This is a genomic window from Streptomyces sp. CNX435, assembly GCF_059570575.1.
Genome location: NZ_JCANTA010000005.1, coordinates 113,891 through 171,181, shown reverse-complemented (window position 1 = coordinate 171,181; position 57,291 = coordinate 113,891). Strand labels below are relative to the sequence as shown.

General features: G+C 72.6%; 51 protein-coding genes and 3 pseudogenes (2 of these 54 only partly in view). 27 read left to right on the top strand and 27 right to left on the bottom strand.

Annotated elements, in window-relative coordinates:
- The 3 genes from T328_RS11685 to T328_RS11675 all read left to right on the top strand — a co-directional run.
- Positions 1–1,445, top strand: the 3' portion of a protein-coding gene (locus T328_RS11685) for an ATP-binding protein (RefSeq protein ID WP_496495896.1). It extends 97 nt beyond the left edge of the window; only the last 1,445 of its 1,542 coding nucleotides appear in the window; its start codon lies beyond the left edge, outside the window; the stop codon is at positions 1,443–1,445.
- Positions 1,442–2,044: a hypothetical protein gene (locus T328_RS11680; protein WP_496495895.1), complete on the top strand. Its 603-nt coding sequence runs from the start codon at positions 1,442–1,444 to the stop codon at positions 2,042–2,044. Before T328_RS11685 ends, T328_RS11680 begins: the two co-directional genes overlap by 4 nt.
- 84 nt (positions 2,045–2,128) lie before the next feature.
- A complete protein-coding gene (locus T328_RS11675; protein ID WP_496495894.1) occupies positions 2,129–2,737 on the top strand; it encodes a VanZ family protein in 609 nt (202 codons plus the stop codon).
- Positions 2,738–2,895: 158 nt separating this feature from the next.
- On the opposite strand, the gene T328_RS11670 is transcribed toward T328_RS11675, so the two are convergent.
- Together T328_RS11670 and T328_RS11665 are read right to left on the bottom strand one after the other, a co-directional pair.
- Positions 2,896–3,141: a hypothetical protein gene (locus T328_RS11670; protein WP_496495893.1), complete on the bottom strand. Its 246-nt coding sequence runs from the start codon at positions 3,139–3,141 to the stop codon at positions 2,896–2,898.
- 180 nt (positions 3,142–3,321) lie between these two features.
- Positions 3,322–4,473 carry an adenosine deaminase gene (locus tag T328_RS11665; protein ID WP_496495892.1) on the bottom strand — a complete coding sequence of 384 codons (1,152 nt, stop codon included), beginning with the start codon at positions 4,471–4,473 and terminating at the stop codon, positions 3,322–3,324.
- 340 nt (positions 4,474–4,813) lie between these two features.
- Between T328_RS11665 and T328_RS11660 the strand changes: the two genes are divergently transcribed.
- Entirely contained in the window at positions 4,814–5,554 is a 741-nt protein-coding gene (locus T328_RS11660) for an alpha/beta hydrolase (protein WP_496495891.1), read from the top strand.
- Positions 5,555–5,679: 125 nt separating this feature from the next.
- Here the strand turns inward: T328_RS11660 and T328_RS11655 are convergent, their stop codons facing one another.
- The gene (locus tag T328_RS11655; RefSeq protein ID WP_496495890.1) at positions 5,680–6,570 is read right to left on the bottom strand and encodes a LysR family transcriptional regulator; all 891 of its coding nucleotides are present in this window, start codon (positions 6,568–6,570) and stop codon (positions 5,680–5,682) included.
- A gap of 186 nt (positions 6,571–6,756) precedes the next feature.
- Here T328_RS11655 and T328_RS11650 point away from each other — a divergent pair, with 186 nt between their 5' ends.
- From T328_RS11650 to T328_RS11605, 10 genes are all read left to right on the top strand, one after another.
- Positions 6,757–8,145 carry an MFS transporter gene (locus tag T328_RS11650; protein WP_496495889.1) on the top strand — a complete coding sequence of 463 codons (1,389 nt, stop codon included), beginning with the start codon at positions 6,757–6,759 and terminating at the stop codon, positions 8,143–8,145.
- A gap of 100 nt (positions 8,146–8,245) precedes the next feature.
- Complete coding sequence (locus tag T328_RS11645) at positions 8,246–9,265, top strand: BMP family lipoprotein (protein WP_496495888.1); 1,020 nt, start codon at positions 8,246–8,248, stop codon at positions 9,263–9,265.
- Positions 9,266–9,455: 190 nt separating this feature from the next.
- The gene (locus tag T328_RS11640) at positions 9,456–11,132 is read left to right on the top strand and encodes an ABC transporter ATP-binding protein (protein WP_496496085.1); all 1,677 of its coding nucleotides are present in this window, start codon (positions 9,456–9,458) and stop codon (positions 11,130–11,132) included.
- Positions 11,129–12,232: an ABC transporter permease gene (locus T328_RS11635; protein WP_496495887.1), complete on the top strand. Its 1,104-nt coding sequence runs from the start codon at positions 11,129–11,131 to the stop codon at positions 12,230–12,232. The genes T328_RS11640 and T328_RS11635 overlap by 4 nt, the downstream gene beginning before the upstream one ends.
- On the top strand, positions 12,229–13,512 hold the full coding sequence (locus tag T328_RS11630) for an ABC transporter permease (RefSeq protein ID WP_496495886.1): 1,284 nt from the start codon (positions 12,229–12,231) through the stop codon (positions 13,510–13,512). The genes T328_RS11635 and T328_RS11630 overlap by 4 nt, the downstream gene beginning before the upstream one ends.
- Positions 13,509–13,940 carry a cytidine deaminase gene (locus tag T328_RS11625; protein WP_496495885.1) on the top strand — a complete coding sequence of 144 codons (432 nt, stop codon included), beginning with the start codon at positions 13,509–13,511 and terminating at the stop codon, positions 13,938–13,940. The genes T328_RS11630 and T328_RS11625 overlap by 4 nt, the downstream gene beginning before the upstream one ends.
- A complete protein-coding gene (locus tag T328_RS11620; protein ID WP_496495884.1) occupies positions 13,940–15,217 on the top strand; it encodes a thymidine phosphorylase in 1,278 nt (425 codons plus the stop codon). The genes T328_RS11625 and T328_RS11620 overlap by 1 nt, the downstream gene beginning before the upstream one ends.
- A gap of 109 nt (positions 15,218–15,326) precedes the next feature.
- The gene (locus T328_RS11615; protein WP_496495883.1) at positions 15,327–16,325 is read left to right on the top strand and encodes an ArsR/SmtB family transcription factor; all 999 of its coding nucleotides are present in this window, start codon (positions 15,327–15,329) and stop codon (positions 16,323–16,325) included.
- A gap of 49 nt (positions 16,326–16,374) precedes the next feature.
- Positions 16,375–16,587 carry a type II toxin-antitoxin system CcdA family antitoxin gene (locus tag T328_RS11610; RefSeq protein WP_253911399.1) on the top strand — a complete coding sequence of 71 codons (213 nt, stop codon included), beginning with the start codon at positions 16,375–16,377 and terminating at the stop codon, positions 16,585–16,587.
- On the top strand, positions 16,584–16,904 hold the full coding sequence (locus tag T328_RS11605) for a type II toxin-antitoxin system PemK/MazF family toxin (RefSeq protein ID WP_496495882.1): 321 nt from the start codon (positions 16,584–16,586) through the stop codon (positions 16,902–16,904). The genes T328_RS11610 and T328_RS11605 overlap by 4 nt, the downstream gene beginning before the upstream one ends.
- Before the next feature lie 108 nt (positions 16,905–17,012).
- On the opposite strand, the gene T328_RS11600 is transcribed toward T328_RS11605, so the two are convergent.
- The 6 genes and pseudogenes from T328_RS11600 to T328_RS11575 all read right to left on the bottom strand — a co-directional run bounded on the left by T328_RS11600 (position 17,013) and on the right by T328_RS11575 (position 21,676).
- Entirely contained in the window at positions 17,013–17,780 is a 768-nt protein-coding gene (locus T328_RS11600) for a succinate dehydrogenase iron-sulfur subunit (RefSeq protein WP_496495881.1), read from the bottom strand.
- Complete coding sequence (sdhA, locus tag T328_RS11595; RefSeq protein WP_496495880.1) at positions 17,780–19,540, bottom strand: succinate dehydrogenase flavoprotein subunit; 1,761 nt, start codon at positions 19,538–19,540, stop codon at positions 17,780–17,782. The genes T328_RS11600 and sdhA overlap by 1 nt, the downstream gene beginning before the upstream one ends.
- 22 nt (positions 19,541–19,562) lie before the next feature.
- On the bottom strand, positions 19,563–20,045 hold the full coding sequence (locus T328_RS11590; RefSeq protein WP_496495879.1) for a succinate dehydrogenase hydrophobic membrane anchor subunit: 483 nt from the start codon (positions 20,043–20,045) through the stop codon (positions 19,563–19,565).
- On the bottom strand, positions 20,045–20,425 hold the full coding sequence (sdhC, locus tag T328_RS11585) for a succinate dehydrogenase, cytochrome b556 subunit (RefSeq protein WP_496495878.1): 381 nt from the start codon (positions 20,423–20,425) through the stop codon (positions 20,045–20,047). Before sdhC ends, T328_RS11590 begins: the two co-directional genes overlap by 1 nt.
- Before the next feature lie 236 nt (positions 20,426–20,661).
- Positions 20,662–20,979: pseudogene (locus tag T328_RS11580) on the bottom strand (ATP-binding protein); the annotation flags it as partial.
- 70 nt (positions 20,980–21,049) lie between these two features.
- Complete coding sequence (locus T328_RS11575; RefSeq protein WP_496496084.1) at positions 21,050–21,676, bottom strand: 2-oxo-4-hydroxy-4-carboxy-5-ureidoimidazoline decarboxylase; 627 nt, start codon at positions 21,674–21,676, stop codon at positions 21,050–21,052.
- Between the two features lie 218 nt (positions 21,677–21,894).
- Here T328_RS11575 and T328_RS11570 point away from each other — a divergent pair, with 218 nt between their 5' ends.
- The 3 genes from T328_RS11570 (at position 21,895) to T328_RS11560 (ending at position 25,960) form a co-directional block, all read left to right on the top strand.
- A complete protein-coding gene (locus tag T328_RS11570; RefSeq protein WP_496495877.1) occupies positions 21,895–23,736 on the top strand; it encodes a beta-N-acetylhexosaminidase in 1,842 nt (613 codons plus the stop codon).
- A 380-nt stretch (positions 23,737–24,116) separates the two neighbouring features.
- A complete protein-coding gene (locus T328_RS11565) occupies positions 24,117–24,776 on the top strand; it encodes an RNA polymerase sigma factor (RefSeq protein ID WP_496495876.1) in 660 nt (219 codons plus the stop codon).
- Positions 24,776–25,960, top strand: coding sequence for a hypothetical protein (locus T328_RS11560; protein WP_496495875.1), 1,185 nt, complete (start codon positions 24,776–24,778; stop codon positions 25,958–25,960). The genes T328_RS11565 and T328_RS11560 overlap by 1 nt, the downstream gene beginning before the upstream one ends.
- Positions 25,961–26,321: 361 nt before the next feature.
- Here T328_RS11560 and T328_RS11555 read toward each other — a convergent pair whose 3' ends face one another.
- Entirely contained in the window at positions 26,322–27,230 is a 909-nt protein-coding gene (locus T328_RS11555) for a L,D-transpeptidase family protein (protein ID WP_496495874.1), read from the bottom strand.
- A gap of 247 nt (positions 27,231–27,477) precedes the next feature.
- Between T328_RS11555 and T328_RS11550 the strand changes: the two genes are divergently transcribed.
- The gene (locus tag T328_RS11550) at positions 27,478–29,058 is read left to right on the top strand and encodes an acyl-CoA mutase large subunit family protein (protein WP_496495873.1); all 1,581 of its coding nucleotides are present in this window, start codon (positions 27,478–27,480) and stop codon (positions 29,056–29,058) included.
- A gap of 177 nt (positions 29,059–29,235) precedes the next feature.
- On the opposite strand, the pseudogene T328_RS11545 reads toward T328_RS11550, so the two are convergent.
- A pseudogene (locus tag T328_RS11545) lies at positions 29,236–29,871 on the bottom strand (CatB-related O-acetyltransferase); the annotation flags it as partial.
- A 107-nt stretch (positions 29,872–29,978) separates the two neighbouring features.
- On the opposite strand from T328_RS11545, the gene T328_RS11540 reads away from it, so the two are divergent.
- The 3 genes from T328_RS11540 to T328_RS11530 all read left to right on the top strand — a co-directional run bounded on the left by T328_RS11540 (position 29,979) and on the right by T328_RS11530 (position 32,359).
- The gene (locus tag T328_RS11540) at positions 29,979–30,665 is read left to right on the top strand and encodes a TetR/AcrR family transcriptional regulator (protein WP_496495872.1); all 687 of its coding nucleotides are present in this window, start codon (positions 29,979–29,981) and stop codon (positions 30,663–30,665) included.
- 196 nt (positions 30,666–30,861) lie between these two features.
- Positions 30,862–31,137, top strand: coding sequence for a hypothetical protein (locus tag T328_RS11535; RefSeq protein ID WP_496495871.1), 276 nt, complete (start codon positions 30,862–30,864; stop codon positions 31,135–31,137).
- A 283-nt stretch (positions 31,138–31,420) separates the two neighbouring features.
- Positions 31,421–32,359, top strand: a complete 939-nt coding sequence (locus tag T328_RS11530) for an ornithine cyclodeaminase family protein (protein ID WP_496495870.1) — start codon at positions 31,421–31,423, stop codon at positions 32,357–32,359.
- A 155-nt stretch (positions 32,360–32,514) separates the two neighbouring features.
- Here T328_RS11530 and T328_RS11525 read toward each other — a convergent pair whose 3' ends face one another.
- The 6 genes and pseudogenes from T328_RS11525 to T328_RS11500 all read right to left on the bottom strand — a co-directional run bounded on the left by T328_RS11525 (position 32,515) and on the right by T328_RS11500 (position 39,117).
- The gene (locus tag T328_RS11525; protein WP_496496083.1) at positions 32,515–33,774 is read right to left on the bottom strand and encodes an amidohydrolase; all 1,260 of its coding nucleotides are present in this window, start codon (positions 33,772–33,774) and stop codon (positions 32,515–32,517) included.
- A 119-nt stretch (positions 33,775–33,893) separates the two neighbouring features.
- The gene (locus T328_RS11520; protein WP_496495869.1) at positions 33,894–35,036 is read right to left on the bottom strand and encodes a hypothetical protein; all 1,143 of its coding nucleotides are present in this window, start codon (positions 35,034–35,036) and stop codon (positions 33,894–33,896) included.
- On the bottom strand, positions 35,033–35,992 hold the full coding sequence (locus T328_RS11515) for an N-acetylneuraminate synthase family protein (protein ID WP_496495868.1): 960 nt from the start codon (positions 35,990–35,992) through the stop codon (positions 35,033–35,035). Before T328_RS11515 ends, T328_RS11520 begins: the two co-directional genes overlap by 4 nt.
- A 33-nt stretch (positions 35,993–36,025) precedes the next feature.
- Complete coding sequence (locus T328_RS11510; protein WP_496496082.1) at positions 36,026–37,174, bottom strand: KdsC family phosphatase; 1,149 nt, start codon at positions 37,172–37,174, stop codon at positions 36,026–36,028.
- Positions 37,175–37,288: 114 nt separating this feature from the next.
- Positions 37,289–37,642 (bottom strand): annotated as a pseudogene (locus tag T328_RS11505) (acylneuraminate cytidylyltransferase family protein); the annotation flags it as partial.
- A 125-nt stretch (positions 37,643–37,767) separates the two neighbouring features.
- The gene (locus T328_RS11500; RefSeq protein ID WP_496495867.1) at positions 37,768–39,117 is read right to left on the bottom strand and encodes a DUF6716 putative glycosyltransferase; all 1,350 of its coding nucleotides are present in this window, start codon (positions 39,115–39,117) and stop codon (positions 37,768–37,770) included.
- A 187-nt stretch (positions 39,118–39,304) separates the two neighbouring features.
- Between T328_RS11500 and T328_RS11495 the strand changes: the two genes are divergently transcribed.
- Both T328_RS11495 and T328_RS11490 read left to right on the top strand, forming a co-directional pair.
- Complete coding sequence (locus T328_RS11495; RefSeq protein ID WP_496495866.1) at positions 39,305–39,439, top strand: hypothetical protein; 135 nt, start codon at positions 39,305–39,307, stop codon at positions 39,437–39,439.
- Complete coding sequence (locus tag T328_RS11490; protein ID WP_496495865.1) at positions 39,439–40,908, top strand: polysialyltransferase family glycosyltransferase; 1,470 nt, start codon at positions 39,439–39,441, stop codon at positions 40,906–40,908. Before T328_RS11495 ends, T328_RS11490 begins: the two co-directional genes overlap by 1 nt.
- 9 nt (positions 40,909–40,917) lie before the next feature.
- On the opposite strand, the gene T328_RS11485 is transcribed toward T328_RS11490, so the two are convergent.
- Entirely contained in the window at positions 40,918–41,913 is a 996-nt protein-coding gene (locus T328_RS11485) for a helix-turn-helix transcriptional regulator (protein ID WP_496495864.1), read from the bottom strand.
- A gap of 62 nt (positions 41,914–41,975) precedes the next feature.
- On the opposite strand from T328_RS11485, the gene T328_RS11480 reads away from it, so the two are divergent.
- Entirely contained in the window at positions 41,976–43,472 is a 1,497-nt protein-coding gene (locus T328_RS11480) for an MFS transporter (protein ID WP_496495863.1), read from the top strand.
- A gap of 117 nt (positions 43,473–43,589) precedes the next feature.
- Positions 43,590–44,432 carry a methionyl-tRNA formyltransferase gene (locus tag T328_RS11475; RefSeq protein ID WP_496496081.1) on the top strand — a complete coding sequence of 281 codons (843 nt, stop codon included), beginning with the start codon at positions 43,590–43,592 and terminating at the stop codon, positions 44,430–44,432.
- 4 nt (positions 44,433–44,436) lie between these two features.
- Here the strand turns inward: T328_RS11475 and T328_RS11470 are convergent, their stop codons facing one another.
- The 3 genes from T328_RS11470 to T328_RS11460 all read right to left on the bottom strand — a co-directional run bounded on the left by T328_RS11470 (position 44,437) and on the right by T328_RS11460 (position 47,609).
- Entirely contained in the window at positions 44,437–45,702 is a 1,266-nt protein-coding gene (locus T328_RS11470) for a tetratricopeptide repeat protein (protein WP_496495862.1), read from the bottom strand.
- Positions 45,703–45,891: 189 nt separating this feature from the next.
- On the bottom strand, positions 45,892–46,905 hold the full coding sequence (locus tag T328_RS11465; protein WP_496495861.1) for an NADP-dependent oxidoreductase: 1,014 nt from the start codon (positions 46,903–46,905) through the stop codon (positions 45,892–45,894).
- A gap of 137 nt (positions 46,906–47,042) precedes the next feature.
- Entirely contained in the window at positions 47,043–47,609 is a 567-nt protein-coding gene (locus T328_RS11460) for a TetR/AcrR family transcriptional regulator (RefSeq protein ID WP_496495860.1), read from the bottom strand.
- A gap of 202 nt (positions 47,610–47,811) precedes the next feature.
- Between T328_RS11460 and T328_RS11455 the strand changes: the two genes are divergently transcribed.
- Entirely contained in the window at positions 47,812–48,603 is a 792-nt protein-coding gene (locus T328_RS11455; protein ID WP_496495859.1) for an SDR family NAD(P)-dependent oxidoreductase, read from the top strand.
- 77 nt (positions 48,604–48,680) lie between these two features.
- On the opposite strand, the gene T328_RS11450 is transcribed toward T328_RS11455, so the two are convergent.
- The 6 genes from T328_RS11450 to T328_RS11425 all read right to left on the bottom strand — a co-directional run bounded on the left by T328_RS11450 (position 48,681) and on the right by T328_RS11425 (position 56,556).
- Complete coding sequence (locus T328_RS11450) at positions 48,681–50,930, bottom strand: MMPL family transporter (RefSeq protein ID WP_496495858.1); 2,250 nt, start codon at positions 50,928–50,930, stop codon at positions 48,681–48,683.
- A gap of 100 nt (positions 50,931–51,030) precedes the next feature.
- Positions 51,031–52,500 (bottom strand): sensor histidine kinase, encoded by a 1,470-nt coding sequence (locus T328_RS11445; protein WP_496495857.1) that lies wholly within the window; start codon positions 52,498–52,500, stop codon positions 51,031–51,033.
- Complete coding sequence (locus T328_RS11440) at positions 52,497–53,300, bottom strand: response regulator transcription factor (protein WP_496495856.1); 804 nt, start codon at positions 53,298–53,300, stop codon at positions 52,497–52,499. The genes T328_RS11445 and T328_RS11440 overlap by 4 nt, the downstream gene beginning before the upstream one ends.
- Before the next feature lie 141 nt (positions 53,301–53,441).
- Positions 53,442–55,877: a tetratricopeptide repeat protein gene (locus T328_RS11435; RefSeq protein WP_496495855.1), complete on the bottom strand. Its 2,436-nt coding sequence runs from the start codon at positions 55,875–55,877 to the stop codon at positions 53,442–53,444.
- 56 nt (positions 55,878–55,933) lie between these two features.
- Positions 55,934–56,335: a type II toxin-antitoxin system VapC family toxin gene (locus T328_RS11430; protein ID WP_496495854.1), complete on the bottom strand. Its 402-nt coding sequence runs from the start codon at positions 56,333–56,335 to the stop codon at positions 55,934–55,936.
- Complete coding sequence (locus T328_RS11425; protein ID WP_496495853.1) at positions 56,332–56,556, bottom strand: FitA-like ribbon-helix-helix domain-containing protein; 225 nt, start codon at positions 56,554–56,556, stop codon at positions 56,332–56,334. The genes T328_RS11430 and T328_RS11425 overlap by 4 nt, the downstream gene beginning before the upstream one ends.
- Positions 56,557–56,846: 290 nt before the next feature.
- On the opposite strand from T328_RS11425, the gene T328_RS11420 reads away from it, so the two are divergent.
- Positions 56,847–57,291, top strand: the 5' portion of a protein-coding gene (locus tag T328_RS11420) for a helix-turn-helix domain-containing protein (protein ID WP_496495852.1). It continues 389 nt past the right edge of the window; the window shows 445 of its 834 coding nt (coding positions 1–445); it begins with the start codon at positions 56,847–56,849; the stop codon falls past the right edge of the window.

The following is a 57,291-nucleotide window of genomic DNA, read 5'->3' as shown; positions in this document are numbered from 1 at the left end:
TCATCGTGTTCGCGCTGGTGGCGCTGGTCTCGGCGGTGTCCGTGGCCGGCATCGCGTACTGGCTGAACCGGGACTCGGTGCTCACCCGCACCCAGGACGCGTCGCTGAAGGACTTCCGGGAGTCGCTGAAGGACGAGAGCGGGGAGCTGGACCTGCGCGCCGGCTGCACGGATCTCGGGAAGGCCGCGCGGCGGCTGTCGGACACCACGCAGAACTACGACGTCATCCTCATGTCCGCCGGCGGCGGGGACGAACCCGGCTGTGTGGAGCGCTCCGATCCGTCGTTCAGCCTGCGCGACGTGCCGAAGCCGCTGAAGTCGGCGGTCGACCAGCGGCGCGACGACGGCAAGTCGCCGTACCACCTGTACTGGCAGCGGGTGACGATGGACGGCACGCCGTATCTCGTCGGCGGCGCCCGGGTGATCGGCACCGACTGGACGGGCTACATGTTCAAGTCCCTCGACTCCGAGCGCCGGGACCTCAACTCCCTGGCCTGGTCGCTGGGCATCGCCACCGGCCTGTCCCTGATCGGCTCCGCGCTGCTCGCGCAGGGCGCCGCGTCGACGGTGCTGCGCCCCGTGCAGCGGCTCGGCGAGGCGGCGCGGCGGCTCGGCGAGGGCAAGCTCGACACCCGGCTGCGGGTCACCGGCACCGACGAGCTGGCCGACCTGTCGCGGACGTTCAACCAGACCGCGGAGCGGCTGCAGCGGCGGGTGGAGGAGCTGAGCGAGCGGGAGAAGTCCAGCCGGCGCTTCGTGGCGGACATGTCGCACGAGCTGCGGACGCCGCTGACCGCGATGACCGCGGTGTCCGAGGTGCTGGAGGAGGAGCAGGAGAACCTCGACCCGATGATCGCGCCCGCTGTGCAGCTGGTGGTGCAGGAGACCCGGCGGCTGAACGACCTGGTGGAGAACCTGATGGAGGTGACCCGCTTCGACGCCGGCACCGCCCGGCTCGTCCTCGACGACGTGGACGTCGCCGACCAGGTCACCGCCTGCGTCGACGCCCGCGCCTGGCTGGACGCGGTGGAGTTGGGCGCCGACCGCGGCATCGTCGCGCGCCTCGACCCGCGGCGCCTCGACGTGATCCTCGCCAACCTCATCGGCAACGCGCTGAAGCACGGCGGCTCCCCCGTGCGGGTCTCGGTGCGCACCACGGCGGACGCGCCCGGCGCCGGCGATCTGCTCATCGAGGTCAAGGACAACGGCCCCGGCATCCCGGCCGAGGTGCTGCCGCACGTCTTCGACCGGTTCTTCAAGGCGGACACCGCCCGGCCGCGCTCCGACGGCAGCGGCCTGGGGTTGTCCATCGCGGTGGAGAACGCCCGGATCCACGGCGGTACGATCACCGCGGCCAACGACCCGGCGGGCGGGGCGGTGTTCACACTGCGGCTGCCGCGGGACTCGTCGGCGGCGGCGGAGGCACTGGAGCAGGAGGACGAGTGAGGGCGGCAGCCACGAACCGGCCGTTCTCGACGGCCCTGGCTTCCCTGGCGGTGCTCGCGCTGGCCGCCGTCGCGATGCTGACCACCGGGTGCGGGATCCGGCCCACCTCCGTGCCCGTGGACGCCGGCGGCGCGCCATCGCGGGCGGAGTGCGCGCCGGGTGGCCCGTCGACGGCGGCGAGCCGGGCGGACGGCGAGACGCTGCGGCCGGTGTACCTGGTGTGCGGTGCGCGGCTGGCGCCGGTGCCCCGCAGCGTCCCCGGCGACCTGACGGGTACGGCGCTGACGGAGCGGCTGCTGGCCGAGCTGGAGCGGGAGCCGAGCGACGAGGAGGAGCAGGCCGGCTACGCCACCGCCGTCTCCGGGCTGCGGGTGGTGGACGGGCTGTCCGGCGACCCGGCGGGCACGGTGCGGCTCAGCCGGGATCCGCAGGGGCTGGGGTCGCCGATGCTGGCGCAGCTGGTGTGTACGTACGCGGCGGGCGAGGACCGTACGGCGGTGCTGGCGGGGCCGGACGAGGGCGACGACCCGTACACGTACCGCTGCACCGACGACGCGATGCGGACGCCGGAGAACACCGTCGGCGAGCCCGCGACCTGAGCGTTCCGGCGCGCCGCGGGGACGCGCTCACCCCGACGGCGCAGAGCGGGAACCGTACGGGGCGGTAGTGGCGTCCTTGCCAGCGTGCAGCGCCATGCGACGGGCGGAACGGCCGCCCTGAGATTCCGGGTGGCCGGCGTTGTCCTCCTAGTCCTGCATCTGACCGCAGTCTGGTGGTTTACGCTCCGCCCCAACGCCGTGCCGTGGGTTGACGCGGCGAATCTGCGACCGCTCACGACGATCCGGACGGAGTTCGACGACGACCCCTGGGCGGCGCTGCGGTACACCGTCGAGTCGCTGCTCGTGCTGGCGCCCGCGGGGGTGCTGCTGCCGCTGGTGGGCGGGCGGGTCCACGCCTCGGTGGCGGGGTCGTTCGCCCGTACCGTCTTCGCCGGGTCGATGCTGGCGCTGGTCGTGGAGCTGCTGAAGACGGCGGTGCCGGGGCAGGTCGCGAACGTGGACACGATGCTGCTGTACATCCTGGGGATAGCGCTGGCGCACCTCGCGGTGGTCCCGGCCACCCGCGCACGGCTGCGCCGCCGGCGTCCGCAGGGGCGGGCGGCGGGTGCGGCGCACGCCGAGCAGGCGGCCGGCGCGGAGGAGGCGGCGGAAGCGGAGGAAGCGGAGCGGGCGGGGGACGGGGCGGCTCAGGGCCCGGCCCCGAGAATCCCCAGGGTCGAGATCGCCCCGTAGGGCGACGTTTCGTCCGGCTTGCGTGCCCGGCTTGCGTGCCCGGCGTGGTGACGTGAACCGGACTCCCCCGATGACGCGACGACACGCCGCCGGGGCCGGCATCCGCTGCGGATGCCGGCCCCGGCGGCGCTGGTACGTCCCGGCTGTACGCCCCGGCGTCAGAGCGGTACGCCCACCGGGAGCGCGCCGGTCACCGCGCCGAGCTGGCCGAGGGACGGCGCCTGGACGTTGCGCGTGTCGACGTCGCCTCCCGCCTGGGCGCCGGTGACGGACTCCAACGGGGAGGTCAGCTGGCCGACCGGGTCGGGCAGGCCGGGGACGACCGCGGCGGAGGCGGCGCCCGCCCCGGCGACCGCGAAGGCGGCGCCGAGAAGTGCGGTACCGACGATCTTGGGGGTCTTCATGGAATTCAGGTCCTCGTCCTCGCGGATATCGAGCGGCAGGGACAAACGTAGCCATCCGGATATCGCCGCGGCAAAGCCCGCCCCGCCGGCCGGGAAATTGGCCCGTACGGCCCCATCCGCGGATCGTAGGACCATCGCCACGCGGCCCGGCAGACGGCCCTCGTTACAGGTCAGAGCCGGTCAGTGAAAGAGCCACTCCGACTTCAGCCCGGCGTATCCGGGCTTGATGACCTCATTGATCATCGCCAGCCTTTCATCGAAAGGAATGAAAGCCGACTTCATGGCATTGACGGTGAACCACTGCATGTCGTCGAGCGTGTAGTGGAACGTACGCACCAGTTCCTCGAACTCACGGCTCATGCTCGTGCCGCTCATGAGCCGGTTGTCGGTGTTGACCGTGGCCCGGAAGTACAGCCGGCGCAGCAGCCCGATGGGGTGTTCGGCGTACGACGCGGCGGCGCCGGTCTGCAGGTTGGACGTCGGGCACAGCTCCAGCGGGATGCGCTTGTCGCGCACGTACGCCGCCAGCCGGCCGAGCTTGACCGTGCCGTCCTCGGCGACGTGGATGTCGTCGATGATCCGTACGCCGTGGCCGAGCCGGTCGGCGCCGCACCACTGCAGCGCCTGCCAGATCGACGGCAGGCCGAAGGCCTCGCCGGCGTGGATGGTGAAGTGGTTGTTCTCGCGCTTGAGGTATTCGAAGGCGTCCAGGTGGCGGGTGGGCGGAAAGCCGGCCTCGGCCCCGGCGATGTCGAAGCCGACGACGCCGAGATCGCGGTAGCGGTTGGCCAGTTCGGCGATCTCCAGCGAGCGGGCGGCGTGCCGCATGGCGGTCAGCAGCGCGCCCACGCGGATGCGGTGCCCGGCGGCGTGCGCGCGCCGCTCACCCTCGCGGAAGCCCTCGTTGACCGCCTCCACCACCTGCTCCAGGCTCAGCCCGCCCCGCAGGTGCTGCTCGGGGGCGTAGCGCACCTCGGCGTACACGACGCCGTCGGCGGCGAGGTCCTCGGCGCACTCGGCGGCGACCCGCACCAGGGCGTCGCGGGTCTGCAGCACGGCGCAGGTGTGGGCGAAGGTCTCCAGGTAGCGCTCCAGCGACCCGGAGTCGGCGGCCTCCCGGAACCAGGCGCCGAGCCGTTCGGAGTCGTTCTCCGGCAGCCCGGAGTAGCCGGTCTCGCGGGCGACGTCCACGATGGTGGCGGGGCGGAGCCCGCCGTCGAGGTGGTCGTGGAGCAGCACCTTGGGGGCCCGCCGGATCCGGTCCGCGTCCGGCACCGCCGCCCGCCCCGCCCCGGCCGCCGCGCCTTCGCCTCTGCCGTTGTCGTCCGCCATGCGGAATGCTCCTTTCGCGTCACGGTTTGCGCCATCCTACGCGCGTAGAGCGGCCCGGCGGCGGGCGCCGGCCGCGGGGTGGGCGCGCGTCGCGCGGAGGCGGGGGGGTGGGTTGCGGCTGGGTGGAGCCGGCCGGGGGTGGTGCCGGTGCGGGGGCGGGCGGCGAGGACCTGGTTGCGGTCGGACGGGTCGGCAGAGGTCGTGCCGGTGCAGGGGTGCCTGCGGCGTACCGGGTCGTGTCGGTGCGCCGTTGTGGCGCTTGGCGGGGTGTCAACTGCCGTACGGGCGGGGGCCGTGCAGACGGGTGGGCAGGGGGGCGGGCATCTGCGATCGTGCAGACATGGCACAGGAGACCAGCCTGACCCGCCCCGCCCGGCTCGGACGCGCCACCGGGGCGCCCCCCGCGCAGGCGGTGGCGCTGCTGCTGCCCGCGGGCGAGGAGGAGAGCAGCCGGCGGCCGTCGCGGCTCGCCGCCGCCTCCGTGTGGTCGCTGGCCCGCCGGCTCGCCCGCGCCGGGCGCGCCGAGGGGCTCGTCGCGCACACCGTGCACTACCGCTACCGCGGCTGGAACGGCGCCGCGGCCGACGCCGCGCAGGACGCGGAGTGGGCGCTGGAGGAGGTCGTGCGGCGGTACGGGGACGTGCCCGTGACGCTGGTCGGGACCGACGTCGGCGGGCGCGCGGCGCTGCGCGCCGCCGGGCACGAGGCGGTCGTCTCGGTGCTGGCGCTGGCGCCGTGGCTGCCGGACGCGCAGGCGGCCGACGCGGAGCCCGTACGGCAGTTGAGCGGGCGCACCGTGCTGCTCGTGCACGGCACGGACGACGAGCGCACCGACCCGGACCTGTCGTACCGGCTGGCGGTACGGGCGAAGAAGGCCAACCGCGACGTCTGCCGCTTCGAGGTGCACTCCGACGGGCACGGGTTGCATCAGCACCGGTCCGAAGTCCTCGCCCTGGCCGCGGACTTCGTCAGGGGCTCGCTCTTCGGCCGGCCGTACAGCAGGCCGGTCGCCGACGCGCTCGCGGCGCCGCCGCCGATCGGCCTGCGGATGCCGCTGGCCACGGGCTTCGCCCCGGCGTAGGGGCCGTTGCGGCGGGCACCGGGCCGCGAGCAGGTGTGTTGTCAGCGGGGCGGCCTACCCTGGGGCGGGTGTGCGGGGAAGCAGGGGCCCGGGCGACACACGGCACCCGCCACCGGCCCGTCCCCCTACCCCGCGAGCAACTGCCCCCGCCGCCCCAGCAGAAACCGCCGGAACGCCGCCACCGGCGCCGTCTCCTGCTGCCCCGCCACCCACGCCACCCCGATCTCCCGCACCGCCCGCGGCGGCGCCGTCACGTTCAGCTCCACCACCCCCGGCCGCGGCACCGCCGGCGGCGGCAGCAGCGCCACCCCCAGCCCCGCCGCCACCAGCCCGCGGATCGTCTCCGCCTCCTCCCCCTCGAACGCGATCCGCGGCGCGAACCCCGCCTCCGCGCACAGTGCGTCCGTCATCCGCCGCATCCCGTAGCCCGGCTCCAGCGTGACGAACGGCTCCTCCGCCACCTCCGCGAGCCGGATCCGGCGCCGCCCGGCGAGCCGGTGGCCGTCCGGTACGACGAGCCGGATGCGCTGCTCGTCCAGCCGCCGCGCCACGAGGTCCGGCGCGTCCGGCACGGGCGAGGTCAGGCACAGGTCCAACTCGCCCGCCCGTAGCCGCTGCAGCATCCACTCGCCGTAGTTCTGCACCAGCGCGAAGCGCACCCGCGGGTGGTCCTTGCGGAACTCCCGCAGCAGCCCCGGCACGGTCTCGGAGCCGAGCGTGTGCAGGAAGCCGAAGGCGACCTTGCCCGTCTCCGGGTGGGCGTCGGCGCGTACGGCCTCGGCCCCCCGGCCCACCTCCGCCAGCGCGCGTTCGGCGTACGCGAGGAAGTCGCGGCCCGCGGTCGTCAGCGACAGCGTGCGCCCGCGGCGGGCGAAGAGCGCGACACCCAGGTCGGCTTCGAGCCGCACCATCGCCCGGCTCAGCGTCGGCTGCGGGACGGCGAGCGCGCGGGCGGCGCGGGTGACGTGCTCCTCGCGGGCGACGGCGGCGAACTGCGCGAGCCGGGGCGCGAGCACCGCGCCCCACTCCGCCGGGTCCTCCGGGGCGGTTGCCGGGGCGGTTGCTGGGACGGTTGCCGGGATGTCTTCCGGATGACGGCCGCGTGACACCGACGCCCGTGACCTCTGTTCATTCATCACAGCATCGATTATCGCCGTTTTCCGCATTGGACGCATGAGCGAGACGCGCCGTACGTTCGACGCATGCCCTCCGCTACCAGGGCGCTTACGGACCACGTGAGCGCCCTCCCCAAGCACGCACCCGGCGAGCCCGGCTACCGCCGCGTGCTCCTCGCCCTGTTCGCCGCCGGCGTCGCCACCTTCGCCCTCCTCTTCGCCACCCAGGCCCTGCTGCCCGCCATCTCCGCCGACCTCGGCGTCAGCCCCGGCGCCGCCAGCTGGACCATCTCCGCCACCACCGCCGCCCTCGCGCTCGCGGTGCTGCCGCTGAGCGCGGTCTCCGAGCGGTTCGGCCGGCAGAAGACGATGGCGTGGTCGCTGACGGCGGCCGTGCTGCTGGGTCTCGCGCTGCCGTTCGCGCCGGACCTGGGCTGGCTCGTCGCGCTGCGGACGCTGCAGGGCGTGGCGATCGCGGGGATCCCGGCGTCGGCGATCGCGTTCATCGCCGAGGAGGTACGGGCCCGGGCGGTGATCGGCGCCGTCGGGCTCTTCGTCGCGGGCAACAGCGTCGGCGGCATGGCCGGCCGCATCCTCACCGGCTGGACGGCGGACGCCTGGGGCTGGCGTGCGGCGCTGGGCATCGTCGCCGTGTTCGCGCTGCTCTGCGCAGTCGCGTTCCGCGTACTCCTGCCGCGCGCCCGGCACTTCACCCCCGGCCCGCTGGCGCCGCGGGCGCTCGCGGCGACCGTGCGCGGTCATCTCGCCGACGGGCTGATGCGCCGGCTGTATGCGATCGGCCTGCTGTTCATGACCGTCTTCGGCGCGGTCTACACGGTGATCGGCTACCGGCTGGCGGGCGAGCCCTTCGGCCTCTCCGCGGGCCTCATCGGCTCGGTCTTCGTCATCTACCTCGTCGGCACCGGCGCCTCCGCCGCGGCCGGCCGGCTCGTCGCCCGCCTCAGCCGCCGCGGCACCCTGTACGCCGCCGCCGGCACCACCGCCGCCGGGCTGCTGCTGACACTGAGCGACTCCCTGGCCGCCGTCCTGGCCGGTCTTGTGCTGCTGACCGCCGGCTTCTTCGCCGGGCACGCGGTCGCCTCCGCCTCGGTCAGCCACGCGGCGAAGACCGGCAAGGCACAGGCGTCGGCGCTGTACCAGGTGGCGTACTACGTCGGGAACAGCGCGGGCGCCACCGCCGGCGCGATCGCCTTCCACGCGGTCGGCTGGAACGGGGTCGTCGTCCTCGGCCTCGCGGCCCTCACCGGCATCACGGGCATCACCATTCACGCCACCCGCCTGGCCGCCGCCGCGACCCGCGCGGCGACCCGCGACCGGGCCCGCGAAGAGCCCCGCGGACCCGCCCGCCCGCAGACCCCCGCCGACCGCCCCGCGCACGGTGAACCGACTGGTCAGCCGATACGTGCCGGCGTCGCCCACGCCGCCGGAAACACCGCCGCGGAGACGATCCGGTAACGGACTCGTTGCCGGAGGTTCAGCTCTGTCTACGCGCGTTACGATGCCCCCGAAGCAGCGCCGGAAAGAGGCGCTTCGCAAGACCGAAGGGGAAGTCCTCTTGCGCCGGGTAACCAAGATCGCCGCCGCGGGCGTGGCAACCGCGGCCCTCGCTTTCACCAGTGCTGCGTGTAGCAGCGACAGCGGCAGCAGCGACAAGGGCGTCGGCCTCGCGTTCGACGTCGGCGGCCGCAGTGACGCCTCCTTCAACGAGTCGGCCGCCCGCGGGTACGACAAGGCCAAGAAGGAGTTCGACCTCGGCGGCAAGGAGCTGACCGCCCGGGACGGCGAGACCGAGGCCGACCGCGAGCAGCGGCTCACCTCCCTCGCCGAGGCGGGCTACAACCCGGTGATCGGGGTCGGCTTCGCGTACGGCAAGTCGGTCAACAAGGTCGCCGCGGACTTCCCGGACACCACCTTCGCCGTGATCGACGAGGCGTCGCAGGCGAAGAACGTCGCCGGCGTCACCTTCGCCGAGCACGAGGGCTCGTACCTCGCCGGCGTGGCCGCCGCGCTGAAGAGCAAGACCGGCAAGGTCGGCTTCATAGGCGGCGTGCACAACAACCTCATCAAGAAGTTCGAGGCCGGCTTCGTCCAGGGCGTGAAGGACACCAAGCCCGACGTCGAGGTCGACGTGAAGTACCTCTACGAGACCGACCTCAAGGGCTTCCAGGACCCGCTGCGCGCCAAGGGCATCGCCGAGGGCATGCTCGACTCCGACGCGGACGTCGTCTACAGCGCCGCCGGCCTGTCGGGCACCGGCTCGATCGAGGCCGTGGCCGCGCAGGACGGCGCCTGGGCGATCGGCGTCGACTCCGACCAGTACCGCGACAAGGCCCTGGCCGACTACAAGGACGCGATCCTGACCTCGGTCGTCAAGAACGTCGACGTGGCCGTCTACGACGTGATCAAGAGCGTCCAGGACGACAAGCCGCTCACCGGCGACACGACCTTCGCGCTCAAGGACGACGGCGTGAGCCTGGCCACCTCCGGCGGGTTCATCGACGACATCCAGGGCGACATCGACGAGGCGAAGAAGAAGATCGCCGACGGCGGGATAACGGTCAGCGACACTCCCTGAGCCCGGTACGTGTCCCGGGGTCCGGCGGACGGAGCGGGTCGACCGTCCGCCGGACCCCGTGCATCTGCCCCCCGGACTACGCGCGTAGCGTGATATGCCGTAACACGAGTCGCGTAACTTGCGTCATCCGAACGGCGCTTCGGTACGTCCGCCGCCCCGCATCCACCGCCCTCGACGAGGAGTGTGCGCCATCACCGCCCCCAGCAGCAGCTCCACGGCACCGGACCCACCCGCGGGCACCGCCGCCGTCGAGCTCCACGGCATCACGAAACGCTTCCCCGGCGTCGTCGCCAACCACGACATCGACATCACCGTGCGCCGCGGCACCGTGCACGCCCTCGTCGGCGAGAACGGCGCGGGCAAGTCCACCCTGATGAAGATCCTCTACGGCATGCAGAAGCCGGACGAGGGCACCATCACGCTCGACGGCGAACCGGTCACGTTCCACAGCCCGGCCGACGCCATCGCGCGCGGCATCGGCATGGTGCACCAGCACTTCATGCTCGCCGACAACCTCACCGTGCTGGAGAACACCGTCCTGGGCAGCGAGAAGCTGCACGGCATCGGCGACCGGGCGCGCGCGAAGATCATGGAGCTGTCGGCGGCGTACGGCCTCGGCATCCGCCCCGACGTGCTGGTCGAGGACCTCGGCGTCGCCGACCGGCAGCGGGTGGAGATCCTCAAGGTCCTCTACCGCGGCGCCCGCACCCTCATCCTCGACGAGCCCACCGCCGTGCTCGTCCCGCAGGAGGTCGACGCGCTCTTCGACAACCTGCGCGGGCTGAAGGCCGAGGGCCTGACCGTGCTGTTCATCTCGCACAAGCTCGGCGAGGTGCTCGCCGTCGCGGACGACATCACCGTCATCCGGCGCGGCACGACGGTCGCCTCCGTCAAGCCCGCGGACGTCACCTCCAAGCAGCTCGCCGAGCTGATGGTGGGCAGCGAGCTGCCCACCCCCGAGACCCGCGAGTCCACGGTCACCGACGTACCGATGCTCCGGGTCAGCGAGCTGCACCTGTCGGCCGTCGACACCGACGGCGTACCGCGCGAGGTGCTGGACCGCATCTCCTTCACCATCCACAAGGGCGAGGTGCTGGGCATCGCCGGCGTGGAGGGCAACGGCCAGTCCGAGCTGGTCGAGGCCGTCATGGGACTGCGCGACCCGGACGGCGGCAGCATCGTGCTGGACGGCGCGGACATCAGCCACGCCGCCACCCGCAAGCGCCGCGAGGGCGGCATCGGCTACATCCCCGAGGACCGGCAGCGGCACGGCCTGCTGCTGGAGGCCCCGCTCTGGGAGAACCGCATCCTCGGCCACACCACCGAGCGCCCCAACAGCCGCGGGGTGCTCATCGACACCGCCGCGGCCCGCAAGGACACGAAGCGGATCGTCGAGGAGTACGACGTCCGCACCCCCGGCATCGACGTCACCGCCGCCTCGCTCTCCGGCGGCAACCAGCAGAAGCTGATCGTCGGCCGGGAGATGAGCCATCGGCCGAAGCTGCTCATCGCCGCGCACCCCACGCGCGGCGTGGACGTCGGCGCGCAGGCGGAGATCTGGGAGCAGATCCGCGAGGCCCGCCGGGAGGGTCTTGCGGTACTGCTGATCTCCGCGGACCTGGACGAGCTGATCGGGCTCTCCGACACGCTGCGGGTGATGTACCGCGGGCGGCTGGTCGCCGACGCCGACCCGGCGGCGATCACGCCGGAGGAACTGGGCAGCGCGATGACGGGCGCGGCGAGCGGGCACCTTCAGGACGACCCGGCGGCGCAGGACGCGACCGTGCCGAAACAAGCGTCCCCCGACGCCTCCCCCGGCACCTCCACCGACACCGACGACGGGCAGGGCGGAGGCCGTACCCGATGAAACGCCTCGACAGGGACAAGCTGATCACGGCGGTCGGCGCACCGGTGCTGGCGGTGTTCGCCGCGCTGGTGCTCACCTCGCTGATCATCCTGATCTCCGGGAAGGACCCGTTCCGGGCCTACCAGGTCATGATCGAGTTCGGGACGACCGACCGCAGCGCCGTCTACATCGTCAACAAGTCGACGATGTTCTTCCTCTCCGCGCTGGCCGTGGCCATCGGCTTCCGGATGAACCTCTTCAACATCGGCGTCGACGGCCAGTACCGCATCGCGGCCTTCTTCGCCGCGGCCGTCGGCGGCGCGCTGTCGCTGCCCGGCATCATCCAGATCCCGCTGATCATCCTGGTCGCCATGGGCGTCGGCGCGATCTGGGCGGGCATCGCGGGCGTGCTGCGCACCACCCGCGGTGTCAGCGAGGTCATCACGACGATCATGCTCAACTCGATCGCCGGCGCCGTCATCGGCTACTACCTCACCGCGGGCCGCCTCGGCGAGAAGGACGGGAACCTCACCCACACCCCCGACCTCCCCTCCTCCAGCCACATCTTCATGTTCGAGACCTCGGTCGGGGACATCAACGGCTTCGTCCTCTTCGCCGTGCTCGCCGGCGTCCTGTACTGGTTCGTCCTCAACCGCACCCGCTTCGGCTTCGACCTGCGCAGCGTCGGCCGGTCCGAGACGGCCGCCGCCGCCAGCGGCGTGGACGTCAAGCGCATGATCGTCACCAGCATGGTGCTCTCCGGCGCCGTCGCCGGCCTGGTCGGGATGCCGACGCTGCTCGGCGAGTCGTACAACTACGGCACCGACTTCCCGCTCGGCGTCGGCTTCACCGGCATCGCCATCGCCCTCCTCGGCCGCAACCACCCCGTCGGCATCGCGCTCGGCGCGCTGCTGTGGGCCTTCCTGGAGCGCACCGGCACGCAGCTCGAATTCGAGGGCTACGACCAGAAGATCGTCGAGGTCATCAAGGGCATCATCGTGCTCTGCGTCGTCATCGCCTACGAGGTGGTCCGCCGGTGGGCGCTGCGTGACCAGCAGCGCCGCGTCGGCGAGGAGCTGGCCCAGGCACGTACCAACGACAAGGCGGAGGTGGGCGCGTGAGTACGGTGACCAAGACGGGCGCCGCCGCGCCCGCGACGCGACCGCCGGCCGACGGCGGCAAGCGGCGGCTGGGCCTGCCGCAGGTGCTCCTGCTCATCGCCGCGGGACTGCTGCTGCTCTCCGCGGTACGCGCCCTGACCGACACCACCAACCTCACCGCCTCCGCGCAGATCGGCGGCGCGCTCGCGCTCGCCGTGCCGATCGGGCTGGCCGGCCTCGGCGGGCTCTGGGCGGAGCGGTCCGGCGTGATCAACATCGGCCTCGAAGGCATGATGATCCTCGGCACGTTCTTCGCCGGCTGGATCGGCTGGCAGCACGGGCCGTGGGCGGGCGCGCTCGCCGGGGTGATCGGCGGCGCGCTGGGCGGGCTCGTACACGCGATGGCCACGGTCACGTTCGGCGTCGACCACATCGTCTCCGGTGTCGCGATCAACATCCTCGCGCTGGGCACCACCCAGTACCTGGCGAAGATCTTCTTCGCGGACGGGGACGCCCTGGAGGCCGGCGGCACCGACAAGCAGTCGCCGCAGGTCGACGACATGCACACGTTCTCCGTCCCCGGGCTCTCCGACGGGCTCGGGGAGCTGGAGGACAAACACTGGTTCTTCCTCTCCGACACCGCCGGCATCCTGCGCGGGCTCACCCACGACGTGTCGTACCTGATCCTGGTCGCGGCGGCGCTGTTCGTGCTCACGTACTACGTGCTGTGGCGCTCGGCGTTCGGGCTGCGGCTGCGGTCCTGCGGCGAGAACCCGGTGGCCGCCGAGTCGCTGGGCGTGAACGTCTACCTGTACAAGTACGCGGCGCTGGCCGTCTCCGGCGCGCTCGCCGGTCTCGGCGGGGCGTTCCTCGTCACGTTCACCCACATCTACCTGGAGGGCCAGACCGGCGGGCGCGGGTACATCGGCCTGGCGTCGATGATCTTCGGCAACTGGCGGCCGGGCGGCACGGCGCTCGCGGCCGGGCTGTTCGGCTTCACCGACAGCCTGCAGCTGCGCGGCGGCGGCGAGGCGGTGCACGCGCTGTTCCTGCTGCTGGCGGTGCTGCTCGCGGCGTACGCGGTGTGGAAGTACGTACGCGGCGGCGCCCGGGCCGCGATCGCGGCGGGCGTGGCGGCGGTGCTCCTCGGGCTGCTGTACGCGACCACGGACGCGGTGCCGCGCGAGGTCGTGGAGGCCACGCCGTACGTCACCACGCTGGTGGTGCTGGCGGTGTTCGCGCAGCGGCTGCGGGTGCCGAAGTGGATCGGCAAGCGCTACCGGAGGGGAGAGAGCACTTGACGGGCCCGACGCAGGACTCCGAGGCCTGGGAGGCGCTGCGGGCGGCGGCCCGGGACGCGATGTCCCGGGCGTACGCCCCGTACTCGCACTACCCCGTCGGCGCCGCAGCGCTCGTGGACGACGGCCGTACGGTCGTCGGCTGCAACGTGGAGAACGCCTCGTACGGCGTCACGCTGTGCGCCGAATGCGGCCTCGTCTCCGCCCTGCACGCCACCGGCGGCGGCCGGCTCACCCACTTCACCTGCGTCAACGGCGACGGGCAGCTGATCCTGCCGTGCGGCCGCTGCCGCCAGCTGCTCAGCGAGCACGGCGGGCCCGGGCTGCTGCTCGACACCCCGTCGGGCATCCGGCCGCTGGCGGAGCTGCTGCCGGACGCGTTCGGCCCGTTCGAGTTGTCCAGGTCCCAGAGCGGAGGATCGCAGAACTGATGGACGCCATCTCCGTCATCCGCGCCAAGCGCGACCGCGAACGGCTCACCGACGAGCAGATCGACTGGGTCGTGGGCGCGTACACCCGCGGCGAGGTCGCCGACGAGCAGATGTCCGCCCTGGCCATGGCGATACTCCTCAACGGCATGGACCGCGACGAGATCGCCCGCTGGACCGCGGCGATGATCGCCTCCGGCGAGCGCATGGACTTCACCGCGCTGCCGCGCCCCACGGCAGACAAGCACTCGACGGGCGGCATCGGCGACAAGATCACGCTGCCGCTGGCACCGCTGGTCGCCGCCTGCGGGGCGGCCGTGCCGCAGCTGTCGGGCCGCGGCCTCGGCCACACCGGCGGCACGCTCGACAAGCTGGAGGCCATCCCGGGCTGGCGGGCCTCGCTGTCGAACGACGAGATGATGGCGACCCTGCGCGACGTCGGCGCCGTGATCTGCGCCCCGGGCACGGGCCTGGCGCCCGCCGACCGCAAGCTCTACGCGCTGCGGGACGTGACCGGGACGGTGGAGTCCATCCCGCTGATCGCCTCCTCGATCATGTCGAAGAAGATCGCGGAGGGCACGGGCGCGCTGGTGCTGGACGTGAAGGCGGGCTCCGGCGCGTTCATGAAGGACCTGGACAGGGCGCGCGAGCTGGCGGCGACGATGGTCGGCCTCGGCAACGACCACGGGCTCCGCACGGTCGCGCTGCTCACGGACATGTCCACGCCGCTGGGGCTGACCGCGGGCAACGCGCTGGAGGTCCGCGAGTCGCTGGAGGTCCTGGCGGGCGGCGGCCCGGCGGACGTCGTGGAGCTGACCCTCGCGCTGGCCGCCGAGATGCTGACGGCGGCCGGCCTGCCGGACGCGGACCCGGCGAAGGCGCTGACGGACGGCTCGGCGATGGACGTCTGGCGCCGCATGATCGCCGCCCAGGGCGGCGACCCGGCCGCCCCCCTCCCCGTAGCCCGCGAAACCCACACCGTCCCGGCCCCGACCACGGGTGTCCTCACCCGCCTCGACGCCTACGCGGTGGGCCTCGCCGCCTGGCGCCTGGGCGCGGGCCGCGCCCGCAAGGAGGACCCGGTCCAGGCGGCGGCGGGCGTGGAACTCCACGCGAAGCCGGGCACGCCGGTGACGGCGGGCCAGCCGCTGCTGACGCTGCACACGGACACGCCGGAGCGGATCCCGGAGGCGCTGGCGGCGCTGGAGTCGTCGTACGACATCGCCCCGCCGGGGGCGACGGTGGAGCGGGGGCCGCTGATCCTGGACCGGCTGGACTGAGCGTCGGCGGCCGATGCCGTCGCGCGGGGGGCGGAAGCACGACCACCGGGCGCTCGGAGCCGTCATGGCCGGTAACGTAAGGGAGAGGAACGCAACACGGGGGGGATACATGTTGCGCATCCACTTCACGCGCACCGACCTCGCGCGTACACAAGTGGCACACGGTCCGGATTCGCTGTGGGAGACAGTCCTCAGCCTGCAGATGCTCAGAGCCCGCTACGGGCGGCTGCCCTTCGCGGAGTGGCGGCACCGGGTGCGCGGCGACCTCAGCCGCCGCGCACGGCCCGAGGTGGTGCGGCAGCTCTTCTCGCTCACCCCAGACGCCAGTTACTTCCCCGACTTCCTGACTCCGCCGGAAGCGCTGCTCGGCGTCGGGGACGGCATTGAGGCCGTGGTGGCCACGCCGCCCGCGCGGATCTCGTACGAGCTGGGCATCCTGCACGAGCGGGTGGGCGCGCCCGCGTGGGCGAGGGAGCTGTGCGAGCGCTCCTCCGCGCCCCGCCGACGGCTCGGGCGCATGCTCTCCGACTACCACCGCATCGCGCTCACACCGCACTGGCCCGCCGTGCGGCGCGCGGTCGAACTCGACCGGGCCATCCGGATACGGGCGTTACAGACGGGCGGGCCGGAGGCGCTGCTGGAGAGCTTCCGACCCGGCATGCGATGGCGCCCGCCCGTGCTGGAGGTCCCCGGTTATCCCATACGCCGCGAACTGCACCTGCAGGGACGCGGCCTGCTGCTGATCCCGTCCAGGTTCTGCTGGAAGCGGCCGACCGCGCTCGCCGCGCCCGAGCTGCCGCCGACGCTCCTCTACCCGCTGGCCCGCGACCCGCAGTGGATGCGGGCAGAGCCGGCCGCGGAGCCCGACACCGGCCACGGCCTGGCGCGGTTACTCGGCGGCACGCGCGCCGCGGTGCTGGAAGCCGCCGCCGCTACGCTCAACACCGGCGACCTCGCCCGCGTGCTGGGCGTCTCGCCGACCGCCGTCAGCCAGCACACGGCGGTGCTGCGCGAGGCGGGACTGCTCACCAGCAGCCGCCACGCCAACAGCGTCTTCCACCGCCCGACCTCGCTGGGCACCGCCCTGCTGGACCGGGGCGGCGGGTGAACGCCTGAACCACCCCACCATCCGTATGACGTTGAGTATGATCAAGCGCATGCAGACACGTGAACGGGTCACGGTGACCCTGCCCCCGGACCTCCTCGCCACCGCCAAGGCAGCCGCGCACGGCAACCTCTCCGCCTATGTGGAACGTGCCATAAGAGCCCAGGCACTTCGCGAGGCGGCCGATGCCGTGAGCCGGTGGCGCGGGGACACCAGCGGTGACGTCGAAGAGATCACGGAGACGTTCGGCGAGGACATCGCGTGAACATCGCTCGCGGCCAGGTCTGGCGCGTGCAGCTCGCCACCAAGACAAGAGCCGTGCTCGTCGTCGAGTCCGACGCCGCCCTGGAGGCGTTCCCCGGAACCGCGATGTGCATGATGATCGACGAAACCCGGGGCGCCCCCGACACCGTGGTCACCGTTCTGATCGACTCCCCCGTGCAGGGCGCGGCGGTCGCCGTGGACTGCACCTCCCTGACGGCCCGGCGCATCAGCGCCGGGACCCTGCTCGGCACCGTGGACGACGCGACCATGTCGCGGGTCTCCGCGGCGCTGCGCGTGGTGCTGGACCTCCACGACTGAGCGCGGTTCCGGGATGAGCCCGACGCCCTGACCTGACGGGGGGGGGAAAGCGCGGAGCCCCGCCCCCCGGTGCGTACCGGTGGGCGGGGCTCCGTGTGCGCACCGGCGTTAGAAGCGTCTCGTGATCAGCGCTCGCTTGACCTCCTGGATCGCCTTCGTCACCTCGATCCCCCGCGGGCACGCATCCGTGCAGTTGAACGTCGTCCGGCAGCGCCACACCCCGTCCCGGTCGTTCAGGATCTCCAGCCGCTGCTCCCCCGCCTCGTCCCTGCTGTCGAAGATGAACCGGTGCGCGTTCACGATCGCCGCCGGGCCGAAGTACTGGCCGTCGTTCCAGAACACCGGGCACGAGCTCGTGCACGCCGCGCACAGGATGCACTTCGTCGTGTCGTCGAACCGCTCCCGGTCCTCCGCCGACTGCAGGCGCTCCCGCGTCGGCTCGTTGCCGTGGGCCACCAGGAACGGCATCACGTCGCGGTACGCCTGGAAGAACGGCTCCATGTCGACGATCAGGTCCTTCTGCACCGTCAGGCCCTTTATCGGCTCCACGGTGATCGGCTTCTCGGGCGCGATGTCCTTGATCAGGGTCTTGCACGCCAGCCGGTTGCGGCCGTTGATGCGCATCGCGTCGGAGCCGCAGATGCCGTGGGCGCAGGAGCGGCGGAAGGTCAGGGTCCCGTCCATGTCCCACTTGATCTTGTGCAGGGCGTCGAGGACCCGTTCCTTGGGGTCGATCTCGACCTGGAAGTCCTCCCAGTACGACTCCGCCGCCGCCTCCGGGTTGAACCTGCGGATGCGGAACGTCGCCGTGATGTACGGAGTCTCTGCCGGCTCGGCGGACTCCGCCTCGGCCTTGTCCATGACGGGTGTTGCCATCAGTACTTACGCTCCATCGGCTGGTAGCGGGTCTGCACGACCGGCTTGTAGTCGAGCCGGACGGTCTCCGTGCCGTCGTCGCCGACCTCGCGGTACGCCATGGTGTGGCGCATGAAGTTGACGTCGTCGCGGTTCGGGAAGTCCTCGCGGTAGTGGCCGCCCCGGGACTCCTTGCGCGCGAGCGCGGAGATCGCCATGACCTCGGCCAGGTCGAGCAGGTTGCCCAGCTCGATCGCCTCCAGCAGGTCGGTGTTGAACCGCCGGCCCTTGTCCTGGATGCCCACGTTCTTGTACCGCGCGCGCAGCTCCGCGAGCTTCTCCACCGCCTCCTTGATGGTCTGCTCCGTGCGGAAGACCATCACGTTCTTGTCCATCGTCTCCTGCAGCTCGCGCCGCAGCTCCGCCACCCGCTCCTTGCCCGCCGAGTCGCGCAGCCGCTCCACCTCGCCGACCACGAACGCCGCCGGGTCCTCCGGCAGTTCGACGTGGTCCGCCGTCGCCGCGTACTCCGCCGCGGCGACGCCCGCGCGGCGGCCGAAGACGTTGATGTCGAGCAGCGAGTTGGTGCCCAGCCGGTTGGCGCCGTGGACGGAGACGCAGGCCACCTCGCCCGCCGCGTACAGCCCGGGGACGACCGTGGTGTTGTCCGCCAGCACCTCGCCGCGCACGTTGGTGGGGATGCCGCCCATCGCGTAGTGCGCGGTCGGCTGGATCGGGATCGGGTCGGTGTACGGCTCGATCCCCAGGTACGTACGCGCGAACTCGGTGATGTCCGGCAGCTTCGCGTCCAGCTGCTCCGGCGGCAGGTGCGTGAGGTCCAGGTAGACGTGGTCGCCCTCGGGGCCGCAGCCGCGGCCCTCGCGGATCTCGGTGTAGATCGCGCGGGAGACGACGTCGCGCGAGGCGAGGTCCTTCATGACGGGCGCGTACTTCTCCATGAAGCGCTCGCCGTCCTTGTTGCGCAGGATGCCGCCCTCGCCGCGCGCGCCCTCGGTAAGGAGGATGCCCATCCGCCAGATGCCCGTCGGGTGGAACTGGAAGAACTCCATGTCCTCCAGCGGCAGCCCGCGCCGGAACACCGACGCCTGGCCGTCGCCGGTCAGGGTGTGGGCGTTGGAGGTGACCTTGAAGAACTTGCCGTTGCCGCCCGAGGCATAGACGACGGCCTTGGCCTGGAAGACGTGGATCTCGCCGGTCGCCAGCTCGTACGCGACCACGCCCGCCGACCGCTTGAGTCCGGTCTCGGGGTCCTCGGTAATGAGCTGGTCGAGGACGTAGAACTCGTTGAAGAACTCCACGCCCTCCTTCACACAGTTCTGGTAGAGCGTCTGCAGGATCATGTGGCCGGTACGGTCCGCCGCGTAGCACGAGCGCCGCACCGGCGCCTCGCCGTGGTTGCGCGAGTGGCCGCCGAAGCGGCGCTGGTCGATCCGGCCCTGCGGGGTGCGGTTGAAGGGCAGGCCCATCTTCTCCAGGTCGAGGACCGCGTCGATGGCCTCCTTCGCCAGGATCTCGGCGGCGTCCTGGTCGACCAGGTAGTCGCCGCCCTTGACGGTGTCGAAGGTGTGCCACTCCCAGTTGTCCTCCTCGACGTTCGCGAGGGCGGCGGCCATGCCGCCCTGCGCGGCGCCGGTGTGGGAGCGCGTCGGGTACAGCTTGGTCAGCACGGCGGTGCGGCTGCGCTTCGTCGCCTCGATGGCGGCGCGCATGCCGGCGCCGCCCGCGCCGACGATCACGGTGTCGTACTTGTGGATCTGCATGAGGGGAACCTCTTCGCCCGCGTCAGCGGATGTTCGGGTCGAAGGTGAAGATCACCAACGTGCCCAGGAGGACGGTGAAGACCGTGGCGGCGTACAGCAGCATCTTCAGCCAGAAGCGGGTGCCGTCGCGCTCGGCGTAGTCGTTGATGACCGTGCGCAGCCCGTTGGCGCCGTGCAGCATCGCGAGCCAGAGCATGAGCAGGTCCCAGCCCTGCCAGAACGGGGACGCCCAGCGGCCGGCGACGAAGGCGAAGCTGACCTTGCTGACACCGCCGTCCAGCACCAGCTGGATCAGCAGGTGGCCGACGACGAGGACCGCGAGCACGATCCCCGACATCCGCATGAACACCCAGCCGTACAGCTCGAAGTTGGTGCGGGTACGGGACGTGGACCTGGCCGTGCGCGGGGTACGGGCGCGGGGGGCCTCGATGAGCGGGGCGGGGTTGTCCGGGGAGTACGCGGCGGAAGAGCCGGACAGTTCGACGTCGGAGGTGGCCATGGTCATCAGCTCCCGAACAGCTCGCGCGCGGCGTGGCCGAGCACCGGATAGATCGCCCCGGCCATCAGCACCGCCCAGATCCCGACCACGGTCCACAGCATCGGCTTCTGCAGCCGGACGCCCTTCGACCAGAAGTCGACGGCGACGACGCGCAGGCCGTTCAGCGCGTGGAAGAGGACAGCGGCGACGAGCCCGTACTCCAGCAGCGCCACGACGGGCGTCTTGTACGTGGCCACCACGTCGTCGTACGCCTCGGGGGACACCCGCACCAGCGCGGTGTCGAGGACGTGGACGAACAGGAAGAAGAAGATGAGGACGCCGGTGACGCGGTGCGCCACCCAGGACCACATGCCTTCCCGGCCGCGGTAGAGCGTTCCAGCCGGCACGGAAAACCCCTCCGGAAACTGATCGGGGGCCGGCCGTCAGGGCTCGGTACTGCACTGTCGGTCATGACCCGGCCGGGTACGGTCCTCCGGCCTTCGCCATCGTAGCGACGGTGCGTCGGCACACCGGTCATGGGGGTGCAGGTGTGATCAATCAGGCACGCACGTGGCCTAAGGGCCGGCGGGCCGTTACATTGTCGGCGGTGGCACGGTCCTTCCGGGCGAACGCGGCGGGCTCGCAGCGGCCAGGCGGCCAGCAGATCGCCGGGGTCGTAGGCGGCGTCGAGCCCCCGGCAGTCGACTCCACCGCGCGAAACCGCCACGGAGGGAACGGGTTCTCGTGCCCATGGAAGGGCGGCTGCTCCAGCCACTTGACGGGGCCGACGAAAAGCAGCTCCTTGGCCACGGGGGCGCGATCCGCCCCGACGATATCGATCTCGACGTCGTTGGTACGGGTCCGGTAGCCGCGCCAACGCCTCCCGGACAAGGGGCTCGACGGCCCGGCCGCGCCAGCTGGTCCAGCTCTCGCGGACGCGCGCCAGGGCCAGGTCACCTCGGAGCGCTCCGCAAGCCTGTAAGCACCGTATTGCCCGGGTTTCTCACCGGAACGCCGCCGCCGGAAGGCCGTTACGGGCGGGTGGTCGCGTCGGAGGCCAGGAGACGGATGAGCCGGCCGCGGGCCAGGCGGCGGAGTTCGTCGGCGGCGACCAGGCGTTCCTCGTCGGGCTCGCTGCCGAGGCGGGCGCGGATCGCGGCCAGCGTGTGGTCCAGCCGTTCGTCCTCGGGGCAGCCGTCGAGGCACAGGACGAAGGAGTGACCGAAGCGGCTCTCGTACGCGGCGTGCGCGGCCCGCAGCGCCGTCCGCTCGGCGGGGCCGGCGGTCAGGGGCAGGGCGGTCGCCTCGTCGCTCAGCGCGCCCGCGACGGCGCCGGGGGCGAGGTCGTAGCTGGCCTCGTCGGCGGCGGCGAGCAGCGCGTCCAGGTCGGGGTACGGGCGGTGGGCGGTGAGCCGGCGGGCCCAGTGGCGGTCGTCGAGGCAGCCGAGGAGGGCGCGCTCGGCGTCCGCGGCGGGTGCGGCGTTGAAGGCGGCGAGGCCGGTGAGGGCGGCGGCGTCGGCACGGTCGGCGGCCGGAGCCGCCGGGGCGGCGGTGGCGGGCGGGGCGGCGGTGGCGGGCGGGGCGGCGGTGGCGCCTTTTGTACCGGTTGCCCCTGGCGTACGGCCGGCTCGGGCGGCGCGCGGTGCGAATGCGGGCAGGGCGGGCTCCCTGGTGCGTGGTTGGCGTGCCGGGCGCGCGGGCGCGTGCCGGGGACGACTACGGTCGAACAGCGCTGCGCCACGCTAGCGGCCGGAACCGAACGTTCCGGTCGTATCGCCGGGAGTTCACCCGTACGAGGAGGTTTATCGGAGTGAGTCGACAGGAGTCCTGATCGTCCCCACGCTCTGCCCGTGGCCATCCGGGAGGTCCCCACGCCATGCGATTCCCGCCGCGTACGCCCCGCCGCCCGCACCGCTCCCCCGCCAGGCGGCACGCCCACCGCCCGGCCGGGCCGCTCCGCGCCCTAGGGGGCCCGCGGCGTGCGCTGTACTGGGCCGTGGCCACCGCCCTGGCCGCCGCCGCCGTGCTCCTCGCCCTGCGCCCCGTGGCCGACGGCGGCGGAGACGGCGGCCCGCACCGCGGCGCCGGCGCCGCGGCCCACCGCTCCGCGCCCGGCGGCACCGCGCCCGCCCCCACCGCCGACGGCACGCCCGGCGACGCCGACCGCGGCACTTCCCCGTCCCGGCGCGCCGGCCGGCCGCAGCCGCTCCCCGACCCCCGTACCGTCCCCGCCGTACGCTCCTTCGAACGCGCCGCCGGCACCGGCTGGCGGCCCGTCGAGCACGCCCGGGTCGTCGCCGGGGACGGCGAGCTGCTCGACGAGGCCATGCGCCTCGGCGGCGAACTGGGCATGCCCTACGCGGACGACGACGACGGTGGCAAGGCCGATAGGGCAGATAGTGCAGATAGGGCCGATAGAGAAGGCGACGACGACGCAGACGCAGCCGCGGCCCTCGGCCACCGCACCGGCGACGTCCGCCTCCGCCTGGAACCCCGCCGCGCCGGCGGCCCCGAGGCGTACCGCATCGACGTCGCCGACGGCCGCGCCACCGTCACCGCCGCCACCGACACCGGCGTCTTCTACGGCACCCGCACACTCCTCCAGGCCGTACGCGCCGACGGCGGCGTACCGGCAGGCCGCATCGAGGACCGCCCCGACCGTCCGCAGCGCGGGTTCATGGTCGACATCGCCCGCAAGCACTTCAGCGCCGCGTGGCTGGCCGACCGCGTCCGGGAGATGGCCGACCTCAAGCTCAACCAGCTCCACCTCCACCTCTCCGACGACCAGGCGTTCCGCGTCGAGAGCGACAGCCACCCCGAGGTGGTCTCCGACCCGCACCTCACCAAGGCCGAGCTGACGGAGATCGTCGGACTCGCCGCCGACCTGCACATCACCGTCATCCCCGAGATCGACTCCCCCGGCCACCTCGGGGCCGTCCTCGACGCCCACCCCGGCCTGCGGCTGAAGACCCCGGAGGGCACCGCGGTACAGGGCGCGATCGACATCTCGAAGCCCCGCGCGGCCCGGCTCGTGGACGACCTCCTCAAGGAGTACGCGCCCCTCTTCCCCGGCCCGTACTGGCACATCGGCGGCGACGAGTACGTCGCGCTGATGTCGAGCGATCCCGATGCCCGCTACCCGCACCTGGCCGCCGCCGCCCGCGAGCGCCACGGCGCCGGCGCCGGCGTCGCCGACCTCACCGCCGCCTGGCTCAACGGCCGGGCGGAGACGGTCGGGAAGCTCGGCAAGAAGGTCAAGGCGTGGAACGACGGCTTCATCCCGGGCGCGAAGGTGAGACCCGACCGCGACCGGGAGGTCGAGTACTGGACGGGCAAGGAGGCGCTCGCGCGCGACCCGCAGGTGTTCCTGGAGGACGGCCGCCGGCTGGTCAACCTCAACGACGAATATCTTTACTACGTCCTCGGTGAGCCCAACGACTTCACGTACCCCACCGGCGAGCGGATCTACGAGGAGTGGACGCCGGCCGTGCTGCGCGGCACCCGGCCGGTGCCGAAGCGGCTGGCGGGCCCGGAGAAGGTGCTCGGCGCCCGCCTCGCGGTGTGGTGCGACCGCGCGGGGGCGCAGACGCCGCGGCAGGTGGCCCGGGGCGTCAGGCTGCCGCTGGCCGCGCTGGCGCAGAAGGTGTGGGACCCACGGAAGCCGGCGCTCGCGTGGGGGGAGTTCGCGGACCTGGCGGGGGCGGTGCGGAGGATGTGAGGGGGGGGATCCGTACTAAGAAGACGGCCGGAGCCGCTACCCCCCACAGGAGCTGCTCCGGCCGTCGGCCTCAGGTGCGGGTGCCCGATCGCGCCCGCTGTAATACTCAGCGCCAGCGGGCCCGGAAATGTCACAGCACCCCTTCGCGGACCCCGCCGGGCCGTCGCCGGACCCCCGCAGGCGCATCCCACGGTGGCGTGGACCCGCCCCGGGTATGTTGCGGTGGGCCCGCCGCCGCCGTAGCGTGCACATCGCGCCGGACCTCGGCGCACAGATATTCGTTTCGACGACTCGCTCGACGGTCCGCCCAGATCCGGGGGTGCTCCGCAGATGTGTCCGCGTGTACTGCGTCTCCTGGCGCCACGGACCGACTGACCACCGTGCAGGGGGAATACGCGGCAGACACCGAGCTGTCCGGCGCGGTGCACGCTGCCCAGCGTGGTGACGAGGCAGCGTTCCGCATCGTCTTCCGGACGGTGCACCCTCGCCTGCTCGGATACGTGCGCAGCCTCGTCGGCGACGGCGACGCCGAGGACGTGACCTCCGAGGCGTGGCTGCAGATCGCCCGCGACCTCGGCTCGTTCAGCGGGGACGCCGACCACTTCCGCGGCTGGGCGGCACGAATAGCGCGCAACCGTGCGCTCGACCACGTGCGGATGCGCTCCCGGCGACCGGTCTCCGGCGGCGACGAGACCCAGCTCGCCGACCGGCCGTCGGACGCGGACACCGCCGAGGAGGCGATCGAGGCGCTCGGTACGGGCCGCACGATGGCCTTCATCGCGCGGCTGCCCCGCGACTACGCCGAAGTCGTGGTGCTGCGCGTGATCATGGGACTGGACGCCAAGCGCACCGCCGAGGTCCTGGGCAAGAGCCCGGGCGCGGTGCGTACGGCGGCGCACCGCGGCCTCAAGCAGCTGACCGCGCTCATCGAGAGGCCGCAGGAAGAAGGGCAGCAAGAGGGGGAAGTTCCGCCCGGGGAAGGGCAGCAGCAGCCTGGCGGTGTGACGCAATCAGCCGCGCGGACGCTTAAGGAAATGTGATGGTGGACGACCGGTACGGCTGGCTCGACGAGGACGTCGCGGAGCGACTGCTTCGCGGGGAGCCGCTCGACTTCGCGAGCGGCTCCGGCCGCCGTGGCCGGCGCAGGCGCTGGTCACCGGAGGACCGGGCGGCAGCCGAGCGGCTGGCCGCCGTGCTGGCCCGGGTGGCCGAGTCGGGCCGGCCGGGCGAGAACGCCCGGGTGCCCGGGGAGCAGGCCGCGCTGGCGGCGTTCCGGGCGGCGCAGGCGAGCACCAGCCGGGCGTCGGCCGCCGAGTTCGCCGCCGAGTCGCCGTTCGACGGGCGCCGGGAGCGGCACCGTACGGGCGTCGTGAAGCGGCTGCGGTCGCTGCGGCTGAGCGTGGTGGGCGCGGTGGCGGCGTGTGCGCTGGGCGGGGTCGCGGTGGCCTCCAGCGCGGGTGTGCTGCCGGCGCCGTCGTTCATCCAGGACACCGGCGGCAGCCGGTCGCCGAGCGTCGGCGCCACGACGTCGGCCGAGACCCCCGGCGGCGACGACGGGGAGGGTTCCACCGCGGAGGGCGGCGAGGGGTCGGGAGAGCACGGCGAGGACGACTCCGGCACGGGCGGCAAGGACACCAAGGGCGAGGGTGGCAGCATCGGTACGGACACCGACCTGCCCGGCCGCGGAGTGATCGGCGACGTCAACGGCCAGCAGCCGCCGAACGACCCCGGCACGGAGGCCGTCCTCGACGAGCTGTGCCGCGACTACCTCGCCGCGGAGTCCGGTACGGGCCCGATGCCCGGCCAGGGGCGGCTGCGGGTGCTGGAGCAGGCCGCCGGCGGCGCGGACGCGGTGTCGGCGTACTGCTCGAACCGGCTGGACACGAACTCGCGCACCCCCGGCGGCGCGACGGGCGGCTCCACGGGCGGCACGGACGGCGGCACCTCGGACGGCAGCACGGGCGACAGCACGGGCGGCGACCAGGAGGAGCCGACCGGCCCGAGCCCGTCGGTCCCGACGTCCCCCGGTACGGACCCGGGCGGCTCCGGCGGCTCCGGCGGGGACACCGACGGCGGCGGCGGCGACACCGGCGGCGACGGCGAGGAGGGCGGCGACCCCTCGTCGAACCCCAGCGTCGACATCTCGGAGTCCCCGAGCGCCCCCGACCCGGCGGCGACCACGAGCGCCCCGGTCCCGACGGAGTCGGGCTCGGCCACCGACTGACGCGGCGGCGTCCACGGCACCCGCTCCCCCGTAACTCACCCCGACTCACCCCGGCCGCAGGCCGTCTGAAGCCGGGCCTGGGCGCCGAGTGGGGGCGTACGCACCCTGCCGTACGCGTCCTGGCGTACCGAACCGGAGGGCTCCGGAAGAGGAGGGGTGGCGCGGGCGGTGCTGGGGGAACGCAACCCGCCCGCGCCACATGCGCTGAGCCGTAGGTACGGGGGGAACCCCGGCCGAGCGCTGGGCCGATGACCAGTCGGCACATCACTTACAGCGTCGTCGGCGGAGAAAGTGTCACAGCCACAGCTCAGCCCGTGCGCACGCCGCGTATGCCGTACCGGTGCCGTAGCGCGGCGCCCGCTCAGCCGTAGACGACCACCTTGTCGCCGACCCGGACGTCCCCGAAGAGCTTCGCGATCTTGCCTTCGTCGCGCACGTTCACGCAGCCGTGCGAGGCGCCGGCGTAGCCGTTCGCGGCGAAGTCCGCGGAGTAGTGCACGGCCTGGCCGCCGCTGAAGAACATCGCGTACGGCATGGGGGTGTCGTAGAGCGTCGAGACGTGGTGCCGGCTCTTGAGGAAGACCTCGAACACGCCCTCGCGGGTCGGCGTGTACTGCGACCCGAAGCGCACGTCCATCGCCGCCAGCACCTCGCCGTCCTTCATCCACCGCAGGGTGTCGCTGCGCTTGCTCACGCAGAGCACGCGCCCCTCGGTGCAGCGCGGGTCGGGCTTCTCCATGGTCTGCGAGGTCGGCGGGTACAGCTCGTCGCGCGTCGGCTCGTCCGTACGGGCCAGCAGCCGTTCCCACGTGACGACGTCCGTCTCGCCGGTGCGCGGCAGGCCGCGGTCCTTCTGGAACGCGGAGACGGCGTCGGCGGTGACCGGGCCGTAGTACGCGGTGGGGCCGCGGTCGAAGACGCCCTCCGCGCGCAGCCGGGCCTGCAGCTCCCGTACCTGCTCGCTCTCGTCGCCCTCGGCCATCAGCACCTCGGGCCCCTCGGGCGTCGGCTCGGCGGTCGGGGTCTTCGACGCGGACGCCTCGGACTCCGGCTCCTTCGTCTCCTTCGCCGGCTTCTTCGCCGACGGCGTGGCCGAGGGCTCCGGCTTCTCGGACGTCGCCGGCGCCGTGGCCGACGGCGACGCCGACCGGCCCCCGCCGCCCGCCGCGTCCGCCGAGGCCGAGCATCCCGCCGCCCCCGCGAGCGCCGCCCCCGCCGCCGCGAGCGCGACGGCCGTGCGTATCGAATGGAGTTTCCTGTAAACGCTCACATGTGCTGGACGCAATTCGTCCACCCCCCGTTCCCTCTTGCAAGACGTCGAACGATTCTCTCCCCGGTCACGGCTCGTCCGGAACCCGTAGCGTGCCGCTGCCTGCCGCCGCAAGATCGCCGACCTGTGGGGGTACCGGCGCGCGGCACCGGCCATGTGAGCAAGGTCCCAGCCCGTTGTCATACGCGCAACGTACGCTCGTCACTACAGTCCGTGTGGAGGCAGAGAGGATTGGAGTGTGGGAGCAATGGCACGCCGATCGGAGTCCGGTCTGCCCATCGAGCCGGTGTACGGGCCCGAGGCCCTGGCCGGCTGGGATCCCGCCGTACGGCTCGGCGCCCCCGGCGCGTACCCCTTCACCCGCGGCGTCTACCCGACGATGTACACCGGCCGGCCGTGGACGATGCGCCAGTACGCGGGCTTCGGCACCGCCGCCGAGTCCAACGCCCGCTACCGCGACCTGATCGCGCACGGCACCACGGGCCTGTCCGTCGCCTTCGACCTGCCGACGCAGATGGGCCACGACTCCGACGCGGCGCTGGCGCACGGCGAGGTCGGCAAGGTCGGCGTCGCCATCGACTCGATCGACGACATGCGGGTGCTCCTCGACGGCATCCCGCTGGACGAGGTGTCCACGTCGATGACGATCAACGCCCCGGCCGCGCTGCTCCTCCTGCTCTACCAGCTCGTCGCCGAGGAGCAGGGCGTCCCGGCGGCACAGCTCACCGGCACGATCCAGAACGACGTGCTGAAGGAATACATCGCCCGCGGCACGTACATCTTCCCGCCGAAGCCGTCGCTGCGGCTGACCGCCGACATCTTCCGGTACTGCCGCGCCGAGATCCCGAAGTGGAACACCATCTCGATCTCCGGCTACCACATGGCGGAAGCGGGCGCCTCGCCCGCGCAGGAAGTCGCGTTCACGCTGGCCGACGCCATCGAGTACGTGCGCACCGCGGTCGCCGCCGGCATGGGCGTGGACGACTTCGCGCCCCGGCTGTCCTTCTTCTTCGTCTCCCGGACCACGCTCCTGGAGGAGGTCGCCAAGTTCCGCGCCGCGCGCCGCATCTGGGCACGGGTGATGCGCGAGGAGTTCGGCGCCCGCAACCCCAGGTCGCTGATGCTGCGCTTCCACGCCCAGACCGCCGGCGTGCAGCTCACCGCACAGCAGCCCGAGGTGAACCTCGCCCGCGTCACGGTCCAGGCGCTGGCCGCCGTCCTCGGCGGCACGCAGTCGCTGCACACCAACGCCTTCGACGAGGCCATCGCGCTGCCCACCGACAAGTCGGCACGGCTCGCGCTGCGTACGCAGCAGGTGCTGGCGTACGAGACGGACGTGACCGCGACCGTCGACCCCTTCGCCGGGTCGTACGTGGTGGAGACGATGACCGACGAGGTGGAGGAGGAGGCGGCCGGGCTGATGCGGCGGGTCGAGGACCGGGGCGGCGCGGTCAGCGCGATCGAAGACGGCTTCCAGAAGGGCGAGATCGAACGGAACGCGTACCGGATCGCGCAGGAGACGGAGGCGGGCGAACGGGTGGTGGTGGGCGTCAACCGCTACCAGCTGGCCGAGGAGGAGCCGTACGAGCGGCTGCGCGTCGACCCGGCGATCGAGACGCGGCAGGTGGAGCGGCTGGCGCGGCTGCGCGCGGAGCGCGACCGGGGGGCGGTGGACGCGGCGCTGGCGGAGCTGAGGACGGCGGCGGGGGGTACGGAGAACGTGCTGTATCCGATGAAGCGGGCGCTGGCGGCGCGGGCGACGGTGGGTGAGGTGTGCGACGCGCTGCGGGGGGTGTGGGGGACGTATGTGCCGGTGGATGCGTTTTAGGGGGCGGGGTTGGCGGGTGGGGTCGGTGGGTCGGTCAGGCGGGCTGGCCGGCCGGTGGCACGGATGCCGGCCGGATCGGGCTTGAGGTGGTCACGGACCCGGGCGACGAGAACGTCCGGGGTCTGCGGGGCGTCGGCGGTGGCGGCGGTGTGCAGGCCGGTCGGTCTGCGCGGACTGCGGAGCGGCAACTTCCAGGTCGGCGACGGTTCCCGACATGATCGTCCGTACGTGCTCGGTGATGTGCCGCACGGGCCAGTCCCACCACGCCACGGCGAGGAGCCGGGCGACGTCCGCGGCGTCGTAGCGCGTACGGATCAGGCGGGCCGGGTTGCCGCCGGCGATGCCGTAGTCGGGGACATCGCCGGTGACGACGGCGCCGGCGGCGATGATCGCGCCGTGGCCGATCCGTACGCCGGGCATGACCGTGGCACCGTGCCCGAACCAAACGTCGTTGCCGACGACGGTGTCGCCCCGGGCCGGCAGGCCGGTGATCAGGTCGAAGTGCTCGGCCCAGGAGCCGCCCATGGTGGGGAAGGGGAACGTGGACGGGCCGTCCATGCGGTGGTTGGCGCCGTTCATGATGAACCGCGTGCCCGTGCCGAGCGCGCAGTACTTGCCGATGACGAGCCGCTCGGGCCCGTAGTGGTACAGCACGTTGCGGGTCTCGAACGCGGTGGGGTCGTCGGGGTCGTCGTAGTAGGAGTAGTCGCCGACCTCGATCAGCGGCGAGGTCAGCAGGGGCTTGAGGAGGACCACACGGGGCTGCTCGGGCATGGGGTGGAGCACGGTGGGGTCGGCGGGGACGGGCGGCATGGGGAGGGCGGGTCCTCTCGGGGGCGGGTTGGCGCTAGTGCGACAACTGTAGCGTTAAGATGCTGACGCAGCCCCGGCACGTTGATCAACCGGATTTTGGACTCCCGATGACAGAACCGACGGCCACGACGGCCACGACGCCGGACCGCCGCCCAGGCGGTCGCCCGGGCGGGCGCACCGCCCGCATCCGCGCCCAGGTCCTCGACGCGGTGCGCGCCGAACTCGCCGAGAGCGGTCACGAAGGACTCACGATGGAGGGTGTCGCGACCCGCGCGGGCGTGCACCGCGCCACCGTCTACCGTCGCTGGCGCGACGCGGGCGGCCTGCTCGTCGACGTCATCGACGCCGCCGGCGAGATCGACTGGCGGCCACCTGACACGGGATCCCTGCGCGGCGATCTGGCGGCACTCAACGAGGAGATCCAGGAGTCCCTGGTCGTACAGCCGTCGTTCGCCGTCGCCCTGATGGCCGCGTCGTTCCACTCCGAGCAGGCCGCCCGGGCCCAGACGCGGCTGTGGGAGGACCGGTACGCGCAGTGCGAGATCCTCGTCGAGCGCGCGGCGGAGCGGGGCGAACTCCCTCCGGGGCACACGGACGCACGGAACCTGCTGCTCGCCGCCACGGCGCCGGTCTACCACCACCTGGTACTCCTACGCGCCGACCCCGACCCGCAGTTGCCGGAGCAGGCCGCCGCGGCGGCTGTGCTCGCGGCGGCGGGGGGTGCGTTCTCGGTGTGCGGGGAAGGCGGCGGGGGCGGCAGGGGCCGCGAGGGCCGCGGGGAAGGGGATGCGTGATCGGTGGGCGGCAGGGGCCGCGAGGGCCGCGGTCCACGATGGCCGGCCCCCGTGCGTCAGCGGCGTACCCCATCCGGAAGAGTGCTGCTCAGCAAGCGAGTGGAAGTCCTCGGCGACACGGTGCGGAGTCGAATAATTACTTCAGCGTTCCAGTACAGATGATCACGACATACCACACCGAGTGGAGGAGAGCTCCATGACGAAGTTTGCACGGGCGGCTGCCGTGATGGCGATGACGGTCGCTCTGGGTGGCGTAGCCGCCCCGGCCGCCATGGCCGACGTCGTGATCATCAAGGAGAGCGGGCCGGGCGACGTCGCCTACAGCAATGTAGAGAAGTCGCGCGGCGTGCAGGTGTCGCAGCAGAACCCCGTAAAGGCCCAGATCGAAGCGTACGTGCTGGGCAAGCTGAAGAACGCCCCTCTCACCTTCGAGGTGGAGGGCCCCGAGGGGGACCAGGGCGAGAAGTCCTGAGCTTGTCCTCCTTTCCAGTCGGCCGCTCTGACAGGCGCGGCCTTCTGGGCGGGATGGTCAGCAGTCGGGTCGGCACCGGTCACCAGCCAGAGACCGGTGCCGACCCGCTCCGCCTCCTCTGGGGCCTCGCATACGAGCAGCAGTGCCCGGACGCCACACCCCCGGACCCCGAGCCCGGCCACGAGCCGGCCCACCCCGCACCAGCCCCGCGGAACCCGGACGACAGGGAGCGACCACCGCAGCCGGGCCGCTCCGATCGCGGACGCTCTGAGAGCATGCCGAGGTGACTCGGATCTTGACCGGAAGTGACCTGCAAGCCCTGCTCGATCCCGAGGCATGCATCCGCGCCCTGCGCGACGGCTTTCGCCAGGCCGACAGTGCAACGGCAACCGCGCAGCGCATCCGCACCGACCTCCCCTTCCCCGGCACCGCGACAGCGCTCCTCCCCGGCGTGCTGCCGGGCGTCGAGGCGTACACGGTGAAGGTCAACGCCAAGTTCCCCGGGGCCGCCCCGGCGCTGCGGGGCATCGTGTGTCTGCACAGCGGTGCCGACGGCGCGCTGCTGGCGCTCATGGACTCGGCGACGATCACCGCATGGCGCACCGGCCTCGCCGCTGCGCTGGGGACGCATGTGCTCGCAGCGCCCGCCGCTGCGGTCATCGGCGTGATCGGGGCCGGCGCCCAGGCCGAGCTGATGCTGCGCGGGCTGCGCACCCTGCGCCGTGCCGATGACCTGGTCGTGCACGACACCGACCCGGACCGCGCCGCGGCCTTCGTCATCCGCCACGGCGGGCGCACGCTCGCCTCGGCGCGTGAAGTCGCGGCCGTCGCCGACATCGTCCTGCTCGCCACATGGTCTCGCGCGCCACTGCTGGCCCTTGCCGATATCCGGCCCGGGCAACACCTCACCACCCTGGGCGCCGACGAGCCCGGCAAGCAGGAACTCGCCCGCGACCTGCTACGCGGTGCACTGCTCGTCGTCGACGATCGACAGCTGGCCGCCTCCGGCGGCGCCCTGGGCACCGCAGGGCTCCCGCCCACGGCGGCAGCCGCCACGCTCGGCGAGGTCCTGCGCGGCGAACACCCGGGCCGAACGGACATCTTCCAGCGCACGATCTACGCCCCCGTGGGCCTGCCGTGGCAGGACCTGGCGGTGGCTCAGCTCGCGTACCAGGCGGCTCAGCGCCAGGACGCCGGCACCCAGCTGGACCTGCTCAGCTGACGCGCAGTGCCGGAGTTCGGCGCCGCTCCCAACGCCGCGCGCACGTGAACTCGCGACAACTGGCCTTCCAAACTCCGCCAAATCGCCCATTAGCGGCCCACTTTCGCCACCCGCGGCGTTCGAGCGGAACCTCGCGCGCCCGCGGCTTGGTGACGCTAGTCCACAGCCCCCGCGTCCAGCAGCGCCGCCGCCGTGAAGAGTTCAACCCCCACCCGGACCGCCCCCTCGTCCGCGTCGAAATCCCCCTGGTGCAGATCCCGCGGCAGGCCCGTCTCCCCCGCCGCCCGCACGCCCAGCCGCGCCAGCGCGCCCGGGACGTGCTCCAGGTACCAGGAGAAGTCCTCCCCGCCCAGGCTCTGTTCCGTCGTCTCCACCGAAGCCGCTCCCCGCCGCGCCGCCATCGCGCTCTCCAGCAGCGCCGTCGTCACCGGCTCGTTGACCACCGGCGGGACCCCGCGGACGTACGTGATCGCCGACTTCGCCCGGTGCATCGCCGCGACCTCGTCGACCGCCGCGTGGACCAGGTCCGGGGCGCGGCGCCAGGTGTCCAGGTCCAGGCAGCGGACCGTGCCGGACAGCTCCGCGTGCTGCGGGACGACGTTGCAGGCGTGGCCCGCCTGGAGGCGGCCAAAGGTGACCGCGAGGCCGGCGCGGGCGTCGACGCGGCGGGTCAGCAGGGCCGGGACGTCGGTGGCCACGCGGGCTGCCGCCGTGACCAGGTCGGTGGTCAGGTGGGGGCGTGCGGTGTGGCCGCCGGGGCCGTCGAGGGAGATTTCGAGGCGGTCGCAGGCGGACGTGATGGCGCCCTGGCGCAGGCCGATGCGGCCGACCTCGACGCGCGGGTCGCAGTGCACGCCGATGATCCGGCCCACGCCGTCGAGTACGCCGGCCTCGATCGCGTCGGTGGCGCCGCCGGGCAGGACTTCCTCCGCGGGCTGGAAGATCAGCCGTACGGGCCGCGGCAGCAGGCCCTCGCGGGCCAGGCCGGCGAGCAGAATGCCCGCGCCGAGGACGACGACGGTGTGTACGTCGTGGCCGCAGGCGTGGGCGCGGTCGGGCACGACGGACCGGTACGGCACGGTCTTCGTGTCCGGGATCGGCAGCGCGTCGATGTCCGCGCGCAGCGCCAGCATCGGGCCGGGGGGCGTACCGTCCGAGTCCACACCGATGTCGCAGATCAGCCCGGTGCCCGCGGGCAGCACGCGCGGCGCCAGGCCCTCCCGCTCCAGCCGCTCCTTGATCGCGGCGGTGGTACGGAACTCCTGGTTGCCCAGCTCCGGGTGCATGTGCAAGTCCCGCCGGAACGCGATGAGTTCGGCTTCGAGCGCGGCCGGGAGCGCGCCGGGCAGTGGCGCGTCGGTGCCGGACTCGGGCTCGGACTCGGGCGCCGACTCGGGCTGGGCGTTGCGGGACATCACTTGGTTCACACAGTGAAGAGTACGGTGAGCCAGGGGAGACCCGAGAGGCGATCAACAAAATTTCAGTCCCGCGGGTGCATGACCCGCGCGCGTGATGGGTAAGCTTCGCGCCCCCCTCACACCGACGCCGCCGGCGCCCCCGCTCCCGAACCCGCCCCCGCCGACCACCCCGTCGTCGTCGCCGGCCCCACCGGCAGACCGTCGACCCCGCGGCGCTCCCGGGCCGCCCCCGCCACCGACGACAGAAAGCCCTGCGCCCGCGGCGACGCCGTGTCCGTCAGCCAGCCCGGGTCGACCTCGCAGACCGCCACCTTCACGCCCGTACCCGCCAGCGCCAGCGGCAGCGTGTGCACCACCGTCGACGGGAAGCTGACGATCGTCCGGCCGATCGGCCCGCGGCGGGCGACGATCTCCAGCGGCAGGTCGGGGCGGACGATCTCCAGGCCGGTGTGCTGGTGGAGCTGGTGGAGCTTGTCGGCCCGCTCCCTGCGGTGCGCGAAGTAGCGGGTGGCGCCGTACGTCCTGGTGAGCGACGCCACCGCGGCCAGATACCGCTCGTGGTCCACGACGCCGGTCTCCACCAGCGACGTACCGACCAGGTCGGTGGCCGTACCGACGCTCGGCGGGCCGAAGCGGGAGCGGGTCCAGGCGAACTCGTTCGCCGTCACCCTCAGCCCGGGCGGCGGGTCCACCACCGGCATCGAGGTGAAGACCTCCACCCGCGTAACCCGCGTGCCCGACGAATCACTCGCCGCCGGCGTCAGCCGCCGCCGCGCCGCACTCGCGACCGGCGCGAACAGCATCCCCCGCGCCCCGCCGCGCCGCCCGCTGCGGTGCCAGCGTACGAACCGCTCCCCCCGCGCCAGCTGCGCCGTGAACTCCATCGTCGCCGTGCCGTCGTCCACGACGACGACCTCCCGCGCCTTGACGACGGTCAGCAGCGTCTGCACGTACCGCGAGAACGGGTCGCCCAGCACCACCCGACGGGCCCGGCGCAGCGGGCGCGCCAGGCTCGCCAGCGTGCGCAGCGGACCGGCGCCGCCGCGCGCCTCCTGCCAGCGGACCTCCAGGCCGTCGTCCATCGCCAGCTCCGCCATCCGGCGCAGCTGGCCGCGCGACAGCGGCTCGGTGGGGGGCAGCACGACCACCGTCAACGGGATGACGGTGCCGCCCTGGTACGCCCACTCCAGCACGTTGAGCAGCTGGACCGGGCTCTCCACCAGGGCGACGCTCGCGCCGCCGGCGCCGTCTTCGGTCATACGCCGACCGGCTCCTTCTCGACTCCCGCCGCGTCCCCAGAACCGGCCCCCTCGGCGGCCTCCGCGACGACTCCCTTGACCCGGCGCAGCTTCTTCATCGGCGCCAGCTCGCTGTCGTAGACCTTCTTCACGCCGTCGCCGAGGGACTCCTCGACCACGCGGATGTCGCGCACCAGCCGGGCCAGCCCCTGCGGCTCGACCGAGGCGGCCTGGTCCGAGCCCCACATCGCGCGGTCCAGCGTGATGTGCCGCTCGACGAAGACGGCGCCGAGGGCGACCGCGGCGAGCGAGGTCTGCAGGCCGGTCTCGTGGCCTGAGTAGCCGATCGGCACGTTCGGGAACTCGGCCTGCAGCGTGTGGATCATGCGCAGGTTCAGCTCCTCGGCCTTCGCCGGGTACGTGCTGGTGGCGTGGCAGAGCAGGATGTTGTCACTGCCCAGCACCTCCACCGCGTGCCGGATCTGCTTCGGCGTCGACATGCCGGTGGACAGGACGACGGTGCGGCCGGTGGCGCGCATGGCGCGCAGCAGCTCGTCGTCGGTCAGCGAGGCGGAGGCGACCTTGTGGGCCGGCACGTCGAACTTCTCCAGGAAGGCGACGGCCTCGGGGTCCCAGGGGGAGGCGAACCAGTGGATGCCGCGCTCCTTGCAGTGCGCGTCGATCGACCGGTACTCCTCCTCACCGAACTCGACGCGGTGCCGGTAGTCGATGTACGTCATCCGGCCCCAGGGCGTGTCGCGCTCGATGTCCCACTGGTCACGCGGGGTGCAGATCTCCGGCGTGCGCTTCTGGAACTTCACCGCGTCGCAGCCCGCCTCGACGGCAGCGTCGATCAGCGCGATCGCGTTGTCGAGTTCGCCGTTGTGGTTGATGCCGATCTCACCCGTGACGTACACCGGCCGGCCGGGGCCGACGACGCGGTCGCCAAAGGTGCGGAAACGCTGGGTGGAGCTCATGCAGATCTGTTCCTTACTCTCCAGGGAGATTCACTACAGGGAGGGACCGAGGATCCAGGAGGCGATCTCGCGGATCGCTCCGTCGCCTCCGGGGGTGGACGTCACCGCACGCGCCGCGTCCCGCACGATCGCGTGCGCACCGGCGACCGCTACGGGCCAGCCGACGAGGCCGAAGCACGGCAGGTCGTTCACGTCGTTGCCGACATAGAGCACGCGCTCGGGCGCGATGCCCTCCTCCTCGCACCACTGCTTCAGTGCGATGTCCTTACGGTCGACCCCGTGCAGAACGGGGAGGTGAAGTTTGCGTGCCCGCGCGACGACGACGGGGTTCTGTTCGGAGGAAAGAATGAGCAGCTTCAGCGCAGCGCGGCGCAGCGCGGCGATGCCGAGGCCGTCGCCGCGGTGGACGGCGACCAGTTCGCGGCCGTCGGCGTCGATGTAGACGCGGTCGTCGGTCTGGGTGCCGTCGAAGTCGAGGACGATCGCGTCGACGTCGCGGCGGGTGGGCAGCGAGCCGGGGCCGGGGACGTCGAGGAGGGGGGCGAGGGCGCGGGCGCGGGTCAGGTCGTCCGGCTCGTCGACCTCCAGGACGCGGGCGGCGTCGGTACGGACCGGGGCGGTGCGGCCGAAGAAGCGGTGGCGGTGCTCGCGGAAGCCGGGGGTGCGCATGGCGTACGCGGCGCCGGTCTCCAGCAGGTCCTGCGGGCGGTCCTGGCGGCGCGGGCGGTACGACTTGTCGTGGTTGACGCCGTATCCCTGGGCGACCTCGCCTGCGGCGGGCGCGGCGGGATCGACGGGGGGCGGGCCGGTGAAAGCGGACCCGGCGACGGGGCGCGGCGCGGCTTCGCCTGCGGCGGGCGCGGCGGACGCGGCTTCGGGACGCGGTGCGGTGGAGCCGTCCGCCGTGGCCTCGGCGGCGGCACGCGCTGCCGGGTTGCCGTCTGCCGGACCGCCGACGGCGGCCTGGACGGAGCGGCTCGCCGTGGCCGCCGCAGGGCGGTGGTCACGGCGAGCCGCCCCGTCGCCCGACGCGCGGGCGGGACCGCCCGCGGCTGCGGAGCCGGGCCGGCCGGCTGCGGAGCCGGCCGGCCCGGCTACCGCAGTCGGCCCGGTTACCGCAGCCGGGCCGGCGGCCCCCGCCCGCGCGGCCACACGCGGCTGCGCCGCCGCCGGGCGGGGCACGTCATCCGCCTCGTCGCGCCAGAGAAAACCGTGGAACGGCGCCACCGTCAGCGCGCTGTCCGCGCCCTCGTCGAGCACCGCCGCCGTGACGCCGTCGATGTCGGCGCCGGTCAGGAACGGGCTCGTACACTGCACCAGCAGCACCGCGGCCATCGTCTCGCCGCACCGCTCCTCGTGGGTGTCCAGCGCGTGCAGCACCGCCGCCTCGCTGGAGGCGGTGTCGCCGGCGATCTCGGCGGGGCGGCGGACGACCTCGGCGCCGGCCTCGCGGGCGACGGAGGCGATGGTGTCGTCGTCGGTGGAGACCACGACGTCGGTCACCAGCCGCGCCGCGAGGCACTGCCGTACCGCGCGGGCCACCAGCGGCACGCCGCCGACGCGGGCGAGGTTCTTGCCGGGGACGCCCTTGGACCCCCCGCGGGCGGGGATGACCGCGAGCACGCGGGCGGCGGACTCGGGCTGGGACATGGAGGCTCCTTGCTGGTGCGGGGCGGGGTGGGGGGTCGCCGAGTCGTTTGGTTCGCTTCTCCGCCCACGCGGCGAAACCGCGGCTGCGCCGTCGACCTGCGGGACCGCAGCCGCGCGCGCGTCGCTCACAGCGCCCCCATCCGGCGGATGACGGGCGCGATGCGCTGCACCCCGCCCCGGTACGCGGCGCGCGCGGCCTTGCGCAGCAGCGTGCGCGCCCACCGGCGCAGCGGTCCCGGCTCGGCGGCGGTGGCCGCGGCCTGCGGCAGCGGCTCGCCGGTGGGGGCCAGGCCGTGCCGGGCGAGGATCCGCGGCAGGTAGCCGCCGGCGGTCTGCGGGGTGTAGTACGGCGCCAGCGGCGGCAGTTGCGGGTCGGCGACCAGGGTGGTCAGCCGGGCCCGGGCGCGGTCGAAGGCCGCGTCGTACGGCTCGGCGGAGGCCGCGCCGGGGACGCCCTGGCGGGACAGCCACACGGGGTCGGGCTTCGGCAGGTGGCCGGCGTCCAGTTCGTCCCAGGAGGCGAGGCAGCCGGAGCCGAGGAAGTGGTGGTTGCCCAGCGGCTCGCGTACGCCCAGGTCGGTCAGGACGGCGGTCGGGATGCCGCGGTGCAGCGACTCCAGCGCGGCGGTGGAGCTGACGGTGACGAGCAGGTCGGTGCGGTCGAGGACCTCGCCCATGTTCCCGTAGACCAGGCTGCAGTTCGCGGGCAGTCCGCCGGGGAGCTTCCCGGCGAGCTTCTGGTACGGGGCCTCTTCGATGTGCGTCGTGTGCTCGCCCGGCCGGCTGCGCAGCTTGACGAGCACCTCCCGCTCGGGGTGCAGCTCGGCGTGCCGGGCGGCGCGGCGCAGCAGGTACAGCCGGTCCTCGCGGGTGTCCGGCACGGAGGGCTGGACGGCGAAGACGACGGTGTACGGGCGGTCGTCGCCGGGCGCGGCGGCGTCGTACGGCTCGTACGGCTTGCCGTCGAGGAATGGCAGCGCGCACTCCACGACGCTGTTCGGCGAGGCGCCGACGCCCTCGTAGACCGCGCGGAAGCGCTCGGCGTCCTGGCGGCTGTTGGCCAGCACGATGTCGGCGCCGTTGCGCAGGAGGAGGCCGTCGGAGAGCTTTTCGTACACCACGCCGACGTAGCCGGTGACGACCGCGGGCCGGCGCGCGGCGCCCTGCCAGGCGCGGGCGAGGCCGTGCAGCATGGCCTGCACGGTGCCGCCGACGCAGGACAGGAGCACGACGTCGTAGCGGTCGGGGTCGGCGGCGGCGAGGAACTCGACCGCCGTGACCTCCCGCATCGCGTCGGCGGCGACGCCGACCTCCGCGAGCTGGCGGGCGGTCGGGGTGGCCCGGCCGTGCAGCAGATACCCGTCGAGCACCGCCTCCGGGGCCATGCGGCGAGCGGTGAGCGCGCCCCATTTCCAGCGGGTGTCCGAGTCGGCGAGAACAGCCGTGCGCAGCTGTGACGGGGGGTCGTTGAGCACGTCGCCGACGGTAGGGAGGCATTCCGCTCGGTGGCCCAACACCGGTCGTACAGATGGTTAACAACACGCCGCTGAACGGCTAACCCACCCGCCCGAGAAAGGCGTTCACCGTTCCGCCTCCCGGCGTTCACGCCCGCGTCGGGGCGGGGCAAGCCCCGGGGGCGGGCCGGCCCTTAGCATCGCCTGGATGCTTCAACTCTCCGTGATCGTTCCCTTCTACAACGTGCAGGATTTCGCGCCCGAAGCGCTGGCTTCGACGGACCGCTCCGAACTGCTGCGCCGGCTGCACTGCCGGGGCGTACCGGCGGAGGTGGCCGGCTGATGAACGACCCGTCCCCCACGACGGGCCCCGCGGCCCATGTCTCTGCCCCTGTCTCTGCCCCTGTCCCCGCTCCGGCCCCGAACGCCCCGCCGCAGATCCGCTACGCCCCCGGGCGGCACACGCAGATCTTCGTGGCCTCCACCCTCTACGGCACCGCGACGCTGGCCGCCGCCCTCGACGCCGGCCTCTTCCCCGCCGAGGACCGCCGCATCCTGCTCATCACCAACAACGCCGCCACCCCCGAGGCCACCCCGGCCGCCGACGCCATGGCCGGCTTCGCGCAGCTGCGCTCCCGCTTCGACGACGTACGCGACTGGAACGACGCCATCCGCCCGCAGCACCCCGCCGCGTGGGAACCGCGCGCCGAGGACGTCCCGCTGTGGGAGCGGCACCTGCGGCTGCTGTGGGGGCTCGGCGACGACCGCCTCACGCTCGTCGTGGAGTCGATCCAGGTCTGCCCCGCGCGGGCGCTCGTCCAGCTCTTCCCCGACGCGGCGCTGCACGTCTACGCCGACGGCCTGATGAGCTACGGCCCCACCCGCAACAAGCTCCCCTCCCTCGTCGGCAGCCGCGTCGAGCGGCTGCTCCACCCCGACCTGCTGCCGGGCGTGCGGCCGATGCTGCTGACCGAGTTCGGCGTGCCGCCGGAGATCGTGCCGGCGGAGGAGCTGAAGAAGGTACTGGCCGAACTGGCCGCCGCCGCCGGCCCCACCGGCCTGGAAGGTCTCGACGAAGGCTCCTCGCCCGCACTCCTCCTGGGCCAGTACCTCTCGGCGCTGAACATCCTCACGGCGGACGAAGAAGAGCAGCTGCACGTGCGGATGCTGCGCGGCGCGGCCGGACTGGGGCACCGCAGCGTGGTGTTCAAGCCGCACCCGATGGCGCCGGCGCGGGTCTCCCGGCTGCTGGAGGACGAGGCGGGCAGCCTCGGCGTACGGCTCACGGTGCTCGACACTCCGGTGCTGGCGGAGGTGCTCTACGAGCGGCTGCGCCCGGCGCTGGTGGCCGGCGCGTTCTCCACCGCGCTGATGACGGCGTCGACGCTGTACGGGCTGCCGGTGGCGAGCATCGGCACCGAAACGCTGCTGGAGCGGCTGACCCCGTACGAGAACAGCAACCGGGTCCCGGTCACGATCGCCGACGCGCTGCTGCCGTCCCTGGAGAACCCGGCGGCGGTACGCGACTGGCGCGCGCCGACCGCGGAGGAGGCGCAGGCGACGCTGGGCGGGCTGCTGACGGCGGTGGGCTTCACCATGCAGCCGCGGATCTACGCCCGGCTGCGGCCGGACGTCGAGCGGTGGCTGGCGGCGGAGCTGGACGCGGACACCTGGCGGTACTTCAAGCGGCGCCGGCTGACGGTGGAGGGGCTGCCGGGCGGGGTGCCGAAGCGGCTGGCGTTCGTGCCGCGCAGCCCGGCGGTGCGCCGGGTCGCGCGGCGGGCGCGGGCGCTGCGGCGCCGGCTGGGGTGAGGCGGGGGCCTACCCGGCCTCGGCCCCCGTCCCGCCGCCCGCCGTCCCGTCCGCCGCCCGGGCCGCGCGGCCCGCGAGGTCCCGTAGGTACTCCGCCAGCTCCGGCGGCTCGTGCACCTCGAACTCGCAGCCCAGCGACGCCAGTCGCAGCGCCAGCCAGTCCAGCGCGTCCGCCTCCGTGACGAACTCGCACCTCCCCCCGTCCACCCGTTCCAGCCCCGCCGCCGCGTCACCGAGGCGGCGCGCCAGCTCCTTGTACGGCGCGTACAGCGTCGCCCGGGCGCGGTAGCGCGGGCCGTCCCCGCCCATCCGCGCGGCGACGAACGCCGCCGCGTCCGCCGCCGGCAGCTCGCGGCGCGGCGGGCGGACGCCGGTGGCGAAGGGGCGGGTGATGCGGTCGACGCGGAATATCCGCCAGTCGTCGCGGTCGTTGTCGTACGCGACGAAATACCAGCGCCGGCCCGCCGAGACCAGCCCGGCCGGCTCCACGAGCCGCTTCGTCTCGGTGCCGTCCGCCGCCCGGTAGCCGAAGCGCAGCCGCTCCCCGCCCGCCGCGCCGGCGGCCAGCACCGTCAGCACCTCGGCGTCGATCTGCGGGCCCTGCCAGCGGGTCAGCGGGGTCGTGGCGGTGCCGAGCGACGTGACGCGGCGGCGCAGCCGCGACGGCAGCACCTGCTCCAGCTTCGCCAGCGCCCGTACGGACGCCTCCGCCAGCCCCGCGACCGTATGGCCGGCGGAGCTGCGCAGGCCGACGGCGATCGCGACCGCCTCGTCGTCCTCCAGCAGCAGCGGGGGCATGGCCTTCCCGGCGACGAGGCGGTAGCCGCCGAAGGTGCCGCGGGTGGACTCGACCGGGTAGCCGAGGTCGCGGAGCCGCTCGACGTCGCGGCGGACGGTGCGGGCGGTGACGCCGAGGCGGTCGGCCAGCTCGCCGCCGGGCCATTCGCGGGGCGTCTGGAGGAGGGAGAGCAGTTGCAGAAGCCGCTTCGGAGTGTCTGTCGTCATGTTTTCCAGACTGCCTTCTCTTTAGGACATGACCTGTCCTATACGACTTCTAACTTACCTGCATGACCTTCCAGAACGCCTCTGTGGCAGGACCTGACCGCCGCCGCTGGATCGCGCTCGCCGTGGTGCTGATGGCCTCGTTCATGGACCTCGTCGACGCGACGATCGTCAACATCGCCATCCCGAGCATCCAGCAGGACACCGGCGCCTCGTTCGGCGCGATCCAGTGGATCACCGCCGGCTACGCACTCGCCTTCGCCATCGGCCTCATCACCGGCGGCAGACTCGGCGACATCTACGGCCGCAAGCGGGTCTTCCTGCTCGGCATCAGCGGCTTCACCGCCGCCTCGCTGCTGTGCGGCATCGCCGCCGACCCGGCGATGCTCGTCGGCTCGCGGGTGCTGCAGGGCGCGATGGCGGCGCTGATGGTGCCTCAGGTACTGAGCATCATCCACGTCACGTTCCCCGCGGAGGAACGCGGCAAGGTCTTCGGGATGTTCGGCGCCGTCGCCGGCCTGGGCGCCGTGTCCGGCCCGATGATCGGCGCGCTGCTCACCGAGTGGGACCTCTTCGGCCTCGCCTGGCGGCCCATCTTCCTCATCAACCTCCCCGTCGGCATCGCCGGCCTCGTCCTCGGCCGCCGCTACATCACCGAGTCGACGGCCCCCGACGCGCTCCGCCTCGACCTGCGCGGCGTGCTGCTGGCCACCGCGGGGCTGCTGATGCTGCTGTACCCGATCACCATGGGCCACGAGAACGACTGGCCGGTGTGGGGCTTCGTCTCGATGGCCGCGAGCCTGCCGGTGTTCGCCGCCTTCGTCGCGTACCAGAAGCGCAAGCAGCGCGCGGACGGCGCGCCGCTGGTCGAGCTGTCGCTGTTCCGGGTCAAGAGCTTCGCCGCGGGCATCGGGGTGCAGCTCGCCTTCAGCACCGGGCTGGGGATCTTCTTCCTGGTGTGGACGCTGTACATGCAGCTCGGGCTCGGCTGGAGCGCACTCCACGCGGGCCTGACGGGACTGCCGTTCTCGCTCGCCTGCTCGGTGGCCGCGGGGATGTCGGTGCAGAAGCTGACGCCGCGGTTCGGGCGGAAGGTGCTCCACGCGGGCGCGGTGACGATGGCCGCCGGCGCGCTGCTGTACCTGGCGGCGTCCGGCCGGTACGGCACTGAGATCGCGACCTGGCAGATGGCGCTGCCGCTGGCACTGCTGGGCGGCGGCATGGGCCTGATCTTCGCGCCGCTGACGGACACGGTGCTGAGCGGCGTCCCGCGGCAGCACGCGGGCTCGGCGTCGGGGCTGATCAACACGACGAACCAGCTGGGCATGGCGCTGGGTCTGGGGCTGGTGTCGGTGGTGTTCTTCGGCGCGATGGACGAGCCGACGGCGGCACGGGAGGCGGGACCGGCGTTCGCGGGGGCGTTCGAGAACGCGATGTGGTGGGTGATCGCGATCCTGGCCGTGGTGTACGCCCTGGTGTTCGCGCTCCCGAAGCGGACCGCCGGCGCCGCGGAGGCCAAGGCGGGTGCGGAGGCGGGGGAGAAGGAGCTGGTAGCCGTCTGAGACCGGTCAGCGGTACGGAACGGGGTGCAGCCCAACGCGGGCGGCACCCCGTTCCGTTGGGGTGGGCGCGACCCCAAGCCCCGGCCAGGCAGCCGTCGCTATGCCGCCCCGGTGACGATGACAATGCGTATCGGGTTGATCTCATTCGGTGTTCAGGAATTCGCCACCCTGCACGAGATCTGCGTGGAAGCCGGCCACACCCCCGTCGTCTACGCCTACTCCCGCTCCATGCGCCCGAGATCGTCGACCGACCCGGCCGCAGCCGCCACCGCCGGCCGGATCACGGCCGCGCTGCCGGCGGGGATGGATCTGCTCTTACCGGGCAGCTCCGAAGGGCTGGGGACGGCTCTCGGCGGATACGCTCTCGACCTCGTCGTCTGCTTCGGCTTCTCCTGGCGACTGCCCCCGGCCGTCCTCTCGATCCCGCGCTACGGCGTCGTCAACGTCCACTGTTCGATGCTGCCCGAGTACCGCGGACCCGCACCGGTGCTGTGGGCGATCCGGAACGGCGACCCGAACCTCGGCGTCACGGCCCACCGCATGAACGAGGAGTTCGACGCCGGTCCCATCCTCGCCCAGGAGTGCTCGGTCCCCATTCCGGACGACGCGACACCCGAGGCGCTGTGGCCCGGGCTGGCGGCGTCGCTCCGGCGTGTTCTGACCGCGGCCCTGGACCGGGCGGCGGACCCGTCCGCCGGTGAACCGCAGCCCGTCCGCGGAGCGACCTACGCGGGGCTCATGGAGGAGGCGTTCTCCGTGGTCGACACCACGAAGACCGCCCGCGAGGTGCACAACCAGGTACGGACGCACAGGTACATCGGCCCGGGCCGGGGCCCGGTCGCGGTCGTCGCGGGGCAGCGCGTGAAGGTTCTGCGGACCAGCCTCACCCCCGCCGACGGTCCTCGCCTGGACTGTGCGGACGGACCCGTGTGGGTCGCCGAATCCGCACCGGCGGAGTAGCCCCTTACCGGGGGCGGCACGCCTCGCCCGCGATGTCCAGGGCAGCGGCTTCGCGGGCCGTGTCGCCGAGGCGTTGCTGCACGGCTGCCGACTCGCGGGCCAGCCGCAGGGCGTCCGCCGGGCGGCCGCGCGCGAGTTCGACGCGTGCCGACTCGGCCAGCCAGTGCCCTTGCCAGAGCTGGTTGTCCTCCGCCGCGGCCAGGGACAGCGCCTCGGCGATCGCCCGCTCGGCCGCCTCGGGCTCCCCCGATTCCCGCCGGGCCCGGCTCAGCAGCCACAGCGCGTTCCCCACGCCGAAGTGGTCGTCGAGTTCGCGGAAGTCGGCCAGGACCTGTTCGATGGTGGCGCAGGCTTCGCCGGCGCGGCCGTCCTCGCACAGGGTCTCGGCGAGGTTGGTACGCGTCAGGGCCGTCCAGCGTCGTTCGCCGAGGGCGCGGAACATCTCCGCGGCTTCGGTGAAGCGGAGTTCGGCCTCATCCAGGCGACGGCGACGGAGCCCGAGGAGACCGAGGGCATTGGTGGAGACCGCGATGCCGTGCGTGTCACCGATCCGCCGCCGTACGGCCAACGCGCCTCGGTGGCATTCCTCGGCCTCGTCCAGCCGCAGCCCCTGGAAGGCGGCCTTGCCCAGGTTTTCCAGCGCTTCCGCCTCCCCCGCTTCCTCGCCCGACGCACGGGCCGCGTCGACGGCGACCCGCGCGGTGGCCCGCCACTCGTCGAAGGCGTTCTGGTGCATGGAGATCGCCCGCAGCACCACGGCCAGGCGCCAGGCGATCCCGAAGGAACCGGCGTCGGCGGCGGCGCGGGTGGCGGTCACCAGGTTGGTGGACTCCGTCCGGTACCAGCGGAACGCGGATTCGTAGTCGTCGAAGGCCAGCGTGGGAGGCGGGGCCGGAACGTGGTCGTCGAGGGGCCAGCGGTCATAGGGCGAAATGGCGCGCTGCGCCGCGTCCGCGGTGTGGAGGTACCAGGCGACACAGCGCCGGAGGACCGCCGCCCGGTCGCTCTCGTTCTCCTCCCGCCGCACCAGTTCGGCCGCATAGGCGCGCACCAGGTCGTGGAGTTCGTAGCGTCCGCCCGGGCGCGGCTGCAGCAGGTGGGCACGGGTGAGCGCCTCCAGCTGAGGCAGTACGCGCGCGGGTTCCCGGTCCGCCAGGCTGGCCGCGGCGGCCAGCCCGAATTCGTTGCCCGGATGCAGGCCGAGCAGCCGGAACATCCGGGCCGCGGATTCGGGCAGGGCCCGGTATGACCACTCGAATACGCTGCGCATGGCGTCGGTTCCTTCCTCATTCCCGTCCCCGGTGTCGGCGATGAACACGGACCACCGAGCCAGGAACGCTCACGGTGAAGATATCACCAAGTGAGCCCATTTGACTACTCTCAGTAATCTTCCGAGAGAGGCTGACCGGCGTCTGAGGGCGGTTGGCGCTGCGGAACGGGGGGTGTGGCCGGCGCGGTTTCAGCCGTTGTCGGGCGCCATCGAGACCACGACCTTGCCGGCCTCGGTGCGGCCCTGCTCGACGTGCGCCATCGCCTCAAGCGTCTGGTCGAACGGGAAGGTGCTGTCGATGACCGGGCGGAGCTTCCCGCTGTCGTAGAGGGCGCCTAGTTGGCGCAACTGGGAGCCGTTGGCCTGCATGAAGAAGAACTGGTACCGCACACCCAGCGCCTTCGCCCGCTTGCGGATCTTGCGACTGAGCGCGTTCATGACCAGGCCCAGGTAGGCGGGGGCGCCGAGCTGCTTGGCGAAGCCGGCGTCCGGCGGGCCGACGACGCTGATGGCCAGGCCGCCGGGCTTCAGCACGGTCAGCGACTTCTCCAGGTTCGCTCCGCCCAGGGAGTCCAGCACGAAGTCGTAGCCGGACAGCACCTCCGAGAAGTCCTCCTTCGTGAAGTCGACGACGACGTCGGCGCCGAGGCTCCTGACCAGCTCCTCGGTCCTGGTGTCCGTGGTCGTCGCCACGGTGGCGCCGAGGTGCTTGGCGAGCTGGATGACCGTCGAGCCGAGGCCGCCGGCACCGGCGTGGATGAGCACCTTCTGCCCCGGCTTCACCTGGGCACGGTCAACGAGAACCTGCCAGGCGGCCAGGGCGACCAGCGGCACCGCGGCCGCCTCCTGGAGGGTGAGGGAGGCCGGCTTGGGCGCGACGTCGTCCATGTCGATCGCGATGAACTCCGCGAAGGCTCCGATCCGCAGGTCGCGCGGACGGGCGTGGACCTCGTCGCCGACGTCGAAGCCGCGTACGGCGGAGCCGACCCGCGTCACGACACCGGCCACGTCGTGGCCGAGCACGAACGGAAGCCGGTACTTCAGGACCTGCTTGAACTCCCCGTTTCGGACCAGTTTGTCCAGCGGGTTGATACTCGCGGCGCTCACTCTGACCAGGACATCGCGGTCCCCGACCGTGGGCTCGGGTACCTCCGCGGCGTGCGCGCCGTCCTTGCCGTACTTCTGAACGACGAATGCCTTCATGCCGGCCGCCTCTCCATGTGGGTGTTCCGGTCGTCGATGTGGTCGTTCGCGCAGGTCACGTACTGGCAGCGACGCTACGCGCGCCACCGCGGATGGTCGTATGAGGCCCGCCGGGTGAGCCGAACGCAGGTCCAGGATCAGGGCCCGTCTGGCGCAGTCAGGGCCTTGTGGGTCGACTCCAGGATCTTCTCCGACATTTCCGTGCCCGCCGTGGCCCGGGCAAGCAGGATGGCGCCGACCAGGGTGGCCACCACGGGAAGACCGTCGTCGACGTCGGCAGACATCCACGCGGCGAACTTCTCGACTCCGGCCGCGTACGTTTCGCGCACCTCCCCCGCCGTGGTCTCGCGGGCCATGTCCCCCGCGAATCCCGCGTTGGGGCAACCGGTGCCGGGCTGGTCACGGTGCTCGGCCGACAGGTAGAAGTCGACGAGGGCGGCGCGCGCGGTGTCGTGATCGCCATGGGCGGTTTCGAACTCCGCCAGGAGCAGGTCAAGGTCCCCGAACGCGGCTTGAGCCGCCTCGGTTATCAGGGCCTCCTTGGAGGGGAACTGCTTGTAGAAGCCGCCTGTGGTCAGCCCGATGGACTTCATCAGATCGGCGACGCTGATCCCGTTCACGCCGCGCTCCCGGAAGAGCTGGGAGGCCGCGGCGACCGCGCGCCTGCGGTTCTCCATCGCTTGCGCTTGCGAAACGCGACTCATCAGTCACCTCTCCACGTTAGATAACCAAGCACATCTATCGTACGGGAAGCGCCGGGCGGTCGGCCGCGGCGCCCGTACACCCGTCGCGAGGGTGACCGACGACACCGGGCGACCGTTGACGGCTTTAGATATCTATCGTAATCTAAATAGCCGAGACGCTTCGACCCCCGTTCATCCGCCAGACAGAAATGAGATCCACCCCATGACCACGCAGAACAAGAGCGCCGTCGTCACCGGCGCGTCCGCCGGCCTGGGTACCGCATACGCGCGGCGGCTCGCCGACCGGGGCTACGACCTGATCCTGGTGGCCCGGAACACCGAGCGGCTGGAGACGCTGGCGTCGGACATCCGCGGCCGCACCGGCCGCGCGGTGGATGTCGTCACCGCCGACCTCACCGATGCGGCGCAGATCTCCGTGGTCGAGGAGCGGCTACGGACCGACGAGAGCATCGCGGTATTGATCAACAACGCCGGCGCGGCGCTGTTCACGCCGCTGACAACCTCCGACGCGACGGCCTCCGCGGCGCTGATCAATCTCAACGTGACCTCGCTGACCAGGCTGACCACCGCGGTCCTGCCGGGCCTGATAGCCCGCGGGCACGGCACGGTGGTGAACATATCCTCCGCCCTGGCTCTCAACTTCCTGCCCGGCGGCTCCGTCTACAGCGGCACCAAGGGCTACGTGCTGACGTACACCCAGGCACTGCGGCAGGAACTCGCCGAGAGCCCCGTCACGGTGCAGGCCGTGCTGCCGGGCGCTGTCCGCACGGAGATATGGGACCGCGCCGGCGTCGACCTCTCGGCATTTCCCGACGAGGCGATCATGAGCGTGGACGACGCCGTCGACGCGGCGCTCGCCGGACTCGACGCCGGGGAGCCCGTCACCATCCCGTCACTGCCGGAGATCAACGACTGGGAGTCGTTCGAGAAGGCACGGCAGACGCTCGTCCCGAACCTGTCGCTGCGGGTCCCGGCCGATCGCTACCGCGGCTGACCGCCGCTCCACCCCCGCCACCCGCTACGGAGGTGGCGAGGCCGCGGGGGTCGCGGGCGTGACGGGCGTTGCCGGGGTCACGCCTGACCCCCGCCGGTCTTCGCCAACTCCTGCGGGCGCGGCTCGTCTTCCACCCCGCCGGCGTCGTCCCGCGGCTCCACCGCCAGGTGGGGCAGGCGGCGGTCCAGCCAGGCCGGCAGCCACCAGTTGGCGCTGCCGATCATGTGCATCAGCGCCGGGACCAGCATCGTGCGGATGATGAAGGCGTCCAGCGCCACCGCACCCGCCAGGCCGATCCCCGCCATCACGCCCTCCAGGTCGCCGCTCAGCACGAACGCGCTGAAGACGCAGATCATGATGAGCGCCGCCGCGTTGATGACCCGGCTGGACTCCGCCAGGCCCACCCGTACCGCGCGGGCGTTGTCGCGGTGGTGCACCCACTCCTCGTGCATGCGGCTGACCAGGAAGACCTGGTAGTCCATCGACAGGCCGAAGAGCATCGCGATCATGATCACCGGCAGGAACGCGGTGATCGGCACCTCCCGGCCGAGGCCGAACAGGTCGCTGCCCCAGCCCCACTGGAAGATCGCGACCAGCGCGCCGAACGCCGCCGCGGCGGCCATCAGGTTCATCACCGCCGCCGTCAGCGGCACCATCACCGAGCGGAACGCGACCAGCAGCAGCACGAAGCCCAGGGCCACGATGATGCCGACGAACAGCGGCAGCTTGCCGGTGATGACGGACGCGAAGTCCTTGTTGATCGCCGTGACCCCGCCGACGTGGACGTCGAGCGAAGTGTCCGCCTCCGCCGCCGGGATGACGTCGTCCCGTAGCCGGTCGATGAGCTGGTCGGTCGCCTCGTCCTGCGGGGCGCTGTCCGGGATGACCTGTATCACCGTGACCCTGCCGTCCGGGGCCGGGGCGGGGGTGCCGACGCCGGCGACGCCTTCGGTGCGTTCGACCTCGGACACCAGGTGCGTGAGCGCCGGGCGGTCGCCGGCCGCGGGGGTTTCGGCGACGAGCTGGAGCGGGCCGTTGAAGCCTGGGCCGAATCCGTCGGCGAGGAGGTCGTACGCCTTGCGCGTGGTCTTGGACTCCTGGTGGTTGCCCTGGTCGGTGGTGCCGAGGCGGAGGGAGAGCAGCGGCAGCGAGATGACGACCATGACGGCGACCGCGATCCCCGCCAGCAGCCGCGGCCTGCGCTGCACCAGCAGCGACCACCGTGCGGCCCGGCCGACGGCCGCGGCCCGGCCGACGGCCTCCCCCGGCGCCGGCTCGCGCTCCGGGCCCCGCTCCGCCAGCTTCCGGCGCTGGCGGCGGCTGAGGACCCGCAGGCGCAGGATCCCCAGCAGCGCCGGCAGCAGCGTCACCGACGCCGCGACGCCCAGCAGCACCGTCAGCGACGCCGCGATCGCCACCCCGTTGAGGAAGCTGATGCCCAGCGCGACCATGCCGAGCAGCGCCACGCACACCGTCCCGCCGGCGAACAGCACCGCGCGCCCGGCGGTGTCGAGGGCCCGTACCGCGGAGTCCTCCACCGTCATGCCGCGGTGCAGCCCGGTGCGGTGGCGGGTGACGATGAACAGCGCGTAGTCGATGGAGACGCCGAGGCCGATGAGGCTGCCGAGCAGGGTGGTGGCGTCGGCGAAGTCCATGGTGTGGCTGAGCAGGGTGACGGTCATCAGGCCCGTACCGATGCCGAAGACGGCGCAGACGATGGGCAGCAGCATCGCGAACAGCGAGCCGAAGGCGATGGACAGGATGATCGCCGCGGCGACGATGCCCGTGACCTCCGCAAGCCCGCCGGGCGCGCCCTCGGCCGCCTGGATCGCCTCGCCGCCCAGCTCGACCTGGAGCCCGTCGACGTCTTCGGCCGCGGCCTGCGCGGTGTCGATGACCGCCTCGATGTTCTCCTTCTCCAGGTTCATGGCCTGCTCGGTGAACGTCACCTGCGCGTACGCGATCCGGCCGTCCCCGCTGATCTGCCGCCCGCCCTCCGGCGCGTACGGGCCGGCGACCTGCCCGACCTGCGGTACGTCGGCGATGCCGGCCAGCGCCTCGGTCATCCGCTCGCGGATCTGCGGGCCCCGTACCGAACTGCCTTCCGGCGCCCGCCAGACGACGTTGTCGGTGTCCCCCGAGGTCTCGGGGAAGGACTCGCGCAGCAGGTCGACGGCCTCGGCGGACTCGGTGCCCGGCAGCTCGAAGTCGTTGGCCCAGCGGCTGCCGGCCGTCTGGGCGGCCACGGCGGTGCCGACGAGGGCGACGACCCACAGCAGCAGGACGACGAAGCGGTGGCGGAAGCAGAATCTGGCCAGTGCGGCCACGGCGGGCTCCTCGGCTCGGCGGCGGTGACGCGTACGTGTGCAGCAGCGTCGCCGGGGCGGCCGGGGCGTACGAAGGGCCCTCAGGGATCCCGCAGGGGCTTCACACCGGACTCTCAAGCCGGGGGTCGCCCTGCTGGGGCCGCGGCAGGCGGATGGTGACGGCCATGCCGGCGGCGGGTGCGGTGTCGAGCGCGACCTCGCCGTCGTGTGCCTCGACCACGGCCCGCACGATGGACATGCCCAGCCCGCTGCCGCCCGCGACCCGGGCACGGCCGGGATCGGCGCGGAAGAAGCGGTCGAAGATCCGCGCCGCGTCCTCCGGTCGCATGCCGGGCCCGGTGTCGGCGATCCGCAGCACGGCGACGCCGTTCTCGGCGGCGGCGGAGAGGGTGCAGGCGGCGTCCTCGGGGGTGTGGGTGCGTACGTTGGTCAGCAGGTTGCCGACGACCTGGCGCAGCTGCGCCTCGTCGCCGACGACGACCGCGGGCCCGGGGGCGTCGGCCGTCACGGGGCGGTGCGGCTGCTGCGCGCGCAGGTCGGCGGCGGCGTCGCGGACGAGGACGGCGAGGTCGACGGGGGCGCGGTCGCGGGTCGGGTGCTGGTCGAGGCGGGCGAGGGCGAGGAGTTCGTCGACGAGGCGGCTCATGCGCTCGGCCTCCGCGGCGACGCGGGTCAGGGCGCGTTCGGCCTCGTCGTCGGCGAGGATGCCCTTGTCGTAGAGCTGGAGGTAGCCGAGCACGGTCGCCAGCGGGGTGCGCAGCTCGTGCGAGGCGTCGGCGAGGAACTGGCGCTGCCGCGTGGCGGCTTCCTCGCGGCTGGCCATGGCGCCCTCGACCTGCTGCAGCATGGCGTTCAGCGCGTCGCGCAGCTGCTCGACCTCGCTGCCGCCGGGCGGCGAGGTGTCGACGCGGCGCGACAGGTCGCCCTCGGAGATCGCGGACGCGGTCTCCACCATGTCCTCCAGGGGCCGCAGCCGGCGCCGGGCGACGTGCGAGGAGACGACGGCGAGGAGCAGCAGGAGCAGGGCGCCGAAGACGGCTTCGATGACGAAGAGCTTGCGGACGGCGTTGCGCACGCCGTCGTAGCGGGTGGTGGCGATGGCGTACGAACCGTCGTCGAGGCGGGCGACGCCGGTGCGGTAGTGGTGGCCGCCGGCCGCGACGCTGGTGATGTCGCCGGAGTCGGCGAGGGCGCCGGGGTCGTCGACGGCGGCGGCGATGTCGCGGGCGAGCCGCGGGTTGCCGCCGTCGAAGAGCACGCAGGTGGGGCGGAGTTCGCCGGCGGGGTCGAGGAGGACGAACGGCTCGTTCTTGGCGGAGCCGGTGAAGCCGTCGTCGCCGGGGTCGCTGAAGGCGTCGGCGATCTGGCACACCCGCTGCAGGCCGGCGGTGCTGAGCGGGCCGGCGGCGAGGGTGTCGCGGCTCTGCCGGACGGTGGCGTCGACCTCGCCGACGAGGATGGTGTACGTACCGAAGAGGCTGGCGCAGGCGGCGGCGAGGAGGCCGACGGCGAGGATGCCGACGTTGATGACGGACAGCCGGTTGCTGAGCGAGCGGGGGAAGCGCTTCACGAGGGCGGTCCGGGGTGGTCGGCGGGTGCGGGTGCGTCGGCGGGGGCGTCGGCGGGGGCTGTGGTGCCCGTGGGCTCGACCGGCCCGACCGGCCCGACCGGGCGCAGGCCGTAGCCCACCCCGCGCCGGGTCTCGATGAGCGGAGGGCCGAGGGGGTCCAGCTTGCGCCGCAGGTAACTGATGTACGTCTCGACGACGGTGGACTCGACCGCGGAGTCGAACTGCCAGACGTTGCGCAGCAACTGCTCCTTGGTCAGGATGCGGCCGGCGTTGCGCATGAGGTGGCGCAGCAGGTTGAACTCGGTCGGTGTCAGCTCCACCGGCGCGCCCCCACGCCGCACGGTGAACGTCGCCTCGTCCAGCTCCACGTCCCCGTGCCGCAGCACCCCGGCCGCGGGCGCCCGCCCGCGCGTCCGGCGCAGCACGGCGCGTACGCGGGCGACGACCTCGTCGACGTTGAACGGCTTCGTGATGTAGTCGTCCCCGCCGAGCGCGAGCCCGCCGAGCACGTCGGCGGGCGCGTCGCGGGCGGTCAGGAAGATCACGGCGGGCTCCTCCCCGTACGCCCGCAGCTCCCGGCAGACCTGCCAGCCGCTGCCGTCGGGGAGCATGACGTCGAGCAGCACGAGATCGGGCGTGTGCGCGCGGGCCAGCTCCAGCGCGCGCCGGACGGTGGGCGCGGCGCGTACGGCGAAGCCGTGGAAGCGCAGGGTGATCTGCAGGATGTCGGCGATCCCGGGATCGTCCTCGACCACGAGAACGGACTCCCCCACCGCACTTCGCTCCGCCGTGCCGCTCATGGCCCCAGTATCGGGGCGGCAGTCCGGTTCACGGCCGGGGGCGACTTTGCGAGTTCCTTGTGAGAAGCACCTCCGCGTACAGAACGTGACTGTGCGCACGCAGAGGATGCACAGCACTCGTCGCCTTCCGTGACCATGGCCTCAGCCCGCCTGGGTCAGCAGTTCCCGGGCCTGCTGCGCGAACGGTTCCCACCCGCTGTCCGCTGCTCGCCGCAAGAAGGGAAGAGCGGCTTCCGCCTCGCCCCTGCCGGTAAGTATCTCGCCCACCCGGCAGCCGGCCTCGCCCACCAGCTCCGCGTCGTCCGTGCCCTCCAGGGTGCGCCGGTACCAGCGCACCGCCTCGTCCCAGTGCTCCAGCCAGTAATTCAGCTCACCGATGTGTGCGGCGAACAGCGACCCGTCCTCGTGGCCGGACTCGGCTATCGGCCCGTAGTGCTCGAGCAACTCCGGCAGGTTGCGCTCCTCCTTGGCGACCAGGCCGAGATTGGTGATCGCCTTGTGGGACATTTCCTTGTCGCCCTTTTCCCCCGCACGATGCCACCACTCACGCGCCGTGACGTTGTCGCCTCCGCGGTGCGCCGCGGCGCCCAGCGTGACGGCGGCGCTGGCCGCCCACTGCCCTCGTCCCTCGGCCACCTTCCTCAACAGCGCCAGGCCCAGCTCCCTGTCGCCTCCGTCGCTCATCCAGTGGCCGTAGTGGCACGCTGCCATCAGGTGACTCCTGGATGCGGCGCGGACCCGTCGCAGGAACGCCTCACCCTTCCCCTCCACAGCCTGGTCCACCGCCCGCGCCGCCTCCGGGGCGTTCACTTCGGCGAGGAGTTCGCCCAGCGTGTGGAGGGCGCGGGCAGCGTTCTTCTCGCTGCACTCGTATCGGGCCGTAAGAACCGCGGACCGCCCCCAAGCGGCGAACGCCGCCGTCCGGTCGCCGCGTGCATACGCCAGTTCTGCCAGGTGCCGCGCGGCCCGAGCGGCATTGTCGACCAGATGGTTGATGCGTACGAAACCGGCTTCGGCCTGCGTGAACGCCTCCTGGGCCGGTGCCGTCTCGCCCAGTTCGCGCAAGGAGAGACCAAGGCGGTAGAAGCAAGACGCACGGGTGTCGTCATCGGCGCCCTCGACCGTCGCGCCACGCTCGAACCACCGTGCGGCCTCTGCCGCGTCGCCGCGCTCCCTCGCCCTGTTGCCCACGATCCGGAAACCCTGGGACGCCACCCCCGGCTGAACAGGCTCGGCCGCCGTGGCCAGCGACGCGATGACGGCCGCCCCGGCACCGTTCTCCTCCAGCAGCTCCAGTAGCTGATGCGTCGCCTTCCGCGCGCCGGGGGTGGTGAGGGCGCCGGTCTGACGGACGGCACGCCGGTACCCCTCGGCCGCGCGGCCTGTGGACACCGCCAGTCGCAGCGCCGTCGTCACCATCTCCCGCCTCGGCCACTCCTCCGCCCAGACGAGGGACAGATCGACGAGAAAGGTCGCGGCAGCGTCGTGGTCGTCGACAAGCGCGGCAAGAAGGGCCTCGGCGGCAGGGACATCCCCGGCGAACAGGCGCCCGGCGAGGGCGGTGACAGGCTCGCCGTAGTGCTCACCGAGCAGGGCCACGGCTCCGGCCCGATCACCTTCGCCCACAAGCCGATGCGCCATCGCTGCCGAGCACTCCGCGCCGGTGAGGCGGCGTACCTCCGCCACCAGGCTCTGGTCACGATGCGCGCCGTCCATCGCGAGGGCACGGGCGAACGCCGCCTGCGCCTCCTCCGCACGGCCAAGGCGCCGCAGCAGAACGCCCCGCCGCAGCGCCGCCCGGGAGCGGTAGCGGGACGCGTAGTGCTTGTGCTGCTCACTCTGCTCGGCCTGCTGGTACGTGGCGCACGCCGCCTCGTGCTCACCCTGGGCCGCCCGGAGGTCGCCCAGGTAGAGCAGGGCCTTGCCCCGCAGGTCCGGTTTGCCCCCGTGCGCGGCCCGTTGGTACTGCTCCGCGGCTCCGGCTGCGTCACCCCGCTCCTGACGAAGCCACCCCAGCGTGAAGGAGGCGTTCATGCTGCCGTGCTCAGCCTGTTGGGCGTACCGCTCCTCGATGTCGTCGGCCGGCGGTGCGAGCGCATCGGTGGCGTAGTTGCCGGTGTCCCAGCAGTCGCCGACACGCAGCGGCTCCATCCAGCGAGGATCCGTGACGTGGACCTCGTAGTCGCCCTGGGCAAGCTGGTCCTCGTCCGGCCAGCCGCGGCCGTCGTACTCGCCGGAGTACTCCTCCAGCCGTTCCTTGTCCTCGTCGTCGGCCGGGAGGTTGCGCGCGGCCAGCCGCTCCACCCTCGCCACGAAGCGATACGTGTTGCGGTCCACCCAGCCGTCGTCAAAGTACTCGCCGAAAGCGACGACGTCCGTCACCGGGCCGTAGCGGTAGCCGATGATGTCGTCCGCGGACTCGAACAGCAACCGGAAGAAGAAGCTCGGGTCGTCGGGCAGCAGCTCCTCGTCCTCGTGAACGAACTCGTAGTTGGTGACGAAGACGCGAAAGCGGACTCGGCGTCGTTCACGGTCCAGGTCGAGGACGCGGACACCGAAGAGGTTGTTGACGGACATCGGGCCTTCCAAGGGGGATGGGGGGAACCCGGCCGGACGGTGCGACCGCCGGCGGTTCAGGTGTCGTCGTGGAGGTTGATGACGCGGCAGCGGGGGCCTGGGGCGTGGGCCAGTTTGGCGTCGGAGGTCAGTAGCGGGGCGTCGAGACCTTCGGCGAGAGCGACGTAGAAAGCGTCGTAGGAGCGCACGCTCCCGAGTTGGCGTACGCGCTCCAGCAGTGGCAGGTGCTCGTGCCGGCGGATCGGCAGGCTGCGGTAGTCGGCCATGGCCCGGGTGGTCTTGTCCCCGGTGAGCAGGCCGGCGCGTTCCAGCCGCAACAGCACCGAGGCGACCTCTGTGTCGATCAGGTACGGAGCCGAGAGCAGGCTCGCGGCGGTCAGGTGGCGGGCCGCGGCCTTCCCCCTGGTGCCGGTGTCGACGAGCAGGTCGACGACGGCGGACGGGTCGACGACGATCAACGGTGCTCCTCGTCCGCGAGTGCGGCGGTGTCCACCTCCGTGAGGTCGACCGAGGCATGCCCGCGGATACGCGTGACGATCTCGTCCATCGTGGGGATCGCGGCTTCGCGTTCGATCAGCGCGTGCAGGAAGCCCTGCAGCGACTTGCCCTCCTGGGCGGCACGGACCTTGATCGCTTTCAGGGTGTCCTCGGAGACGTCACGAATCGTCACGGCGGTCATGCCTACACAATACCTGCGATGCCTGCATTTCGCCTGCATTCCCCGCCGTGGGCGGGCGGAGGTTCAGCAGGCGCGGGGCGGGTTCGGCCAATCGATGCCGTAGGTGCTTCGGCTGCTCACGGACCGGCAGCCGTTGACCCTGTCCGGACTCGGCGAACTGCCGGTCTGGACTTTGCGAGTTCCTTGCGAGAAGCAGCACCGCGTACAGAAAGTGACTGTACACATGCAGAGGGTAGACAGTGCTCGTCACCTTGCGTGACCATGGATACACGCAACGGGAGGTGGCAGAGATGATCGCGGGCACGGGTGGTGTGGGTGAGCCGGAGCCGTCGGACAGCATGCGGACGTTCGGGGCGATGGTCCAAGCGCTGCGAGAACACGCGGGGTTGAGCCGGGAACAGCTCGGGGAGCACGTGCGGTTCTCGAAGCACACGGTGGCGGCGGTCGAGGTCGGCCGCCGGTTGCCGCCGCCGGACTTCGTGGAGCGGGCGGAGCCGGTGCTCGGGGATACGGGTGCGCTGCGGAAGTCGGCGCCGCACGTGGTGCGGAAGCCGGGGCTGGCGCGGTGGTTCCGGGAGTGGGCGCGGTTGGAGAGGGAGGCGATCAGTCTCTATACGTACGAGTGTCGGCTGATCCCGGGGCTGTTGCAGACCGAGGCGTACGCGCGGACGTTGTTCGGGCACCGGCTGCCGCCGCTGGACGACGAGGAGATCGAGGCCCAGTGGGCGGCACGAT

Coding starts and splice junctions, on each gene's coding strand:
- T328_RS11670 (WP_496495893.1), bottom strand. CDS start 3,141: ATGAAGACCCCCAAGATCGTCGGTACCGCACTTCTCGGCGCCGCCTTC.
- T328_RS11665 (WP_496495892.1), bottom strand. CDS start 4,473: ATGGCGGACGACAACGGCAGAGGCGAAGGCGCGGCGGCCGGGGCGGGG.
- T328_RS11660 (WP_496495891.1), top strand. CDS start 4,814: ATGGCACAGGAGACCAGCCTGACCCGCCCCGCCCGGCTCGGACGCGCC.
- T328_RS11650 (WP_496495889.1), top strand. CDS start 6,757: ATGCCCTCCGCTACCAGGGCGCTTACGGACCACGTGAGCGCCCTCCCC.
- T328_RS11635 (WP_496495887.1), top strand. CDS start 11,129: ATGAAACGCCTCGACAGGGACAAGCTGATCACGGCGGTCGGCGCACCG.
- T328_RS11620 (WP_496495884.1), top strand. CDS start 13,940: ATGGACGCCATCTCCGTCATCCGCGCCAAGCGCGACCGCGAACGGCTC.
- T328_RS11615 (WP_496495883.1), top strand. CDS start 15,327: ATGTTGCGCATCCACTTCACGCGCACCGACCTCGCGCGTACACAAGTG.
- T328_RS11610 (WP_253911399.1), top strand. CDS start 16,375: ATGCAGACACGTGAACGGGTCACGGTGACCCTGCCCCCGGACCTCCTC.
- T328_RS11600 (WP_496495881.1), bottom strand. CDS start 17,780: ATGGCAACACCCGTCATGGACAAGGCCGAGGCGGAGTCCGCCGAGCCG.
- sdhA (WP_496495880.1), bottom strand. CDS start 19,540: ATGCAGATCCACAAGTACGACACCGTGATCGTCGGCGCGGGCGGCGCC.
- T328_RS11590 (WP_496495879.1), bottom strand. CDS start 20,045: ATGACCATGGCCACCTCCGACGTCGAACTGTCCGGCTCTTCCGCCGCG.
- T328_RS11570 (WP_496495877.1), top strand. CDS start 21,895: ATGCGATTCCCGCCGCGTACGCCCCGCCGCCCGCACCGCTCCCCCGCC.
- T328_RS11560 (WP_496495875.1), top strand. CDS start 24,776: ATGGTGGACGACCGGTACGGCTGGCTCGACGAGGACGTCGCGGAGCGA.
- T328_RS11550 (WP_496495873.1), top strand. CDS start 27,478: ATGGCACGCCGATCGGAGTCCGGTCTGCCCATCGAGCCGGTGTACGGG.
- T328_RS11540 (WP_496495872.1), top strand. CDS start 29,979: ATGACAGAACCGACGGCCACGACGGCCACGACGCCGGACCGCCGCCCA.
- T328_RS11535 (WP_496495871.1), top strand. CDS start 30,862: ATGACGAAGTTTGCACGGGCGGCTGCCGTGATGGCGATGACGGTCGCT.
- T328_RS11525 (WP_496496083.1), bottom strand. CDS start 33,774: ATGTCCCGCAACGCCCAGCCCGAGTCGGCGCCCGAGTCCGAGCCCGAG.
- T328_RS11520 (WP_496495869.1), bottom strand. CDS start 35,036: ATGACCGAAGACGGCGCCGGCGGCGCGAGCGTCGCCCTGGTGGAGAGC.
- T328_RS11515 (WP_496495868.1), bottom strand. CDS start 35,992: ATGAGCTCCACCCAGCGTTTCCGCACCTTTGGCGACCGCGTCGTCGGC.
- T328_RS11495 (WP_496495866.1), top strand. CDS start 39,305: ATGCTTCAACTCTCCGTGATCGTTCCCTTCTACAACGTGCAGGATTTC.
- T328_RS11490 (WP_496495865.1), top strand. CDS start 39,439: ATGAACGACCCGTCCCCCACGACGGGCCCCGCGGCCCATGTCTCTGCC.
- T328_RS11485 (WP_496495864.1), bottom strand. CDS start 41,913: ATGACGACAGACACTCCGAAGCGGCTTCTGCAACTGCTCTCCCTCCTC.
- T328_RS11480 (WP_496495863.1), top strand. CDS start 41,976: ATGACCTTCCAGAACGCCTCTGTGGCAGGACCTGACCGCCGCCGCTGG.
- T328_RS11475 (WP_496496081.1), top strand. CDS start 43,590: ATGACAATGCGTATCGGGTTGATCTCATTCGGTGTTCAGGAATTCGCC.
- T328_RS11470 (WP_496495862.1), bottom strand. CDS start 45,702: ATGCGCAGCGTATTCGAGTGGTCATACCGGGCCCTGCCCGAATCCGCG.
- T328_RS11465 (WP_496495861.1), bottom strand. CDS start 46,905: ATGAAGGCATTCGTCGTTCAGAAGTACGGCAAGGACGGCGCGCACGCC.
- T328_RS11460 (WP_496495860.1), bottom strand. CDS start 47,609: ATGAGTCGCGTTTCGCAAGCGCAAGCGATGGAGAACCGCAGGCGCGCG.
- T328_RS11455 (WP_496495859.1), top strand. CDS start 47,812: ATGACCACGCAGAACAAGAGCGCCGTCGTCACCGGCGCGTCCGCCGGC.
- T328_RS11440 (WP_496495856.1), bottom strand. CDS start 53,300: ATGAGCGGCACGGCGGAGCGAAGTGCGGTGGGGGAGTCCGTTCTCGTG.
- T328_RS11435 (WP_496495855.1), bottom strand. CDS start 55,877: ATGTCCGTCAACAACCTCTTCGGTGTCCGCGTCCTCGACCTGGACCGT.
- T328_RS11425 (WP_496495853.1), bottom strand. CDS start 56,556: ATGACCGCCGTGACGATTCGTGACGTCTCCGAGGACACCCTGAAAGCG.